At 60.3% G+C, this 57,671-nt stretch carries 43 protein-coding genes and 1 pseudogene (1 of these 44 running past the window's edge); 35 read left to right on the top strand and 9 right to left on the bottom strand.

Features of this window, described 5'->3' with window-relative positions:
* Together RR51_RS22525 and RR51_RS22520 are read right to left on the bottom strand one after the other, a co-directional pair.
* On the bottom strand, positions 1-159 hold the start of the coding sequence (locus tag RR51_RS22525) for a fimbria/pilus outer membrane usher protein (protein ID WP_039614735.1). It extends 2,418 nt beyond the left edge of the window; 159 of the gene's 2,577 nt are visible here — the first part of the coding sequence; the start codon lies at positions 157-159; the stop codon falls past the left edge of the window.
* A 256-nt stretch (positions 160-415) separates the two neighbouring features.
* Complete coding sequence (locus RR51_RS22520) at positions 416-5,605, bottom strand: RHS repeat domain-containing protein (RefSeq protein ID WP_082044747.1); 5,190 nt, start codon at positions 5,603-5,605, stop codon at positions 416-418.
* A gap of 360 nt (positions 5,606-5,965) precedes the next feature.
* Here RR51_RS22520 and RR51_RS22515 point away from each other — a divergent pair, with 360 nt between their 5' ends.
* The 7 genes from RR51_RS22515 (at position 5,966) to RR51_RS22485 (ending at position 23,260) form a co-directional block, all read left to right on the top strand.
* Positions 5,966-7,852, top strand: a complete 1,887-nt coding sequence (locus RR51_RS22515) for a hypothetical protein (RefSeq protein WP_052261087.1) — start codon at positions 5,966-5,968, stop codon at positions 7,850-7,852.
* A gap of 69 nt (positions 7,853-7,921) precedes the next feature.
* Positions 7,922-10,342 carry a hypothetical protein gene (locus tag RR51_RS22510; protein WP_039614734.1) on the top strand — a complete coding sequence of 807 codons (2,421 nt, stop codon included), beginning with the start codon at positions 7,922-7,924 and terminating at the stop codon, positions 10,340-10,342.
* Entirely contained in the window at positions 10,339-13,254 is a 2,916-nt protein-coding gene (locus RR51_RS22505; protein ID WP_039614733.1) for a hypothetical protein, read from the top strand. The genes RR51_RS22510 and RR51_RS22505 overlap by 4 nt, the downstream gene beginning before the upstream one ends.
* A gap of 204 nt (positions 13,255-13,458) precedes the next feature.
* Complete coding sequence (locus tag RR51_RS22500) at positions 13,459-17,130, top strand: RHS repeat domain-containing protein (protein WP_236693295.1); 3,672 nt, start codon at positions 13,459-13,461, stop codon at positions 17,128-17,130.
* 217 nt (positions 17,131-17,347) lie between these two features.
* Entirely contained in the window at positions 17,348-19,351 is a 2,004-nt protein-coding gene (locus tag RR51_RS22495) for a hypothetical protein (protein ID WP_039614744.1), read from the top strand.
* A gap of 217 nt (positions 19,352-19,568) precedes the next feature.
* Complete coding sequence (locus RR51_RS22490) at positions 19,569-21,698, top strand: autotransporter outer membrane beta-barrel domain-containing protein (RefSeq protein WP_236693296.1); 2,130 nt, start codon at positions 19,569-19,571, stop codon at positions 21,696-21,698.
* The gene (locus RR51_RS22485; protein WP_236693294.1) at positions 21,695-23,260 is read left to right on the top strand and encodes a hypothetical protein; all 1,566 of its coding nucleotides are present in this window, start codon (positions 21,695-21,697) and stop codon (positions 23,258-23,260) included. The genes RR51_RS22490 and RR51_RS22485 overlap by 4 nt, the downstream gene beginning before the upstream one ends.
* 5 nt (positions 23,261-23,265) lie before the next feature.
* On the opposite strand, the gene RR51_RS22480 is transcribed toward RR51_RS22485, so the two are convergent.
* The 3 genes from RR51_RS22480 to RR51_RS22470 all read right to left on the bottom strand — a co-directional run bounded on the left by RR51_RS22480 (position 23,266) and on the right by RR51_RS22470 (position 25,195).
* Positions 23,266-24,012: a fimbrial biogenesis chaperone gene (locus RR51_RS22480; RefSeq protein ID WP_082044746.1), complete on the bottom strand. Its 747-nt coding sequence runs from the start codon at positions 24,010-24,012 to the stop codon at positions 23,266-23,268.
* Between the two features lie 63 nt (positions 24,013-24,075).
* Complete coding sequence (locus RR51_RS22475) at positions 24,076-24,618, bottom strand: fimbrial protein (RefSeq protein WP_039614730.1); 543 nt, start codon at positions 24,616-24,618, stop codon at positions 24,076-24,078.
* 163 nt (positions 24,619-24,781) lie between these two features.
* A complete protein-coding gene (locus RR51_RS22470; protein WP_039614729.1) occupies positions 24,782-25,195 on the bottom strand; it encodes a PA2817 family protein in 414 nt (137 codons plus the stop codon).
* A 272-nt stretch (positions 25,196-25,467) separates the two neighbouring features.
* Between RR51_RS22470 and RR51_RS22465 the strand changes: the two genes are divergently transcribed.
* On the top strand, positions 25,468-25,902 hold the full coding sequence (locus RR51_RS22465; RefSeq protein WP_039614728.1) for a hypothetical protein: 435 nt from the start codon (positions 25,468-25,470) through the stop codon (positions 25,900-25,902).
* A 134-nt stretch (positions 25,903-26,036) separates the two neighbouring features.
* Here the strand turns inward: RR51_RS22465 and RR51_RS22460 are convergent, their stop codons facing one another.
* Complete coding sequence (locus RR51_RS22460) at positions 26,037-28,484, bottom strand: acyl-CoA dehydrogenase (RefSeq protein WP_039614727.1); 2,448 nt, start codon at positions 28,482-28,484, stop codon at positions 26,037-26,039.
* A gap of 283 nt (positions 28,485-28,767) precedes the next feature.
* Between RR51_RS22460 and RR51_RS22455 the strand changes: the two genes are divergently transcribed.
* From RR51_RS22455 to RR51_RS22445, 3 genes are all read left to right on the top strand, one after another.
* Positions 28,768-29,391, top strand: coding sequence for a glutathione S-transferase (locus tag RR51_RS22455; RefSeq protein ID WP_039614726.1), 624 nt, complete (start codon positions 28,768-28,770; stop codon positions 29,389-29,391).
* 144 nt (positions 29,392-29,535) lie between these two features.
* Positions 29,536-30,468, top strand: coding sequence for an ABC transporter ATP-binding protein (locus tag RR51_RS22450; protein ID WP_013971560.1), 933 nt, complete (start codon positions 29,536-29,538; stop codon positions 30,466-30,468).
* Entirely contained in the window at positions 30,465-31,244 is a 780-nt protein-coding gene (locus tag RR51_RS22445) for an ABC transporter permease (protein WP_003260104.1), read from the top strand. Before RR51_RS22450 ends, RR51_RS22445 begins: the two co-directional genes overlap by 4 nt.
* Before the next feature lie 9 nt (positions 31,245-31,253).
* Here RR51_RS22445 and RR51_RS29635 read toward each other — a convergent pair.
* Positions 31,254-31,760 (bottom strand): annotated as a pseudogene (locus tag RR51_RS29635) (DUF2062 domain-containing protein); the annotation flags it as partial.
* Between the two features lie 142 nt (positions 31,761-31,902).
* On the opposite strand from RR51_RS29635, the gene RR51_RS22440 reads away from it, so the two are divergent.
* The 8 genes from RR51_RS22440 to murB all read left to right on the top strand — a co-directional run bounded on the left by RR51_RS22440 (position 31,903) and on the right by murB (position 38,874).
* Positions 31,903-34,116, top strand: coding sequence for a DNA internalization-related competence protein ComEC/Rec2 (locus RR51_RS22440; protein ID WP_039614741.1), 2,214 nt, complete (start codon positions 31,903-31,905; stop codon positions 34,114-34,116).
* Positions 34,117-34,334: 218 nt separating this feature from the next.
* A complete protein-coding gene (locus RR51_RS22435; protein ID WP_003259970.1) occupies positions 34,335-34,970 on the top strand; it encodes a MotA/TolQ/ExbB proton channel family protein in 636 nt (211 codons plus the stop codon).
* Entirely contained in the window at positions 34,967-35,401 is a 435-nt protein-coding gene (locus RR51_RS22430) for an ExbD/TolR family protein (protein WP_013971564.1), read from the top strand. The genes RR51_RS22435 and RR51_RS22430 overlap by 4 nt, the downstream gene beginning before the upstream one ends.
* Complete coding sequence (lpxK, locus tag RR51_RS22425) at positions 35,401-36,402, top strand: tetraacyldisaccharide 4'-kinase (RefSeq protein WP_039614725.1); 1,002 nt, start codon at positions 35,401-35,403, stop codon at positions 36,400-36,402. Before RR51_RS22430 ends, lpxK begins: the two co-directional genes overlap by 1 nt.
* Before the next feature lie 45 nt (positions 36,403-36,447).
* Positions 36,448-36,633 (top strand): Trm112 family protein, encoded by a 186-nt coding sequence (locus RR51_RS22420; RefSeq protein ID WP_011532874.1) that lies wholly within the window; start codon positions 36,448-36,450, stop codon positions 36,631-36,633.
* Positions 36,630-37,394: a 3-deoxy-manno-octulosonate cytidylyltransferase gene (gene kdsB, locus RR51_RS22415; protein WP_039614724.1), complete on the top strand. Its 765-nt coding sequence runs from the start codon at positions 36,630-36,632 to the stop codon at positions 37,392-37,394. The genes RR51_RS22420 and kdsB overlap by 4 nt, the downstream gene beginning before the upstream one ends.
* The gene (locus RR51_RS22410; RefSeq protein ID WP_003259973.1) at positions 37,394-37,858 is read left to right on the top strand and encodes a low molecular weight protein-tyrosine-phosphatase; all 465 of its coding nucleotides are present in this window, start codon (positions 37,394-37,396) and stop codon (positions 37,856-37,858) included. The genes kdsB and RR51_RS22410 overlap by 1 nt, the downstream gene beginning before the upstream one ends.
* A complete protein-coding gene (gene murB / locus RR51_RS22405; RefSeq protein ID WP_039614723.1) occupies positions 37,855-38,874 on the top strand; it encodes a UDP-N-acetylmuramate dehydrogenase in 1,020 nt (339 codons plus the stop codon). Before RR51_RS22410 ends, murB begins: the two co-directional genes overlap by 4 nt.
* Before the next feature lie 175 nt (positions 38,875-39,049).
* Here murB and rne read toward each other — a convergent pair whose 3' ends face one another.
* Positions 39,050-42,304: a ribonuclease E gene (rne, locus tag RR51_RS22400; RefSeq protein WP_177328680.1), complete on the bottom strand. Its 3,255-nt coding sequence runs from the start codon at positions 42,302-42,304 to the stop codon at positions 39,050-39,052.
* 799 nt (positions 42,305-43,103) lie between these two features.
* Between rne and rluC the strand changes: the two genes are divergently transcribed.
* Genes rluC through sppA form a run of 3 tightly spaced genes read left to right on the top strand, consistent with a single transcriptional unit; the run spans position 43,104 to position 45,734 of the window.
* Positions 43,104-44,060: a 23S rRNA pseudouridine(955/2504/2580) synthase RluC gene (gene rluC / locus RR51_RS22395; RefSeq protein WP_013971570.1), complete on the top strand. Its 957-nt coding sequence runs from the start codon at positions 43,104-43,106 to the stop codon at positions 44,058-44,060.
* A 3-nt stretch (positions 44,061-44,063) separates the two neighbouring features.
* A complete protein-coding gene (locus RR51_RS22390; protein WP_039614721.1) occupies positions 44,064-44,738 on the top strand; it encodes an HAD family hydrolase in 675 nt (224 codons plus the stop codon).
* Positions 44,739-44,744: 6 nt separating this feature from the next.
* Positions 44,745-45,734 (top strand): signal peptide peptidase SppA, encoded by a 990-nt coding sequence (gene sppA, locus RR51_RS22385; RefSeq protein ID WP_039614720.1) that lies wholly within the window; start codon positions 44,745-44,747, stop codon positions 45,732-45,734.
* 145 nt (positions 45,735-45,879) lie between these two features.
* Here sppA and RR51_RS22380 read toward each other — a convergent pair whose 3' ends face one another.
* Complete coding sequence (locus tag RR51_RS22380) at positions 45,880-46,458, bottom strand: Maf family protein (RefSeq protein WP_039614719.1); 579 nt, start codon at positions 46,456-46,458, stop codon at positions 45,880-45,882.
* A 96-nt stretch (positions 46,459-46,554) separates the two neighbouring features.
* Here RR51_RS22380 and RR51_RS29625 point away from each other — a divergent pair, with 96 nt between their 5' ends.
* The 13 genes from RR51_RS29625 (at position 46,555) to RR51_RS22315 (ending at position 57,615) form a co-directional block, all read left to right on the top strand.
* Entirely contained in the window at positions 46,555-47,082 is a 528-nt protein-coding gene (locus RR51_RS29625; RefSeq protein WP_012313431.1) for a YceD family protein, read from the top strand.
* A gap of 13 nt (positions 47,083-47,095) precedes the next feature.
* A complete protein-coding gene (gene rpmF, locus RR51_RS22370; RefSeq protein ID WP_003247154.1) occupies positions 47,096-47,278 on the top strand; it encodes a 50S ribosomal protein L32 in 183 nt (60 codons plus the stop codon).
* 3 nt (positions 47,279-47,281) lie between these two features.
* The gene (gene plsX / locus RR51_RS22365; RefSeq protein WP_082044745.1) at positions 47,282-48,292 is read left to right on the top strand and encodes a phosphate acyltransferase PlsX; all 1,011 of its coding nucleotides are present in this window, start codon (positions 47,282-47,284) and stop codon (positions 48,290-48,292) included.
* Positions 48,293-48,544: 252 nt separating this feature from the next.
* On the top strand, positions 48,545-49,483 hold the full coding sequence (gene fabD, locus RR51_RS22360; protein WP_082044744.1) for an ACP S-malonyltransferase: 939 nt from the start codon (positions 48,545-48,547) through the stop codon (positions 49,481-49,483).
* 15 nt (positions 49,484-49,498) lie between these two features.
* Positions 49,499-50,239 (top strand): 3-oxoacyl-ACP reductase FabG, encoded by a 741-nt coding sequence (gene fabG / locus RR51_RS22355; RefSeq protein ID WP_003247160.1) that lies wholly within the window; start codon positions 49,499-49,501, stop codon positions 50,237-50,239.
* A gap of 203 nt (positions 50,240-50,442) precedes the next feature.
* Entirely contained in the window at positions 50,443-50,679 is a 237-nt protein-coding gene (gene acpP / locus RR51_RS22350) for an acyl carrier protein (RefSeq protein WP_013971576.1), read from the top strand.
* Between the two features lie 188 nt (positions 50,680-50,867).
* Positions 50,868-52,112: a beta-ketoacyl-ACP synthase II gene (gene fabF / locus RR51_RS22345; protein ID WP_015269411.1), complete on the top strand. Its 1,245-nt coding sequence runs from the start codon at positions 50,868-50,870 to the stop codon at positions 52,110-52,112.
* Positions 52,112-52,927, top strand: coding sequence for an aminodeoxychorismate lyase (pabC, locus tag RR51_RS22340; RefSeq protein WP_039614717.1), 816 nt, complete (start codon positions 52,112-52,114; stop codon positions 52,925-52,927). The genes fabF and pabC overlap by 1 nt, the downstream gene beginning before the upstream one ends.
* Before the next feature lie 4 nt (positions 52,928-52,931).
* Positions 52,932-54,134, top strand: coding sequence for an endolytic transglycosylase MltG (gene mltG / locus RR51_RS22335; RefSeq protein ID WP_039614716.1), 1,203 nt, complete (start codon positions 52,932-52,934; stop codon positions 54,132-54,134).
* Positions 54,135-54,143: 9 nt separating this feature from the next.
* Positions 54,144-54,776: a dTMP kinase gene (gene tmk / locus RR51_RS22330; protein ID WP_039614715.1), complete on the top strand. Its 633-nt coding sequence runs from the start codon at positions 54,144-54,146 to the stop codon at positions 54,774-54,776.
* Positions 54,769-55,755, top strand: coding sequence for a DNA polymerase III subunit delta' (locus RR51_RS22325; protein WP_015269415.1), 987 nt, complete (start codon positions 54,769-54,771; stop codon positions 55,753-55,755). The genes tmk and RR51_RS22325 overlap by 8 nt, the downstream gene beginning before the upstream one ends.
* A gap of 30 nt (positions 55,756-55,785) precedes the next feature.
* Positions 55,786-56,568: a TatD family hydrolase gene (locus tag RR51_RS22320; protein WP_013971582.1), complete on the top strand. Its 783-nt coding sequence runs from the start codon at positions 55,786-55,788 to the stop codon at positions 56,566-56,568.
* 411 nt (positions 56,569-56,979) lie between these two features.
* Positions 56,980-57,615 carry a TetR/AcrR family transcriptional regulator gene (locus RR51_RS22315; RefSeq protein ID WP_003247170.1) on the top strand — a complete coding sequence of 212 codons (636 nt, stop codon included), beginning with the start codon at positions 56,980-56,982 and terminating at the stop codon, positions 57,613-57,615.
* Positions 57,616-57,671 lie beyond the last annotated feature (56 nt).

Here is a 57,671-nt window from a genome sequence, read left to right as displayed (position 1 = left end):
GGGTGCCTGGCGCATGAAGCCAGATTGGAAGGCCATGTCGATTTGTTCGGCAGGTGCCGGGCTGGCCAAGGTCAGGGCCAGGCAACCGCCGAGCAGCGGCGGCAGCGGGGCGAGGCGCGGGCGCAACGGCATGAGCCTGCGCCGGTCGAGCTGGAGCATGAGCGAGTCCTGGGCGGCGCCGTCAGACGATGCACCGTTGGGCTCGTGGTAGGCGCCTGGTGCGATATTGGGAGTGGCGTGACGGCAGGTTGCGCTGCGGGATCACGGTTTACAGGCGAGGGCAGGGTAGGGGGGGAAGAGGGGGCGGGAATGTAGGAATAGTCAGTAGTCGTGGTGGAAGGAGTCGATGACGACGCAAGTGAACCGCTAGCCGGTTCCCGCGGCTTATCAGCTGCGGGAACCGGTGCGATGGGCTTTAGTCTGGTCGGCCGACACCGTACGTTCCGGGCTTTATTTTCTTTAAAATGAATTCGTTAAGTTCATCCAGCAGTGTTAGATCTCCCGGCCCCTTGCCTGGGGCGCTGGGGGCTCCCGTTGCGGTGCGCGCGACCTTTGCTGCATTTTCGGCACGAAGGGCCGCTGAGCTACCTGCTCCGTCGCTCACTAGCCCTGACGTAGGCGAAGGCGAAGGCGAAGGCGAAGGCGAAGGTGAAGGTGAAGGTGAAGGTGTAGCGGGCGGGCTTCCTGGGGCAGTGGTTTGGGTTGCTGAGGAAGTATATTTCACGTCCCGTGCGGACATGCGAGACTTGAATTTGAAAATTCTAACAGGTCTATTGATTACCTTAACCTTAGTCACAGCTTTGACCGCGGAACTACTGGCCGACTTCACCGCCTTCAATGCCGCCTTCGTCGTTGCCGTGCCGTAGCCGCCGGCATACATGCCAATGACGCTGAACACTGTACTGATGTGGAACAGCGCATCCGCCAGCTCAGGGTTTTCAATCATCTTTGCAGTTGCCACAGCCTGGAGCGCGGCAGCGACACCATTGGACGCTACCCCTACAACACCCGCCACATAGCCGGCCGTGATGCCTAGGGTAGCCGGTGCCGTCCATGGCATGGCGATGGCCGAGACCACGAAGATGGCGGCGGTCGCAGCCACACCAAGCCAGACGTACCACGGTATCTTTGGTTTATCCGGCATGAGCTCCAGCGGCGCTTCGCGGCCATGTGTCACCGGTTGGCCACGGTGGCCGGTAGGGTCTTGCCAGTAGACTGGGTTACCCAAGGCATAGCTGTACGGGTTGATGCCGGATTCTTCGGGGGGAAGCGAATCTGGGCTATGGAAGCGCATCAGGCGTGGGTTGTAGGCCCGATAGCCAAGACCCAGCAGGTACCAGCCCAACCAGCCCAACCAGCCAAGAGCGCGCTCACGTGCTTCGCCATTGAACGCCAACAGGCTGCGCAGTTCCTGTGCGCTGTCTTCAGGCAGTTGTTCGCCGTACGGTGCGTAGCATGCATAGCGCGTGGTCTGCTCTTCGCTTTCGCAAATCACGCTACCAGTGTGGTCGGTGAGCAGGAAGGTGACAGGCCCCACAGCGTTCTGTTCGGCCACGTCCAGTTGATATTCCGCGCGGGGTTGGCCGCCAGTATGCAAGTACTGAGTCAGCAGTCCGTCCTCAAGGACGCTGTCCATTTCATAGCCCAGGTAGCGTCGCTGCTGCCGACTGTTGTCGTTACTGGAATAAAGCAGTTGGTCATGGCCGTCATAGCCATATCGCGCTTTCAGCGTGCCAGCAGCATCCAGCACCTGTTGCAGCCGCCCGAAGGTGTCGTAGCACAGCTTGTTACCACATTCGTCGTTGAGCATATTGCCCAGTGCGTCATAGCCGAACGACTGCTCGGCTGGGCAGCCCTCCGGCGGCAAAGTGTGTGTGACCTTGTCCAGTTGATAAATATCATGGCTGGCATAGGTGAAGTTTGCATCGTCTCGTTGGCCATCGATGAAGGTCGTTCGGCAACGCTTGATATTGTCCACGTCGTCGAAACTGAATATCTGGGTCTTGATCTGTCGGCCATTCGCGACGGTTCGGGCGGTGTCTTCCGGGCAGTCATACTTCGTCAGACGGCCAAGTTCGTCGTATTGGAATGTTTCGTGACGAACACGCCGCCCACCTCGTTCCAGCGTACGCGAATGCAGCATGTCATCGTCCTGCCATACCTGTGTGAAAGTCTGTTCGTGGCCGTTTACACTTAGCGTGCGGCTGATTTCTCGTCCTAACGTATCGTAGTACTGATTACAAAGGGCAACAGGTTGTTGTTCCGGGACGGGGTTGGTTGTATCGCGGGTTTCGGTCGACTCGAGCAAACCGATGTCGTTGTACGCCAAGGTGGATTTCAGTGGGCCTTGTACAATACTGCTGATTCGACCGAGGTCGTCGTACTCATAATTGCACGGCAACCCATCACTGTACTTGCGTTGTAGCGGCAGGCCTTGCCAGGACTGCTGGTAGAAAGTGCTGTACGGCATGCCGCCGTGCTCCTGCCAGTGTTCCTCTGCCAAGTCACCCTGGTCGGTGTAAATATAACTGCGTACCCCAAGGGCATTGCTGGCAGTGTTGATATCCGCGCTGCTGACGTCGTAATCGAAGTCGGCGTTCTCGGTGCTCAGCAACTGGCCTTGTTCTTCCACTGTGGCCGTGAGCTTTTTCGGTTGTTCGGTCAGTTCCGGCTCGTAGTCATAGCGGATGATATGCTTGCACTTGCCTTTGCCGGTCATTTCCAGCTTGTACGCCGTGCGCGTTTCGATCAGTTGAGTTGTGCCCCTGTAGGTATAACATTCCTCCCGTGAGCCCACCGCCAGACGCACCAGCCGATCAAGGCCGTCGAAGTTTCGTTGGTACAGGATCTGCACGGTGTTACTGCCAGCCACTTTCAGTTCAAGTCGCGTAACCAGTTCCCCCGCGCTATGGCTGGCAAATTCGCGCAACAAGGTCGCTCCGTTCGGTCGCTGGTTGCTGAACATTCTTCCCAGCGCGTCATATCTGAACTGGTTGGTACGGGTGATCACCCTGCTGCTGTCGACAGGGTCTTTGATGGTCTCGGTTTCGCTGAGGCAGCGGCCAAGTCCGTCATAGGTGTAGTCGGTGCGACCGACCTGTAATACAACTTTGTCTTTTTCCTCCACCTGTCGGTATTCGTAGATCGGCTTGCCGAAACGGTTCAGCTTGCTGATGTGCAACTGCAGACGCCTGCCTGGCAATTTCGGGCTTTCGATCCAGCGAGTCACCAGTCGCCCACCGGCCTCGAGTGGCGAGGTGTCGACGCGTTCCCTTACGCCATCCGGGCGAATCACTTCACTCCGTTGTCCCCAGCCATCGTAGGCGTAGCGGTTTACCAGCTGCAGCACGCGCTCTGCTTGTGACCCATCGTTGGCCGGCAGATAGTCAAAGCTGGTTTCGCTGGCCAGGCGGCCAGCCGAGTCATAGCGCATTTGGGATACGGTGCGCGTGATGGGGTTGCCGCTGAGTGGGTGCTTGGCTGTGCGCTGCTCCTTGATAGGGCGGCGGTTGCCGTCGTAAACGATGCGGGTGATTACCCCTTTGCTGTCTGTGATTTCTTCAGCAGCGCGTATCTTTCCGTCATCCTCGAGGAACTTATAGGCCGTCGTGTGTGTAGCGGCAAATGACGTGCCCGGGCTAGCAGTTTGCCCGATGACGCGCCCCAGCAGATCGTGTCGATAGCGTGTGAACACGCCATTGGCGTCCTGTTCCAGCACTAACTGCCCGGTGTGCAAGGCAAAGGTGCTGGTTGTCTTTCTCTGCAAGGTACCTGTGTAGTCAGTGAAGGTTTCGGTGTTTTGGCCCCAGCTCAGCGTGCCATCATCTGCCTTGACCTTTTCATACTTCCAACTGCTGACAGCTTTAGTGTCATTGATTTCCAGGACTTGCTTATCGAGTCGACCATGCAGGAACGGCAGGTCGGGCTTGTTGAGGTAGTGGCGCTTTTTACTGTTGAGTAAACGCCCGTCTTCTACCGGACCTTCGTACATGTCTTCCTGCTGCAGCGCCAGCCAATTTGGCAGGTCGGGCAGCTCTGGGTTGATGTTGGCTTGGGGAATCGCAGGTAGCTCGATGTATTTATACAGGCTGCTCAAGACCTGCGCCTTCGGTGCTTCTGGATCGTCTGTGCTGGCCGGGTAAATGGTGGCGGTCATGAGGTTGCGAACGAAGCCTTCCGGGTCTTCGGTGCCAGGATAGTAAGTGCGCTCCATACGCGAGCCGTCGGGTTTGATCTCTGTCAGCAGGTTGCCGTAGTTATCGTAGAGGGTGATCGTTTCTTCACTGTCGCCTGGTTCCGAGGAGCCAGCCTGGTGCCAGCTTTTTATAACTTTATGTGGTAGCTGGAAGTATGCAGGCTGGTCCTTGAATTGTGTGTTTTCTTTTTCGTGGTACTTCGTACGGATCGTTTCGATGCAGCCTTGCTCGGTGGTGGTCTGCAGGGTCATCAGATGAAACCGGTTGAATGTACTGACGACCGTCCGCTGGATAGCCTTGCCGAGATAATGTTCGGCAGTCGAGGTGTATTCATAATGGGAGTTGGCGTACCTGTACAGTTGATCTGTGCCGTCATCTCCATAAATGAGGTCAGTGTTATTGCCAAGGAAGTTGTTGCTTGAAAATCGGTAGCGTGTTCGCATGTGGGTGTTGATATCGGACAGGTCGGGCATGACCACGTGCTCTTCGACACAGGGTAATGTGCGCTCGATACCCGGATATTTATGGCCATCACCTTTGTAGGTTATCGTTTCCACGCCGCCATCTGGGTTCTTGATGCGATTTATGAAGTAAAGTGTAACTTTTTCATTGCCTGTGCCTTGTTCATGGCTTTGATAATTCACGTCCCAGTATTCATCGGCCGAGGTGGGCAGGATTATTTTTCTGAGTTGTTCGCTGTCCAGTTTCAGCGTGTAGCGCGCGCTGTCGGGGGTTTTCGGGTTGCTTGTAATACTGACCTGATCTGTTAGCGAATAGTCGATTTCGAGCAAACTGCGTCCCGTATCGTCCGCGATCGAGGTCAACCGTGGGTGATCTTTCTCTGTGTCATACATGAACCTGATGCCATGGCCAGAGGCATTGGTGACGCGTGCCGTTATTGCTATATCGGGGTTGCTGCGTTGCGGTTCAAGAATCTCGATCAACCCAGACTTGTGGGCGATTCGATAGCGCTTCCTGTTGTCTTTGCTGATGTTCTGGAAGTGAAAACTTTCCAACTTGCCTTCAGGAATTACAGGTTTTTCCCCGGGCCCGTTATCGTAAACTTTAAATGTCTCGCCGGTGTAAAGATCGAGCATGCCGGTGAGGGAGTTGAAGCGACTGTTTTTTAGGTTCCAGCCAATACCGAAACCGGCATTCGTACTATTCATCGGGTTGAAATCAAGTTGCCCAGGATAATCCGGGCCACACAAGTCATTGGCGTTCAGTGGTGGCAGGGCAATGGACTGGGTAAACAAGCCGGTGCGTGGGTCGACACTACTTTGCATGAAGCTGGAAAAATGGAAGGCATTCGATGTGGTTGCCATGGCGTTAGGTCCTGAGAGGTTGATGTGCTGGCCGCGCTGCAGCCCAAAAGAAAACCTGAATGCGCAGTGGTTCTGCGTGCGCATGAAGCCCGCCTTATCCGGATCTTAGAGTCGTGTCTTTTCAGCGGGCTGCCCAGGCATTACGAATATCAGAAGCGCTCAGCCTGTCTCGAAGGCTAAGAAAAAAACTACGCCTGCGCACCTGGTAAAACTGATAGGTGCGCATTGCCTGGAAAGCAGCGTGGCGCTGCCGGCTACCTGTTAATTCTGCTAGTTGTCTGCGCCACAGGCCTGATCTAAAAATGACCTGGCATGTGATCGGATATCAGCGGGTGGCGCTACGGCAACGCTGTCTTGCGTTTCACTCCCTCATGTTCCCCTTATTGTGACCTGCGTATCTGATCTCGCTGTGAAGAGAGGTGCGTATGGAGTGGAGGTATTGATATGGTTGAGCGGCCGGGGCAACCGAATATTGGGCTTTTGAAATCCTCTTCGGTGGATTGCCTGGAACGAGATATCAAAAATAGTGGTTACCGTAAGGAGGATCTTGCAGCTCCTGGCATTCCTGACTTGACTGCGTCTAATGAGATTGATCTGGACAAGTTGGGTGCTAATGACTTGCGCACGACCATTCAGTACGACGGCATGAAGAAAGACGACAGGTTGCGCGTACGTTGGTTAGGGCGAAGTACAACCGGAAAGGCGTTCGACTATATAGGTAATTTTTATATCGAGGATAAAGACCTGCCCGACGGGCTTGAAGTAAGCATCCAGAACCATTATCTGGTCGACGCTGCCGGCGGAGAGGTATTTTATTCCTACACCTATCAACCTGGCTCGTCTGAAGAAGCCGAGTCGTTGCGCAGGTTTTGCTACATCGGGCTCAGGCCGCGCTTAGGTGAAACGCTGTCAGTACTGCAACTGGTTCAGTCGCACGGCCTGATCATCCAGCCAGACAAGTTGCCTTCGGCCGGGCTGACAGCAATGGTGCCTCGCTATCAAGCCATGCGCGAGGGCGACAAGGTCACCTTCAGAGTCGTAGGGTATGAATCCGAAGGTAACGAGGATGAGACCTGGACACGGCAGGTCACCGTAGGCAAAACCCACTTCGATAAACAAGCCATCAGTGAAGTGATTGGGACGGGGTTCTTCAACTGGATTGAAGAGGGCTATGTGTTGGCGTCCTACACCATAGATTTCGTCGACGGCGGGCAGCTGGAGTCTCCGGTACAGCGTCTGACAGTCGACTCAGGCGCTACGCTACCCGGCTATCTCGATAAACCGTCAATTGACGGATACACCGAGGGCGATCCGCTGGATCCCAGCAAACACCCTGATGGCTTGGTGGTCAAGGTGCCAGAATATCCTGGCATTGCGGACTCGGACTACATCGTCATGTTGTGGTCGATCCCGGGCGGGGGACGGCAGTGGCTGCCATCCTTGCGTGTGGACCCGAGTACGCGAGCTTCCGACTCGATCGTCTTCCAGGTTGACCAGGAAATACTCGTCGAGAGCCAAAGCTCCAAGGTAAGTGTTTCTTTCCTGTATGGTCGCCAAGGTGCCGCGTTGCACTCGCAAGTACTGGAAGTGAATGTGCAGCGTGCACGTCTTCCTGACGCCCCGAAGATTGCCAAGGCTACTTCCGATGGTGCGGCAAATACAGGTCTCATACTGGCGGGCGAGTCTACGGGTGGTGTTTATGTCGATGTGCCTGCGGCGGAGGTGCAAGAAGGAGAAGTGCCCCAAGTTCATTGGTGGGGACGCACCCCGTTTGGCCAGTTTATCGCCGAGGAACCGGCTTCCCCGGCCACCCCGCTGCGTTTCTGGATCCCCCCGGAATATGTGCCGGCCAATATGGGTAAAGGCGAGAAGGATTTTACCGAGCGCTTCGATGTTTTCTATCGTTTGACGCGAGGCGACGACTACGTCCAATCGCTACCTTACAAATTGCGTATCAAACCCTTGGCGACATCTATTTATCCATCTGTGAGATGTGATGGTTTCGATGACGGCGGAGTATCCCTTGCCGCTGTGCCCGAGAAGGGGCTTGGGCTGATGTTGGATATTTGGGCATTCGTAGCCGCAGGGCAGTTACTGACTATCGAAATGTCCGGTGTGGACAAGGCGTCACAACCGGTCAGGGTCATCGTAAGGGACGCTAAAGCCGTCACGGTCGATGAGGCGAATAATGGGATCAAAGAGTTACTCGCCAAAGACCATCTTAGAAAATTGAAAATAGATTTTCATTTCACATTGAGCGCTCGGGTGAGCTTTAATGGAGGCGAACATTTCTTTCAATTCATTCCTTATTCATTGCCGCTGCACACCTAACAGGTTGTTCACTGAGTGAATATAGAGGCGCTTCGGAATATTCGATTTTTAAACAGCGAGGAAACTAACATGGCTAGGCCGACACTGAGTGATTATCTGACGTATATGGGCAAGGCGCCACGTACAAAAGGTTGGGGGGCCTTGTTGGTCTATGATCGCGCGAAAACCAACATGCTGCTGATGCAGGAGCATATTCTGCGCGGGCAGCAAGGGGCTTGGATCGAACCGGTTTCCGGTGAAAAAGTTACCGAGAATGGCAAGATTTCCCGCCTTTCCAACTTTTCTTTCGGTGCGCCGGTCTTGTCGTTCGAGAACGCGAACATCGGTAGTTCAATGGCCATGCTGAGCATGCCCGTACTCGGTGGCATACTGACCGAGTATAGCCGTCAGCAGGGGGCCAGCCAGCCGAGTCTGATCGGTCTCACCAAATTTGACCCCCTGACCGCGCCACGTGTGAAGATGCATATCAAGCTCAACGAAGGCGGCGGTGGAGTTGTGGGCGAGGATGGCCGGGTGACATTGGACCTGTCCAATAGTGAGGGTTATTACTTCGAGGTTAGTCAGTGGGAGGAACTGAATACAAAACTGGGAGAGTTGATCGAGGAGAAGTTTAAAGAGCCTGAAAGGGGAGAACAAGTTTGGGAATTGAACAGGCTGGCACCGATTGAAGGTAGCCTTAACCCAACGTCCTTCAGGGTACGGACGCATTCGCTGGCCAAAGCGGGGAATGCCATTTCGAGTCCGCTGCAGGAAGAACAGGAAGAGGGAGCGGTTATTGTCGGTGTCGCATTCAATGGCGACAAGAATGGCGATTTTCCAGCCAGTGATGAGGATATGCCTTATTTCCTTCCTTCGCGAGACGGTGGTGCATACACAATGAATTTGTGTATGCATAATGAGGTTTGGATGGGCTCTGCAGTGAACACGTTGATGTCGGCTTTACCGCATGTAAAGGTCGAAGATCCAGAGTTTATTTATGATAGTTTAGGTTTTTTGCGGACTGTGGCTGTCGGCCAGATCAACTTCCGTGTAAAGGCTACCACTTCTGAAGGAGATCTGGGTGAGATGCTGAGGGTGACTGTCGTTGCCGACTTCAATGAGCCTATGGGTACTTTCAGTTTTAAACTGGAGGAAGGCTCTCTTCTGTTGACATGGACTAGCGCCGGTACCTATGGAAATGCGGTGGTTATTTGGTTGGAGTGGCTAAATGGCATGCTTGTGCCGTTCCAAGTTTATAAGAAAACAGACCTGAACATATCGGCCACTTGCCGGGTGGCCGTCGAGGTTGATGGAGGCAAGCTCATCCTGAGGCCAGGCGAAACAGAGATTTCATGTGACATAAAGATCAAAGATGCCAATGCGAGAATTACTGAGATCTTTAATCGAGTGGCTTCTAGATTCGAAGCGGAGGCCAAAGCTTTTATAAGCGGTATTTTTGATGCTCTTGATGGCACCTTTGAGCTTATTGACCTGCTGCGTCTTAATGGCTTGTTGTTCCGCAACAATACACGACCTGTAATTGATACTTCCTGGACCTCTGGGGACCTTTCATTGCTGGGTGACCTGGCCCCTGCGCTCACATCTTTTGCAATCGATCCGCTTGACAAGGTCCTCATCGCCGGTGGCCAGCAGAAGTTGACGCTGGTGCCCAGGCCGGAGGAAACCGTTACCTGGACCGTCAAGGCTGCCGATGATGGCTCTACCGATAAAACACTGGTGGGCGAGGTCGTGGGGGATATATACAAGGCACCCGCAGCGGACAAGGTTCCCGGCACATTCCGCAACATCATTGTCACGGCCACGGCTGGCGAGAACAGCAGCAGTGCCCAACTGACCATCGTACCCAAACCGGTGGCGGTCAGCCCGAACCTGCTGAGTGCGAACTTCACTCAGGACAAACCGGAGCGCTATGTACTGGAGGGCGGTACCATAGATTCGGCGCTGACATGGGAGAAGAGTGCCAACTTCAAGGGTATTTTGCGAGATCCGGAGCCTTCCGATTACAACGATCTTGTCATCCCTCGGGACAAGAAGTGCAAGATCTATGTTGCGCCTCAGAGAGATCCGGGCACTGGCCAGGACCGGCTCATGCAACTGGACCAGGTGCGGGTCAGTAGTGGGGGCCGCACGGAAACCATCGATATCATTACTGCATGGGACATGCCGTCGGCAACCATGACGGTCGACGCAGTGGATAATGCACTCAAGCTGACGCTGACAGTCGCAGCCTGGGAGGGAGGTGATGAGGTTCTCCCACCCGAGAGAACGCAGTGGTACAAGGTTCTGGGCACCGGGAAAATCGATGACGCTAAGGGTACTTACACGCCAGGGGCGGACGAGGGCGATTACGTGATTATTGCCGGTGTTGCCAAGCAGAGTGGGCTGTCCTGGAATTACAGCGTACTGCCTATGCCTTACACCAAAGTGGAAGCCCAGGTTTTCGCTGAGGTCAATGAGGCTTTCGATCGCCTGCAGGCAGCGAGGTCATGATCATGTCTGCAAATTCCAAACAAGACTTGCTCGATGAGTTGGCCAAGGGCGACAGCATGCGCCGCTGGGGCGCGGTACTGGCGCTTGGCCGGGATGCAGTCAACAGGGGGTTGCAAAGCAACTTCGTGGAGGCAATTACCGACTCTGGTGTGCTGCAGCCTATCAGTGGTGAGTTCTATATTGACCCTGGCACCAGGACTGAAAAGGTAGCTTTCGAAAACCTTACCCTGGGCCCGGCACAGTTGTCTTTCCAGGGCGCATCGGGCAGCGGGCCGCAGGTGCGGGTGCGTATGGAGCTGATCGCGGGGAGCTGTGCGTCTTCGACCTTCATGATCGGCAACGTCAATCGCCTCAGAAGAAGCCATGCCCTGGAAATGGGCATGGGCTATCAGTTCGAAGTCTATGGCCGCCTGAAGGTGCAGGCGCACGAGCACCTCGATAGGAGCTTGGTGGTGCTCGACCTGAGCGAGGCGGACAACCCTACCTGTACCTTGGGCTTCAGCAGCACCGCTGCGAACGCGATGGGCAAATTCATTCTCGAGAAGCTTCGCCAGCAGGGCGTGCTGGCCCGTCAGATACCGGTGCTAGCGTTCGATATATACGGTCGTAACGGATTGTCCACTACCCGCATCGAGGTCGTGGCCCAACAAGCGCCTGCCGGCGGAGGCGGGGGTACTTCGCCGGTAGATGATGGCGCGCTGTTGGTACTGATGCAATTGGTCGCGGGTGTGGAAGCGGGCCAGCCAGGCAGCCCCTTGCCTTATTTGTTGCCGCGCAAGACTGACAAGGACAACTACGCCAGTGCATTGCTGATCAGTCGTCCGCGTGCGCCCATCGCTAAAGCGCGCCCGTCTATCGCCCTGGAGCAACTGGTTTTGCCCGATGCCTATCAAGTCGTGCTGGAGCAGGAAGAGCACAACCCGCATGACATGATCGTTTTCGGCGATGTCAGGGCCAGTAGCTACTCTCGGCAACTGCTGCCGAATATCGCAAGGGTTTCTGCAGGCAATGAGGTGCGCTTTGACGCCGGGGCCACTGTCAGCCGGTGGTCGGCGGCCGATGTGCATCATCCGCAAAACTCTGGCGAGATGGAAGGTGCCAAGTACACCGCTCCCAGTGTGCACACGTTCCCGGCGCAGCAACGCCTGGTGAAGATTACCGGTAGTTTGGCCAGTGGCAATGGGGAGGTGTCCAAGTCGTCGTTGCTGGTGGTGTCAACGGAGCAGCTGGCAGTTTCCCCGCGGGTGGTTATCTGGGCGAAAGGGGATGACCCTGTTCGGCTGACTGCATCCGAAGGCGGCAGGTTGGAGTGGGCGCTCGAGGGCAATGCGTTCGGTAGCATCGAGCGTGACCCGGCGGGCGACCAGAATACGCCCCATGCTCTTTTCACGCCTGCTCCGCCTACGGATAACTCACCGATTCGTCTGCAGCGCATCCGGGTCAGGAACTGGGGGGAGGAGGAAGGTTATGCGACCGTGATCATCCTCGACAAGATTGCACCCTGGGAGGTACAGCCCTTCCATGTATCCACGTTACCGGCCGATGGCAAAGTGCTTTTTGCCATGCCTGGGTTGCCAGAAGAGCCTGCAGCGACGACGCTTGAGACGGCGTGGGACGATCACCCTGTCGTGCAAAGTACCCGATGGGTGCTGTATGGCGAAGGCGAACTTGATGAGAAAAGCGGTCAATATACGGCGCCTGAGCAAAGCACCGGTCAAGCCAGTGTCGTGGCGGGTATCTACGGTGGCCAGGCGGGTATCGCAGTGATAGAGCATCATGCAGGGTCGCCTCGGGACATGGCCCTGAGCAAACAGCGTTGGATATCCCTGCAGCATTTCTATGTCAGCCTGAACAATACATCCAGAAAAGTGGCCTTGGCTAATGGCAGGCAGCAGGTGGGGATTGATATCGAAATCAAGACTGACCTGGTTGAAACAGAAGTTGGCCCCGTTCCTATTCCAATCAGCGATGCCGAACTGGCCACGCTGGTATTGACACACAAAGATGGGACCAGGATCGACTGGCTGCCTGTGGGGACGGAAAGCCTCAGGACGGACGGTCGAAAGTGGGTAGGCAATAAAGCTCGCAATCGCTTCGATTATTACCCAGTCGCTTTCGCTGCACCCACCACGGCACCTGAGGATGATCAGGCCACGCGCCGCGTAACGGTCTACCTTCAAACCACCCAGGCTGAAGTGACACACATCCGTGCCGAGTTCCGAGGCCATGATAACCAAGTCCACAGGTCATATGACAAGAGTGCGACGCGTGGCGAGGTAGAACTTGAGGGGCGGGTAGTAGAACAGCTCAATGAGGCGGATATAGAGCCATTCAAAGGTAAACGGATACGAGAGCAAGGTGGGTTCGATAAAGAGCGGAAAGATGGCACCTTGGATATCCATAATTATTGGAATTATACAACTGACTATTGGCTGCTCAAAGGCGTAAGGCGCAGGTTTGTGGATGTACGCTTCGACCAGATTTCCATGGTGAAGTGGGAAAGTGAGTTGCTCGACGAAACATTCTGCAGTTACGTGGGAACTGCGTACTTTCCCCGTGCTCTTCCCGGTCAGCGTCCGATTGCTGGACGCATGGAGTACCAGGCTGAAATGGAATTGCTGGCGATTCCGCAAGCCGGTACAGCGTTGGATCGCGTTATCAAGCCAAGTGAGATACCAGCAGAAGGCGCCGTGTTGTTTGTGCTCGAGCGGGTCGCGGACATGAAGTTCTGGTACGACCACAATGGCGTTCGATGGCGCGAAGGCTTGGGAGAGCCGATGCAACTCACGTTGATCGACAACTACGGCTCAGACCACACGCTGAAAGTCAGGTGGGGACGAAAAAATAATGACGGCTCCGTCGACTCATCGGATGTGCGTAACTATTTGCACTTCGAAATCATATCTGCTTGAGAAATATTGATGGCACAGTGAACTGTGCTGGTTCTTTTACTGTATTGGCTGCCCCTATGGTCAGGGGCAGCCACGCCCTGTTGAGGGATATATATGACGACAAAGTCGGTAGTGCACTCCAATGCTTTCAACTTCATGAGCTTCGTGCAAGGTGGCGTAGACTCTCGGACCGGGCAATATAGTCTGACTATCGAGCTGCCTGGTATGCCGGCCAACTACCTGAACGGCCCCAACTTGCCTTTGCACATCACGTTCAACCCCATGAACCCGGAAGACTCGGGGTTCGGCGCCGGCTGGCGTTTAGGCCTGAGCGAATATGATCTGGATAGCCAGATCCTCAGCCTGTACAGCGGTGAGCAATTCAAGGTCGTGGATAACGGGCCAGGCCGGAAAGGTAGGGTGCCGGAGCGCAAAATTGATAGTTTCCATTTCGAACATGTTCTTGTGGAAGGCGAAACCCGTTATCGCGTCGCGCACAAATCAGGTTTGATCGAGTTGCTCAAGGTGTACACGGTTCCTGCTCCCGAGCCAGGGCTGCCGGACCGACGGGTAGCGTTCCCGGCGCAGGTACTGGCACCGACCGGGCATGGTGTTTCCTTGCGGTACGACATTGTGCAGGTGCCATCACCGATGCCAGGTATCCCGGCGAAACGTGTGCCCTGCCTGGCCGAGATAGAGGATGACACCGGACGCAAACTGCTGACGATCGATTATTCCCTCAGCGACCGGATATTCATCGATATCAACCCGGACACGCTGGCGTGTGCGCGTTATACACTGCAGCGCAATGGCAGTGAACTGGAGAAGGTCATACTGCCGACCAAAGATAATGCACGTTGGCAGTTCAAGTACAGGGTGATGGGCGAGGTGCGTTGCCTCGTAGCGCTGCAGACGCCTGTCAATGGCGCTGAAGAAATCATCTATGACGAAGCAGGACACAAGTTTCCCGGCAGTGGTGGCAGGACACTGCCACGTGTAAAAAGTCATGTGGTCAAGCCGGGTGCGAAGCAGCCTGACATGCGTACGGACTACAGCTACAGCTCGAATAACTTCCTGGGTAACAACACAAGTATCACTTGGGAAGACAACGGTGAGGACAACCTGTACAAGAATGCCGACGTGACGTACCTCTACGATGCCACGGCCACGCATTTCAAAGGCGGCAAAGGGGTACGAACGGTCAAGTCCACGTTCAACCGTTTCCATTTGATGATCGAACAGGTCACTACGCAAAACGATTGCATCGAAACGCAAACCGTCCATTATCCTGAGGTACCGAACAGGCAATTCGGGGATCAGCCAGCGAATTTCCAGTTGGCCGAAACCACGATCACTTCTTGGCGCCAAGGCCTGTCGGGCGCCCCCCGGGAAGAGAAGGAAATTACCCGCTACGATCTTTATGGCAACCTGACGGAAAAGATCGAGGCCAATGGCAAAACGACGGTATGGACGTATTATCCGGCCCATGAGGACCCCGAGCAATTCGTGCGTCACATCAAGACCGAGGAAGTTATTCCGGCCGTTGGAGAAGGCCGCGCCGAAGCGCTGCGCAACCTGTACACCTACCGCTTGCTTTCGTCGCTCGCAGAGCAAGGCAAGGGAACCTTGCAGCGTCACCACGACCAACAGGTCCGGGTGCGTGATGAAGCGCCACTGTGGCACACCACTATCGAATATTACGCAGACCCCACCGATGTAGTTGCGTATGGCAGGCCGAAGGCGCTGACACAAGTGCTGAATGGCAAGAAGACCCTTACCGAGTATGTCTATGGCGAGGTGTCGATCGAAGGTCACCCGGCAGTACAGACTGTAGAAACCCTGACCGGGTTCGATCATGGCCAGCCGCTGCTCGCCCGCGAACAGGCGCATGTGAAGGGGGGGGCGAGCCGGCATTCGCAGAAGGTCAACACCCTCCAGCATTCGCTCTTGATCGGTGAGCCAATGCTCAACTACGACGACAATCAGGTGCAGATTGCCTATCTGTATGACGAACTGCGGCGTGTCATCCGCGAAACGGTCGACCCGTTCGGTGAGTTCAAAGCTTGGCGCAGCTACAACTATTACCTGTCTTCTGATGGTCAGCAGGCTTATCAGGAAGAGACTGATGTGAAGGGTGTGACCACCTGGATCTATGTGGATGGGCTCAATCGGGTTCAGCGGGTAGAACGCCAGGACCCGGATTTTGGCGCTACCGCTAAAGCGAGGGCAACGCCGCGGCTCAGGAAAACTGCGCATTATGATGAGCTGGGCGATTTGCTGGAAGAGGTCCAGTACGAATGGCTGGAGCTGAAGAACCTGCCATTGTCCACCCGTTACGAGTATGACGATTGGCGCCAGCGTAGCTGCGAAATCGGCCCGGACGGTGTACGCAACTACACAGTGACCGATCCGGTCGGTTTGCCGGATCGGCTGGGGCCAATTGTTCGCGAGTGGCGAGAGTCCAAGTCACGATTGCTACGCAGTGGCACCACTATTACTCGCATGAACCTGTTCGAGCAGCCGGTCGATGTCGAGCGAGTGGATAACCGGGGGCAAACCGAGAGTTTGCATCGGTATTACTACGATGGGTGGGGGCGTACTGTTCGGGAAGTGGATGCACGTGGGTATGAAACGTCGTCTGTTTACGATGAGTACGATCGGCTTGTCGACCAGACACTGCCTGATGGATCGGTGGTGCACCGTGACTACGCCCCGCATGCCAAGGGTGATCTGCCGACGTTGATCAAAGTGCAAGATGTTACGGATGGCAAGGATCATGTGATGGGTACGCAAACCTTCGATGGCCTGGATCGCATGATCGAGTCGGTAACCGGCGGGCGGGTGCGCACTCTCTTGTATGATCTCGGGCAGCACCAGCCGGCGGTAGTGATCACACCTGCCGGTAACCGCATCGACTACAAATATGTGCCGCAATTGAGTGAAGAACCGCTGCGTCGTACATTCGCGGGTGACGACGCGAGCTACGTGTACGACAAGCAGAACGCGCGTTTGCTTAACTGCACCGAGAACGACGAAGCGCTTGAGCGTGAGTATTTCAGCACTGGCGAACTGAAAACGGAAAGGCGTCAGCGGACCGGTGAGGAACTCTATGAGATGGCCTATGTGCACAGCATCGATGCTCGGTTGCTGAGGTACACGGATGTGCTTGGCAATACCCAGTTCTATGAATACGACTCGGCAGGGCGGTTGCGCCAGACCAGCCTGGAGAATGTCACCAGTACTTTTGACTACGATGCATTGGGCAGGATGGCCAGCATTTTCACCGAAACCGAGGATGAGGACGGGACACATCGCAGCCTGCGAACCGAGCTGTTCTATGACGATTTCGACCGTGAAATCCTGCGACGTTTCGACTTTGGCGATACCGTTCAGACTTTGGCACAAGCCTACAACGCGGTAGATGGCATCATCAGTAAAACGCTGAAGGAGGGCGATGCGGAACTGCGCCACGAAGACTTCGAATACGACGATAGGGCCAGGTTGTGGAAATATACCTGCCGAGGTGTAACTGACTATGTGCCTGTCGACCCCTATGGAAACAAGATCGAGGAGCAGCTTTTCCGCTTCGATGGCCGCGATAATATCACCCGGGTTCGAACCACTTTCAATGGCGGGAAGATTGACGCTACTTACCTGTTCGGCAATGAGGCTGATCCGGCACAGTTGACGGGTATTGATATGATTTGGGCCGATGGGAAAACGGAACACATTCCGTTGGAGTATGACTGCGATGGCAATTTGAAAACTGACGAAGAGAAGCGTCAGTTGACCTATGATGCCCTGGGGCGCCTGTCGCAGGTGGTTGTACCTGCACAAGGTATTACAGCCAATTACGGCTATGACCCGCTAGACCGTCTGGCGTCGCAGGATGCTTGAAGCACGCGGGTAATCGAAAGAGCGGTATTTTAAATCGACAATGTAGTCGGAGCCTGCCTTTGCGCAGGCTTTTTCTTATCTTGGATGTCCAGGTTGACTTGTTGTCAACTGATAAAATTGTCAGTTCACCGAGTGTGCGTTGCGTGATTGAATAGTCCCTGTGATATTGGCTTTGAAGTTAATGTTGACGTCAATCATGACAGGGTGGGCCACCGGAATGAGCAGCAAGATTCATACACCAGCTGAGTCGACTCGGCAAACGGTAAGGCGCGCAAGAGCCGTGAACTCGGAAGGTAAGGCGCTGGTCAAGCCGGGTATAGATCCGGCTCTGTTGGCAGACGCCCGGGATGGTACTGTATTCAGCGCTGTTTTGACTGACGCCACGAAGAATCTGGTCATCAGCATCGAGGCGTGGCCGTCGCTGGAAGAGATTCCGGCGGGTTTTTTTGATGTATTGGAAATCTATCATGTCTCCGCGAGCGGTGTGTCTACATGTCTGTCGAGTGAAGAGTATACAGGCGCTGATGTTGGGAAGTTCCCACTTTCGATAGTCATAGATAAAGATAAGGTCGAGAGTTGGGTGGACGGGCCGCAGCTATTTAGCTACAAGGTCAAACCATGGAACGGCTCTGACCCGACGGATTCTGAAGTGCTGAGCCTGATTTTTGACCGTGTGCCTCCTTATGGTAATAGCACGCCTGTCGCGCTCCCTGCGTTGGGCTATGATGTTGTTGATGCGAATATTGACAGTGTGTCGGTCGAGTTGCCGGACTATGACACGTACGCGGTTGGCGATAAGGTTTATGTTTACTGGCTGAATCATGTTCCGGAAGATCCATCCATGATATCTCCGGTTGCTTCCGATGTGATTGATGTATTGCCAAAGACATTGAAGGTACCCGCTGATGAGATCAAGGCGGTGGGGGATGGCGGGGTGTATGTGCTGTATGCACTGGTCGACAAGGCTGGCAATATCAGCAGGCTGTCATTGCCGATGGCTGTGGGTGTTGCCGTGGGCCCGCTGCCCTCGGGGCTTCAGGACCCGGCAGTGCCGTTGGCGGCAGATGGCTTGATTGATCAGGAGGATGCCTGGGCCGGGGTAGTGGTGGAGGTTCCGAGCTTTGACAACTGGAAGTCGACCGATTGGGTGCAGGTCAGGTGGGGGGCGGTGGGGCTCGGCTGGCGTGAAATAGGTAGCGCTCCCAAGTTTCCGCTTGAATTCGTGGTCCTGCCCAGGCAATTGTGGGATCAATATGGCGCTACGAGCACGGGCAACGTAGAAACCAACGTCAGTTATGAACTGCGCCGCGGTGCGGTGCCGCAGGGCGGTAAAGACATTGATGTGGATGTGAACCTGGAGGTCATCGGGCCGACTGATCCAGGCACTGACCCTGGCTGGCCAGACCCAGTCAATCCGAAACTTTCGCTTGCTGAAGTTTTTGGCAGAAGTTCCGGTGCGCTGAATACATTGCTGCCGGAAGATGAGAAGCAGGACGCTGTGTTGAAAGTCACAATCGATGCGGCTTTCAAAGAGGGCGATATTGTCAGTTTTTATTGGGATGATAAACATGTCGTCGAGATTGACTACACGCTGGCAGCCAAAGACTTGGGGGTGGAAATAAATGTGGATGTTCCCTGGGCTTATATCGAAGCGCGTAACAATGGCAGTGTGCCTGTGTGTTATGTGGTCGAACGCCCTGGTGTGCCCAATCGTCCGAAGTCTCCAAGCACCATCGTCAATGTCGAAGCCATTGTTCTACGCCCGGATGCGCCCGCCTTTTTGGGGGGGAATACCAGTGCGAATCCGCCTGAAGGTTGGTTGACCTGCGGAGCCCTGTACGATGATGAGAATCCTAGTCCGTTGGATCCGGCAATCAGAGTATTGATAAAAGGCCTTGGTGATTATGGTTTGAAGGCAGGCGACCAATTGACCATGCATTGGTATGCCGTGCATAATTTTAGCGGTGAGGAGAGAATTGACGATACCGTGTTAGACGAGGTGATAGATCTGACGGAAGCAGACCTTGCTGAGTTGGTGTGGCGTGTGCAGCCGTATGATGAGTATATTCTGCCAATTTATAATTATCACGCTACCATTCATTATGGGCGAGGGCGTGTTTATTACAGTTTTTCTCTAGACGGAAAAACTGTTAATTCAGAGTTGGCGGAGCAAGTTGTTTCCATGCACGATGCAGCCGGTAGTTGTCCTCTCAGACCTTGAATGAAATATGGCGGTGCCTAACCAACTTGGCATCGGCGTTGGTTTCATTTGTAGCTTAGGATTTTTCCTACAGAGATTTGGGAATTTCCCTTGTAGCCTTGTCGGTGATCGCTTTCCTTTGGCAACGATGATCCGACATGAACGAGGTTTGAAGTTAATGAATAGAGGCCGGAAACTGTCTTTGAGCCCTTTAGTGCAAGCGCTCTGCATGGCGCCTATGATGCTTTTGGTCACCCCTGGCGTATCGGCGGTGACCACCGTCGAGGGTACGCTTGATATAGACAGTACTACCCCGCTCGACAACTATCGGCTGAACCCCAACGCCAGGCTCAACGCGGTGGGCGCTTCAATGAATGATGTTGCTGTCGGTACTGGTGCGCACCTGAACATGCAAGCCAGCACGATCGAGGCCCAACGGGCGGATGGTGTCGATCTGGTAGCGGGCGCCTCCGCCAGCATCGCCGGCAACTCTCGGGTGGTCAGTGACCGCTTTGGCTTACGCTTGCAGCATGATGGCAGCACAGGTGCTTCGGCCTTGGTCTCCGACAGCCATGTCGAGGGTGGCAGGGCCGGGGCTCTGGTGTCCGCCGCATCACGTCTGGTGCTGCAGGGCAGCACGCTGGTTGGCAACGGCACGGCACCGGCAGCCCAGTTGTTTGGCAACGCCGAGCTTTCGGCACAGGGCAGCTCGGTGGTGGGCGCCACTGACGGCTTGCTGGTACTTGCCGACCCCACGTTCTCGGGGGCCGCCAGGATCACTTTGGTTGGCTCGCGGGTCGAGGGCCAGGATGGTTCGGCGATTGTCGTGGGGCACTCCCTGATCGGCCCGACCAAGGCGGACATCGTCGTTGCCAGTGGTTCGAGCCTGGTGGCGAGCAACGGTAACCTGCTTGAAGTGGTGGGAGGGTCCGAGGCCACCATGACTGTGGACAATAGCCACCTGGTAGGGGATGTACGGGTCGAGGCAGGTTCCAGTGCGGCCCTGATCCTGGAAAATCAGGCCAGCCTGACCGGGCACCTGGAGAACGTGGCTGGTTTGACTTTGAACAACCAGGCGCGCTGGAACATGGTACAGAGCAGCCAGGTTGGCAGCCTGGCCATGAATGGTGGCGTGGTCCGTTTCGGTGAGCCAGGGCAGTACCAGCGCTTGACGCTGGGTACGCTGGCCGGTAGCGGTACCTTCATCATGGATGCTGACTTCACAACCGGTGCGACAGACTTCCTTGAGGTAGGCAACGCTACCGGTAGCCATAGCCTGCTGGTGGGTAGCAGTGGTGCGGACCCCGTGAGTGAAAACGCCCTTCACCTGGTGCATGCGGCAGCAGGTGATGCCAGCTTCTCTCTGGTTAATGGCCCGGTGGATCTCGGTGCATTTTCCTACGAGTTGGTACAGCGTGGTAACGATTGGTTCCTCGATGGTACGCGTAAAGTGATCAGCCCTGGCACTGCATCGGTGCTGGCGCTGTTCAATACCGCGCCCACCGTTTGGTACGGTGAATTGACCACCTTGCGCAGCCGTATGGGCGAATTACGCCTGGATGAGCGCAAGGCAGGGGGATGGGCGAGGGCTTATGGCAACAAGTACCAGGTTTCGGACAGTGCGGGCAGCCCCTACAGCCAGGTGCAGCGTGGGTTCTCGATCGGGGCCGATGCGCCACTTCCATTTGGTGACGGCCAGTGGCTGGCCGGTGTAATGGCGGGCCACAGCTCATCTGACCTGGACCTGATTCGCGGCAGCTCCGCTGAGGTCAAGAGCTATTATCTGGGGCTTTACGCCACCTGGCTAGATGCACAAAGTGGCTACTACTTCGATGGTGTGATGAAGGCCAACCGTTTCGATAACAGTGCCGAGGTTGCTCTCAGTGATGGCCAGCGCAGCAAAGGTGACTATGACAACCTGGGCCTGGGCATGTCCGCAGAATTCGGGCGCAACATCGACCTGGGGCAGGGTTACTTTGTCGAGCCCTACACCCAATGGGCCATGGTCACGATCCAGGGTAAGGATTATCACCTGGACAATGGCCTGAAGGCTCAGGGGGACGATACCCGTTCGCTGCTTGGAAAGGCCGGGGCAACCGTGGGGCGTACCGTGCAGCTTGGCAAAGGGCGGCAGGTGCAGCCCTACGTACGTCTTGCCTACGCCCACGAATTCGTCGGCAGCAATGAGGTCAAGGTCAACGACAATCGGTTCGATAACGATCTGTCGGGCTCGCGCGCCGAATTTGGCATGGGTGTCGCCATCAGTTTGAACGAGCGCATGCAACTGCATGCCGATTTCGATTACGCCAACGGAGAAAAGATCGAGCAGCCGTGGGGGGCTAATGTCGGGTTCCGGTACAGCTGGTGATCACTAAGGAGAAGGAAGGCCTCGGCCTTCCTTTTTTGTGGGTCGGATTCAAAGAGGATGGTGATATGTACATCAAACCCGCGGGCTTTCTGTTCTGGCTGCAAAAGAAGTTAGCGAGCCTGTTTCGCAAGCGCCTGCTCGACCCTCCTTCTGCGCCGGCGGCGCTCGCGAACATCCCTGATGGCGAGCTGAATTTGTTGCCGGTTGCGGCCCTTGGCCGGCCGTTGAGGATCGAAGTGCCCATGTGGGAAGAGTCCAACCCGATGCCTGGTCTTCCAGAGGTATTGACGCTGTACTGGAACGGAGTGGCGGTTGGTGAACCAAAGCGTTGGGAGGATAAGATTCCCGAGGACGATCTTTTCGTGGAAGCCCCTGTAGCAGTGCTGCTGCACGGCACCCAGGAAGTCACTTATGAAGTGTATGGGTTCAATGGTGTTGTCACACACTCCAGTCCGCTGACCCTTACGATTGACACCGTTCCCCCGGTACTTGGCGGCGATGAGGGGCTTTTGCTGTTTGATGAGGAAGTCGGACGCGAGGGGGTGACGGCACGCTACCTGGAAAAGCATGAAGATCGCGTACTTGCTGAGCTACCTGTTTACCAGAAGGCTGCGGTAGGCGATGTAATTATCTACTACTGGGACGATCGCCCCTTTGCCAATGACAAGCTTGGCGAATATACGATTACCAGGCAGGACACTTCTCAGCCGATTTTCCTGCCGATCGAAGGCGACGATATCAGATCGCGAGGCGATGGTGAGCGCTATGTCCACTATCAGATACGTGACCGCGCGGGCAATCTCAGCGCCCGGTCCAGGCCTGTGCCGTTGCAGATAGCTGCCGCTCCAATCCCCCGGACCTTGCCTTGGCTTGAAATACCCCAGGCAACAGGCTCTGGAGAAGCGTTGTCGTTGCAGTTGAATGACTACCGGCCTCCGATGGTGGTCATCGTTCCCGAAAAGGCCGTGATTTATCCGGAGGAGCGGGTGACCGTCATTTGGGGAGAGCCAGGTGATGCGGGTTATTTCACAACATCCGAAGTGTTGCCGGGTACAGATAAACGGTTCCTGATTCCTGAGAAGAATTTGCTGGCCTACAGTAACCAGGTGCTCAAGGTTTCATACAAGGTTGATGACGGCATTGATGAGTTTCCCTCCACCCCGCGTAACCTCGAAGTCACGGCTCTCACAGAAAAACTGCCTATTATCGAACTGATAGGTGCCACCAGCAATGGCTTCAGTCTGGCAAGTGCACCGGCCAGGGTGCCCGTACAGCTGGCTCCGTGGCGATTGATTGCGGTTGGGCAGCGCATCAGTATCTGGGTGACGGGGGTATTGCAGAGCGGTGCCGAGGCTGGACCGCATCATGTCCTGACCGCGCATACCATTAACGAAATGCAGGTGCGTCAGGGCGTTGGGGCAAACCAGGACGTCACCGTGGCGAAGACGTTTCTCGCCACCCTCAAACGTGACGAGCAGTTCACCCTGCACGTGCAGGTGAGTTTCGATGACGGGGCGCATTGGGTCGACTTCCCGAAATACCACCCTATGCTGAAGGCCTGACAGGGTCATGAGCGCCTTGCCGGGCTGGACATGGCTGGCGTTATGGCGCCGTAGTCATTGATGGTGGTGAAATCGACCTTCAGGTTGCCCTGGGCTGGCAGTGTTTTCAGCGGATAGGTTTGCCTGCCCAACGGGATGGCCATTTTCCTGGCATCGATTTTTTCGCTGCCCTTGGGGCTGATGAAGGTCAGCTGGTTGAAGGTGAAGTAGTAGGGAGAAGGGTTGTCCACCACCAGGTGCGGCTTGCCGTTTATGGATTGCACGGACCAAGTGAGGTTTTTTAGATGATCCTGTGGGCGACCCTTTAGCTGGCTGGGGCGGAAGAAAACCTTGATGCGCGTGCGCAGGGCGATGTTCAGCACATTGCCAGGTTTATCGTTGGCTTGCGGGATTTCCTGCAGGTTGAAGAAGAACAGTGACTCGCGATCTTTTGGCAAGTCATTGGGCAGGCGGTTGAGCTGCACGGTCTGCTCGCTGCCCGGGTCGATGCGGAATAGTGCTGGCGAGGCAATCAAGGGTACCGCAGTGGTGCTGTCATCGGCTTCGGTATTGATCCAGGCTTGTGCGGCATAGGCCCGGTTGCTTGGGTTGGCCACGACGATGCTGGTGCTTTGTCGGTCACTGGGTTGGATGATACGGGTGGAGCTGATGGTCAGGGCGGCATTGGCGCTGAAGGGGGCGAGCAGGAGCATGCAGATGGCCAGGGCATAGGCCGAGGTCAGGTTGAACTTGCTTGAAGTCGGATGGCGCATGGGGAGTCTCTACAGGGATCGTTGCGTGCGCCCCAGGCCCTGATCGGGCCTGGGGGCTTGTTGCTACTTGAGCGCGAACGTGTATTCGACCAGGACGTTTGCGTGGCCAGGCTCTACGGTGTTGGCGGTGGACTCGTAGTGTGCAAAGAAGTCCATCTCCGAGGGCAGGGTATCGTCGAGCGGATACGAGATGGATTCCTTATTGGGCTCCACGTAGTTTTGTGCTCTATCCAGGATGGCAAGCGCTATTCCTTTCGCGGCATCCGGGTCGATTATGTCAAGGCCATATAGCTTTGTGCCTGCTGTATCGTAAACGGGCTTGTACGTGACATAGCCATCTTGACCGCCGATCACACAGCCGGCGCCTGGCGTGACCTTCAAGGCGAAACGAATCAGTCTGGACTTGCTACCTGTGGTTGGGAAGTCCTCCGCTCGCAGACTACCCATTTCAAGCCTGGGGATGCTGGTTCCGGTTCCTGGGATGACCAGGTCGATAGGGCAGGTACCACCGGGTTTGATCGAGCCGGCGAAGGTGATCGTGCCTGTATCTGCAAATGCTGTGCTGCTTGCCAGGCCAAAGGCGATGGCCAGAAGGGTTTTTTTCATTTTCTGATCCTGGGGGGCGAAAAAACGGGCCGAACAGACAAAAACTGTTCGGCGGGCAGGATAGAAAGGCGGGCGGGGTGAAACTGTAGGCGAAGTCTACCTTTGGTGGGGTAATTGGAGACATTGCAAGGCACGCTCGCAAGCGTGCGGTGTGCTGTGCATATCAGTGCTGGGTATTGTCGCCTTGAGCTTGGCTCATCAGACGCTTCTGCTGGTGCCAGTCGAACGCTTCGCCGCTCTGCTCGGCTTCGTAACGGCGTTCTTCCAGTTGCTGGTACAGCTCCAGCTCTTCGTCGGGCATGTAGTGCAGGCAGTCCCCCCCGAAGAACCACAGCAGGTCGCGTGGCACCAGGTGGGCGATTTGCGGGTAGCGCTGGATCACCTGGCAGATCAGGTCCTGGCCCAGGTACTGGCTTTCCAGCGGGTCTTGCGGCAGCAGGGTCAGCAATTCGTCGAAACGTTCGAGAAACAGGGTGTGGCTTTCCTCCGGTACCTGCTCGGCTTCACCCAGAGCCACCAGAATGGTACGCAGGTGGTTCAGCAGTTGGAGGTGGTATTCCAGGTGGGGGTTGGCCATGGGGCGGTCCTCGGGGCGGTTGAAACGGGGGCGGAGTATACGCCGGTTAAGGGCGGGTTGGGGAAGGTGGTGGCTGCTCCGCCCCATTGCGCCTTGTGATTGCCCGCTGTGGCATGGTCGGCGAGCACCGTGTGCGAACCATGGACCTGTCAATTCTGCCAGGTGCGCACGCACGGGTGTTGATCTAGATTCAAGCCCACGCAGCGACACTGCACCGTTACTGGCGGTGATAGGTGTTCACTGCACTCAATCTTCCACACGAGGTGCGTATCATGGTAAAGGACAACACCCCGGCACAGAACGGTGCCATCATCTTCTGGCACGAGTCCAACGCCAGCCATGGCATGCCCCTGCCAGCAGAGGGCAGTGGCGAAAGGGCCAATAAGACGGTTGCTGCGTCTAACAGCCTTATTGCGATGAGCGACATCCCTTCCGCCACGACCATTACGTTGAAGTACAGAAAGGCCCCGGACGATTGGGTTGTGCACTCATCCATCACATTCCTGACCACTCACAGGCCTGCGTCGCTCGAAAGGACCGAATACAGCTATCTGCTGGGCACCTATTCAGTTGGCGACTTCGTCAGCGAAGGCCTGGGCCTGAAGGTGATTGCCAAAACGGGCTCAGCTCTCCCCCAGGCTGATATGAAAGCGGACCATCAAATGGATTGTGAAGTTCAGCTTTCCAAGTTCCCACCCAGTGCCTGAGAGGCTTTCACACAAATGCGCTGTGGCACGTGGTTGCCAAGGTGTGGGACATTGCCCGAGAGACGGGGCCGCTTTGCGCCCCGTCGAAACACGAGATCGCTTGTACTCCAAAATCGCGTCTGGCAATCAGCAGGTCAACGTACCTTGCCCTGCCCCGGTAGCAACTGCGTTTTGTCGAAGGCGTCCACACCGATGACCGTGAGGCGGGCTTGCTCGGTTTCACGCAACCGTTGCCCCTCGGTCGGCTGCAGTGCGCCATGCTCGACTGCCGCGTCGATCAGAGACTGCCCGGGTGCCGGCTGCACCTTGCCCTCCTTGATCGCCTCATGAAGCACCTTGTGCAGTGGCGCGGTTTCATCCAGCAAGTCGCAAGCCCGTTGCAGCGCTGCCACCGGGTCACCCTCGCCCTGCGGCCTGAAGCAGCCAGCAAGGAGCTCTTCCAGCGCCGGGTCGCCCTTGCTGCGGCCGATCAGCGCCGCCACCTCTGCATCCAGTTCATCGCTCGGCCCGGTGTGGCGACGGCCGAAGGGGAACACCAGCACGCGCAACGCACAGCCGACAAAGCGGTTGGGGAAGTTGTCGAGCAACCGGTCCAGGGCTGTTTCTGCCTGGCCCAGGCTTTCTTCCATCGCCCAGCGCAGCAAGGGTTGCATGTGTTCCGGTGAGCCCAGGTCGTGATATCGCTTGAGCGCAGCGCTGCCCAGGTACAAGTAACTCAGCACATCCCCCAGCCTTGCGCTCAGCCGTTCGCGGCGTTTCAGTGCGCCGCCAAGCAGCATCATTGACAGGTCAGCCAGCATGGCGAAGGCCGCTGCCTGGCGGTTGAGTGCACGGAAGTAGCCTTGGCTCAGGGCATCGCCGGGCACGGATTCCAGTCGCCCCAGCCCCAGGCTGAGTATCAGTGTGCTGGCCGCATTGCCGGCGGCGAACATGATGTGTTTCATCAGCAGGTCATCGAATTCCCTCAATGCCTGGTCACCGTCCTCGCGCCCGGCCAAAGCCATTTCCTTGAGCACAAACGGATGGCAGCGGATGGCGCCCTGGCCGAAGATCATCAGGTTGCGCGAAAGAATGTTGGCGCCTTCGACGGTGATGAAGATCGGCGCGCCTTGCCAGTTGCGCCCCAGGTAGTTGTTTGGCCCCATGATGATGGCCTTGCCGCCATGCACGTCCATGGCGTGCTGGATGCATTCGCGGCCGCGCTCGGTCAAATGGTACTTGAGGATCGCCGACAGCACCGAGGGCTTCTCGCCCAGGTCCACGGCCTTGGCGGTCAGCAACCGCGCGCTGTCCATCAGCCAGGCATTGCCGCCGATGCGTGCCAGCGACTCCTGGATGCCTTCGAATGCAGCCAGGGGGACATTGAACTGTTCGCGGATGTTGGCGTACTGGCCGGTGACCAGACTGGTGTATTTGGCTGCGCCAGTGCCCACGGCCGGCAGGGAGATGGAGCGGCCTACCGACAGGCAGTTCATCAGCATCATCCAGCCCTTGCCGAGCATGGCCTGGCCACCGATGAGGAAATCCAGCGGCACGAATACGTCCTTGCCGCTGTTGGGGCCGTTCATGAACGCGGCGCCCAGTGGCAGGTGGCGTTTGCCGATTTCGACGCCGGGCGTGTCGGTAGGGATCAGCGCCAGGCTGATACCCAGTTCTTCCTGTTCGCCGAGCAGATGGTCCGGGTCGTAGGCTTTGAAGGCCAGGCCCAGCAGGGTGGCGACGGGCCCGAGGGTGATGTAGCGCTTTTCCCAGTTCAGGCGCAGGCCGATGACCTCTTCGCCCTTCCATTGCCCCTTGCAGACCACGCCGGTGTCAGGCATGGCGCCTGCGTCGGAGCCGGCCAGCGGGCCGGTGAGGGCGAAGCAGGGTATTTCATCGCCACGCGCCAGGCGTGGCAGGTAGTGGTTGCGTTGTTCGTCAGTGCCGTAATGCAACAGCAGCTCGGCCGGGCCGAGCGAGTTGGGCACCATCACGGTAGAAGCCAGGTCGCCGCTGCGGGTGGCCAGTTTCATCGCCACCTGGGAGTGGGCGTAGGCTGAAAAGCCCTTGCCGCCATATTCCTTGGGGATGATCAGGGCGAAGAACCCATTCTGCTTGATATGTGCCCAGGCTTCGGCCGGCAGGTCCATGTCCTGGCCGATCTGCCAGTCGCTGACCATGGCGCACAGTTGTTCCGTCGGGCCGTCGATGAATGCCTGTTCTTCTTCGGTCAGCTGTGGAGCCGGGTAGGCGAGCAGGGTGCGCCAATCGGGACGGCCGCTGAACAGTTCGCCGTCCCACCACACGGTGCCGGCGTCGATCGCCTCGCGCTCGGTTTGCGACATCGGCGGCAGGGTGCGCTGGAACCACTTGAACACCGGACCGGTAAATACCTTGCGGCGCCATTCCGGCAGCGCCACCAGGGCGACTTTCAGGGCCAGCACTATCCAGATCAGGGTCAGCAGCCAGCCGGGAGCACTGCTGAAAATGCCCATCAGCAGTACATAAGCCGCCATGATGCCAAGAATCTGCAAGGGCGCCAGGCGCCGGTGCGTGAGGTACGCCGCGCCGATCACCAGCACTACCAACCACAACAGCAACATAATCGGTCCTCCTTGGAACCAGGGGGTAAGCCGTCCCAGTCAGCTTAGACGCATCGCTGAGAACGGCCGGGTCAGAACAGTGACAGGGTATGGCGGTGGGAGTTTCAGTCCGGTGTTTGTCTGTAGCGGCCTCTTCGCGGGTGAACCCGCTCCCACAGGTACTGCATCACCCTCAGGTCTGGCGCAGAACCCTGTAGGAGCGGGTTTACCCGCGAAGAGGCCGGTACAGGCGACGAAAGTCTGGAGTAGACTGCACCACCTCCGCATTCATAAGGACGTTGCCATGCTGAAGATCTGGGGTCGCAAGAATTCGAGCAATGTGCGCAAGGCGCTATGGATCGCCCACGAACTGGGCCTGGATTTCGAGTCGATCGACGCTGGCGGCGCCTTCGGCGTGGTCAACGAGCCGTACTACCGCGCGCGCAACCCCAACGGCCTGGTGCCGATGCTGGAAGACGGCGACCTGACCCTGTGGGAGTCCAACACCATCGTCCGCTACCTGTGCGCCGAGTACGGTGCGGAGCAGGGCTGGTACCAGGACGACCCGCGTCAGCGCGCCCTGGCGGACAAGTGGATGGACTGGACCACCTCGTCCTTCGCCACGCCGTTCCGCCCACTGTTCTGGGGCCTGTTGCGCACCCCGGAAGACCAGCGCGACTGGGTGGCGATCAACGCTGCGCACAAGCAATGCGCGCAGCTGCTGGCCATTGCCGACGAAGCCCTGGCCAAACAACCGTACCTTTCCGGTGACCAGATCGGCATGGGCGACATCCCACTGGGTAGCTTCGTCTATGCCTGGTTCGAAATGCCCATCGAGCGCCCGGCCATGCGTCACCTGGAGGCCTGGTACGAGCGCCTCAAGGCGCGCCCTGCATACCAGGCAGCGGTAATGACTGCGCTGACCTGATCGAACACCACGGCTACTTCGATAGTCATTATCAATACACATGACTGTACTTGTGCGGCCAGGCCAAGCACCATTGGCCGCACTCACTGCGCCAGTGCCTTTACCTGGCGTGTCCTGCACCTTTTTCTCGGTAAGTGACCCGCTATGAGTTCCGCCCTGTCCATCCGACAGCTGACCAAGACCTACGGCAACGGCTTCCAGGCCCTCAAGGGCATCGATCTGGATGTTGCCGAAGGCGATTTCTTCGCCTTGCTCGGCCCCAACGGCGCGGGCAAGTCCACCACCATCGGCATCCTCTCCACCCTGGTGAACAAGACCAGCGGCACGGTCAACGTGTTCGGCCACGACCTGGACCGCGAGCCGTCGGCGCTCAAACGCTGCCTGGGCGTGGTGCCGCAGGAGTTCAACTTCAACCAGTTCGAGAAAACCTTCGACATCGTCGTGACCCAGGCCGGTTACTACGGCATCCCGCCCAAGGTGGCCAAGGAGCGAGCCGAGCAGTACCTGACCCAGCTCGGCCTGTGGGACAAGCGTGACGTGCAGTCGCGTTCGCTGTCGGGGGGCATGAAGCGCCGCCTGATGATTGCCCGCGCGCTGATCCACGAGCCGCGCCTGCTGATTCTCGACGAGCCCACCGCCGGTGTGGACATCGAACTGCGCCGTTCGATGTGGAGCTTCCTCACCGAGCTGAACCAGAAGGGCATCACCATCATCCTCACCACCCACTACCTGGAAGAGGCCGAGCAGCTGTGCCGTAACATCGGCATCATCGACCACGGCACCATCGTCGAGAACACCAGCATGCGCCAGTTGCTGGGCAAGCTGCATGTCGAAACCTTCGTCCTCGACCTCAGGCAGGACCTGGCCACTGCACCGGTGCTGCAGGGCTACCCGTGCCGGTTGCTGACCCCGCACACCCTGGAAGTGCAGGTGGACAAGGACATCGGCATCACTGCGCTGTTCGGCCAGCTGGCGCTGCAGAACATCGAGGTGCAGAGCCTGCGCAACAAAACCAACCGACTCGAGGAGCTGTTCGTGTCCCTGGTGGAAAAAAACCTGTCGAAGGTGGCCGTATGAGTGTGGAACTGCGCACCAACTGGGTCGCCCTGAATACCATCGTCTACCGCGAGGTGCGGCGCTTCCTGCGTATCTGGCCGCAGACCCTGCTGCCGCCGGCGATCACCATGGTCCTGTACTTCGTCATCTTCGGTAACCTGATCGGCCGGCAGATCGGCGACATGGGTGGCTTCACCTACATGGAGTACATCGTGCCGGGGCTGATCATGATGTCGGTGATCACCAACTCCTACGGCAACGTGGTGTCGAGCTTCTTCGGCAGCAAGTTCCAGCGCTCCATCGAAGAGCTGATGGTGTCGCCGGTATCGCCACACACGATCCTCGTCGGTTACGTGCTGGGTGGCGTGCTGCGTGGCCTGGCGGTGGGCGTGATCGTGACTTTCCTGTCGCTGTTCTTCACCCACCTGCAGGTGCACCACCTGGGCGTGACCGTGGTCGTGGTGCTGCTGACCGCCACCATTTTCTCGCTGCTGGGCTTCGTCAATGCGGTGTTCGCGCGCAACTTCGACGACATCTCGATCATCCCGACCTTCGTGCTGACGCCGCTGACGTACCTGGGCGGGGTGTTCTATTCGATCAACCTGCTGCCGCCGTTCTGGCAGACCGTGTCGTTGGCCAACCCGGTGCTGCACATGGTCAACTCGTTCCGTTACGGCATTCTAGGGGTGTCGGATATCAGCATTGGTACGGCGATTACCTTCATGCTGGTCGCCACCGCGGTGCTCTACCTGGTGTGCGTTCGCCTGCTGGTCAGCGGCCGCGGCATGCGTGCCTGAAGCCTTGCACCGGCATTGGCGCAGACGCCACTGCCGGCCCACCCACCAGCGCCAGTAGAGCATGGTGGTGAAGTAGCCGAGGATGCCCAGCACCACACCGCACACCACCGAGCCGAGCAGGAAGGGTTGCCACAGCGTCGACAGCTGATCGGTGATCCACTGGAAAGTCAGTTCGTCGGGCAGGGTGCGCGGCGGTACCTGCATCAGCCAGGCGCCGGTCATGTAGGTGACGAAGAACACCGGTGGCATGGTCAGCGGGTTGGTCAGCCAAACCAGGCTGACCGCGATCGGCAGGTTGCCGCGCAGCGGAATGGCCAGCGCGGCGGCCAGCAGCATCTGCGCCGGCATCGGGATCAGCGCCGCGAACAGGCCAACACCCATGGCCCTCGCCACCGAATGGCGGTTCAGGTGCCAGAGGTTCGGGTCATGCAGCAACTTGCCGAAAAAGCGTAAGGACTTGTGTTCCCGAATACTGGTCGGGTCCGGCATGTAGCGTTTGAAAAGTCGGCGCGGCATGTAGGCTCCCGGAGCGTTGATCCGGGCAGTATGCCCTGATTCCCGCTCAGCCTCGTTTAGAGTTTGTGACAATTGTTGAGCAAGCGCTGCCGGCAATTGGGCTATGCCTCAGAAGGTGATTTCGCTTCTGGAGCTCTACTTCATGCGCACAGGGATGTTTGCGCTCGCGCTCGGGCTGTTGTGTCTGGGCTTTCTCCCCGCATTGCCATCGGTCGGATGGCTGGTGCTGCTGGCTGTAGCCGGTGGCCTCGGCCTGTTTACCCGGCTGTGGCCACTGGGCTGTTTTCTGTTGGGCCTGTGTTGGGCCTGCTGGTCTGCGCAGCAGGCGCTGGATGACCGCCTGGCAACCGGGCTGGATGGCCGCACCTTGTGGCTTGAGGGCCGGGTGGTCGGCCTGCCGACCCGGACTGCGCAGGGTGTGCGCTTCGAGCTGGACGCGGCCCGCTCGCGGCGGGCAGAGCTGCCGCAGCGCCTGCAACTGAGCTGGTTCGACGGCCCGCCGCTGCGCGCGGGCGAGCAGTGGCGGCTGGCGGTGACCTTGCAGCGCCCGGCCGGGCTGCTCAACCCGCATGGGCCGGACCGTGAGGCGCAATTGCTGGCGCGGCGGGTCGGTGCGACCGGTACGGTCAAGGCCGGGCAGTTGCTGGCGCCGGTTGTCGGCGGCTGGCGCGACACGCTGCGCCAGCGCCTGCTGGCAGTCGAAGCCAATGGCCGGCAGGCAGCGTTGGTGGCGCTGGTGCTTGGCGACGGGGCGGGCCTGGCCCGGGAGGACTGGCAAACGTTGCAGGCCACCGGCACGGTGCACCTGTTGGTGATCTCTGGCCAGCACATCGGCCTGGTTGCCGGCTTGCTGTATGGCCTGGTTGCCGGGCTGGCGCGTTGGGGGCTGTGGCCCGCTCGTCTGCCGTGGCTGCCCTGGGCGTGTGGCCTGGCCATGGCTGCGGCACTGGCCTACGGTTGGTTGGCTGGTGGCGGTGTACCGGTGCAGCGTGCCTGCCTGATGCTGGCCGTGGTGTTGCTCTGGCGCCTGCGTTTTCGCCAATTGGGTGCGACCTTGCCGTTGTTGCTGGCGCTGGTTGCCGTACTGTTGCTGGAACCGTTGGCCGCGCTGCTGCCCGGGTTCTGGCTGTCGTTCGCAGCCGTGGCCACGCTTGTCTATTGCTTCAGTGCCCGCCTGGGCAACTGGCGGCCCTGGCAGGCCTGGACGCGGGCGCAATGGGTGATTGCGATCGGCTTGCTGCCGGTACTGCTGGCTACGGGCTTGCCGGTGAGCTTGAGTGCGCCGCTGGCCAACCTTGTTGCGGTGCCGTGGGTCAGCTTGGCAGTGCTGCCATTGGCGTTGCTGGGCACTTTGCTGCTGCCGTTGGGCGGGGTAGGGGAGGCGCTGCTCTGGCTGGCGGGTGGTTTTCTTGATGTGCTTTTCCGGCTGCTGGCGCTGGCGGCGCAGCAGCCGGCGTGGCTGCCACCAGCCCTGCCGTTGTGGGCCTGGCTGCTGGTGTGCCTGGGTGCGCTGCTGGTTTTGATGCCCCGTGGCGTACCACTGCGCGGGTTGGGTGGCGTAATGCTGCTGGCGCTGTGGGTACCCCGGGAGACGGTGCCGTTCGGCCAGGTCGAGGTCTGGCAGCTGGACGTCGGCCAGGGGCTGGCGGTGCTGTTGCGCACTCGGCATCACAACCTGCTGTACGACGCCGGGCCGGTCAGGGGAGAGAGCGACCTGGGCGAGCGGGTGGTGTTGCCGACCTTGCGCAAGCTGGGGGTGGGCAGCCTGGACTTGATGCTGGTCAGCCACGCCCATGCCGACCACGCCGGTGGTGCTGGTGCAATCATACGTGGCCTGCCGGTCGAACGGGTGATCGGCGGCGAAGTGCTGGATGACATGCAACTGCAACCTTGTGTCAGTGGCGAGCAATGGACGTGGGATGGCGTGCGCTTTTCGCTGTGGCGCTGGGCTGATGGACAGAGCAGCAATGACCGCTCCTGTGCGTTGCTGGTCGAGGCGCAGGGTGAGCGGTTGTTTCTGGCGGGAGATATGGAAGCCGGTGCCGAACGGGCCTGGCTGGCGGCCACAGAAGCGCCGCGGATCGACTGGCTGCAGTCGCCGCACCATGGCAGCCGCAGTTCGTCCAGCGAGGCCTTCATCCGTGCCACGGCGCCGCGCGGGGTACTGATTTCGCGCGGGCGCAACAACAGCTTCGGGCACCCGCACTCGCAGGTGGTCGAACGTTATCGGCGGCATGGGGTGGTGATGCATGACACGGCGGAGCAGGGGGCGTTGCGGTTGGTGCTGGGGAGGCTGGGGGAGGTCGAGAGTGTGCGCCGACAGCGGCGTTTCTGGAGGGATGCGGGCGGTGGCTGAGCAGGCCCTTTCGCGGGTAAACCCGCTCCCACAGGTACTGCACTGAACCTGAGGATGGTACAAAACCTGTGGGAGCGGGTTCACCCGCGAAAGGGCCAGTTCAGCCACCCGACAACTCAAGGTTGAAACCGGGGTAGGCCAATTCCCTGACCTCCGGCAGATGAGCCCCCGGCGCGCCTATGGTAGAGTGGCGGCCTTTTTCCGAAGGGGCGTTTACTGTGTGGGAATTGGTCAAGTCCGGCGGTTGGATGATGCTGCCGATCATTCTGAGCTCCATCGCTGCCATGGCTATCGTCGTCGAGCGCCTGTGGACGCTGCGCGTCAGTCGCGTCACCCCGCCGCACCTGCTCGGTCAGGTGTGGATATGGATCAAGGACAAGCAACTGACCAGTGACAAGCTCAAGGCCCTGCGCGCCGATTCGCCACTGGGCGAAATCCTCGCCGCCGGCCTGGCCAACTCGCGCCATGGTCGCGAAATCATGAAGGAATGCATCGAGGAGGCCGCCTCGCGCGTCATCCACGAACTGGAACGCTACATCAGCACCCTCGGCACCATCGCCGCCATGGCCCCGCTGTTGGGCCTGCTGGGCACCGTGCTGGGCATGATCGACATCTTCAGCGCCTTCATGGGCTCGCAGATGACCGCCAACGCCGCAGTGCTGGCCGGCGGTATCTCCAAGGCCCTGGTCACCACCGCGGCCGGCCTGATGGTCGGTATCCCGGCGGTATTCTTCCACCGCTTTCTGCTGCGCCGTATCGATGAGTTGGTGGTGGGCATGGAGCAGGAAGCTATCAAGCTGGTGGAAGTGATCCAGGGCGACCGTGAAGTGGAAGTGGCCGGAGGCAAGGCGTGAAGTTCCGGCGCAATCGCCAGCGGGAAAACGTCGACATCAACCTGGCGTCGCTGATCGACGTGGTGTTCGTCCTGCTGCTGTTCTTCGTGGTCACCACCACCTTCACCCGCGAGACCCAGCTGCGCGTCGAGCTGCCTGAAGCCGCCAGCGCCGAGCCGGCGGCGCCCGACCAGGGCAAACTGGTGGAAATCACCATCAGCGCCGAAGGCGTGTACTCGGTGAACAACCACTTGCTGCCAAAGAGCGACCTGGCCACCCTGAGCGAAGCGATCGAGCGTGAGTCGGGCGGCGACAACAAGCTGCCGCTGGCCATCAGCGCCGACGGCAAGACCCCGCACCAGGCCGTGGTCACTGCGATGGATGCCGCCGGCAAGCTCGGTTTCAGCCAGTTGCGCATGACCACCGTCGAGGCGGCCCAGGGCACACCTTGATGGCCTTCGCCGACCGCCTGCTCGCCGCCTGGTACGCCGGGCACCCGGCCCTGGCGCTGCTGCGCCCGCTGGAGGCGCTGTATCGCCGCGTGGTCACGCGCAAGCGGGCGCGTTTTCTCAGTGGCGAAAGTGCCAGCTACCGGGCCCCGGTGCCGGTCATCGTGGTGGGTAACATTACCGTGGGTGGTACCGGCAAGACGCCGATGATCCTCTGGCTGATCGAGCACTGCCGCAAGCAGGGGTTGAAGGTGGGCGTGGTCAGCCGTGGCTATGGCGCCAAACCGCCGCAGCTACCCTGGCGGGTGCAGCCCGACCAGGCGGCCGGGCAGGCCGGCGACGAACCGCTGCTGATCGTGCAGCGCACCAGCGTGCCGCTGATGATCGACCCCGACCGATCCCGCGCCGTGCAGGCCCTGCTGGCCAGCGAACCCCTCGACCTGATCCTGTGTGACGACGGCATGCAGCACTACCGCCTGGCCCGTGACCTGGAGCTTGTGCTGATCGATGCCGCCCGCGGCCTGGGCAATGGGCGCTGCCTGCCGGCGGGGCCGTTGCGTGAGCCGGCCGAACGCCTGCACGAGGCTGACGCGGTGCTGTTCAACGGCGCCAGCGCAGACCGCGCCGATGGCTTCGGCTTCTGCCTGCAGCCATCCGCCCTGGTCAACCTGCGCAGCGGCGAGCGCCGCGCGCTTGACCATTTCCCTGCAGGCCAACGCCTGCACGCGGTGGCCGGTATCGGCAACCCGCAACGTTTCTTCAATACCCTGCTGGGGCTAAACTGGCAGCCGGTGCCGCATCCCTTTGCCGACCATGCGCAGTTCAGCGCCCAGAGCCTGGCCTTCAGCCCGCCGCTGCCGCTGGTCATGACCGAGAAGGATGCGGTGAAATGCCGGGCCTTCGCCGCTGACGACTGGTGGTACCTGGCCGTCGAGGCGCAGCCCACGCCGGCTTTCAGCGCCTGGTTCGACAACCAGTTGCAACGCTTGCTGCGCAAGCCCTGAGCCCCTTTTTCAATTCCCGGCCACCTGGCCTAAAGGAAGCCTCAAATGGACACCAAACTGCTCGATATCCTGGCCTGCCCGATCACCAAGGGCCCGCTCAAGCTCAGTGCCGACAAGACCGAGCTGATCAGCAAGGGTGCTGGCCTGGCCTACCCGATCCGCGACGGCATCCCGGTCATGCTGGAAAGCGAGGCACGCACCCTGACCGATGAAGAGCGTCTGGACAAATGAGCCTGGATTTCACCGTGGTGATCCCCGCCCGGCTGCGCTCCACGCGCCTGCCGGGCAAGCCATTGCTGTCGATCGCCGGCAAGCCGATGGTGCAGCATGTGTGGGAACAGGCCCGCAAGAGCGGCGCCAGCCGCGTGGTCATCGCCACCGACGACGCCAGCATCGTAGAGGCCTGCAAGGCCTTCGGCGCCGAAGTGCTGCTGACCCGTGCCGACCATGAGTCCGGCACCGACCGCCTGGCCGAAGTGGCCGTACACCTGGGGCTGCCGGCCGATGCCATCGTGGTCAATGTGCAGGGCGACGAGCCGCTGATCCCGCCGGTGATCATTGACCAGGTGGCAGCCAACCTGGCAGCGCATCCGGAAGCCGGTATCGCCACCCTGGCCGAACCGATCCATGAGCCGGAAACCGTGTTCAACCCCAACGCGGTCAAGGTAATCAGCGACAAGAACGGCCTGGCCCTGACCTTCAGCCGTGCACCGCTGCCCTGGGCCCGCGATGCGTTTGCCAAGGACCGCAACCTGTTGCCGGAAGGCGTGCCGTATCGCCGCCACATCGGCATGTACGCCTACCGCGTCGGCTTCCTGCAGGACTTCGTCAGTTGGGGCCCATGCTGGCTCGAGCAGACCGAAGCGCTGGAGCAGCTGCGTGCCCTGTGGCATGGCGTACGCATCCACGTCGAAGACGCCATCGAGGCGCCTGCCGTGGGCGTGGATACCCCTGAAGACCTGGAGCGCGTACGGCGCTTGCTGGAGGCCTGATGCGCGTCCTGTTCGTCTGCCTCGGCAATATCTGTCGCTCGCCCACCGCCGAAGGCGTGCTGCGCCATCAATTGCAGGCTGCCGGGCTTGCCGACCGGGTGCATGTGGCCTCGGCCGGCACCGGCGACTGGCACGTCGGCAAGGCGCCTGACAGCCGCACCTGCAAGGCAGCGCTGGCGCGTGGCTATGACCTTTCGCAGCAACGCGCTCAGCAGGTCAAGGCGGCGCACTTTGCCGAATATGACCTGATACTGGCCATGGACGAGAGCAACCTTGGCCATTTGCGTGCGATGCGCCCGCACACGGCAGTGGGGGAGCTCGACCTGTTCCTGCGCCGCTATGGCGCAGCGCTGGATGAAGTGCCAGACCCGTACTACGGTGGCGCCGACGGCTTCGAGCAGGTGCTCGACCTGGTTGAAGCGGCGTGCCAGGCACTGGTCCTGGAAATCAAGGGGCGGCTATGACAGTGCAGTGGCAGGAGCAGGTATCGCTCAAGCCGTACAACACCTTTGGCATCGACGTGAAGGCGCGGTATTTCACCCAGGCACATGATGACCAGGAGGTGCGCCTGGCGCTGACCCAGGCACAGCAAAGCGGCGTGCCGGTGCTGGTGATTGGCGGTGGCAGCAACTTGCTGCTGACCCGCGATATCGATGCGCTGGTGCTGCATATGGCCAGCCGTGGTCGGCGCGTGCTCAGCGACGATGGCGAACGTATCGCGGTCGAGGCCGAGGCCGGTGAGCCGTGGCACCCGTTCGTGCAGTGGACACTGGCGCAGGGCTATTGCGGGCTGGAGAACCTCAGCCTGATCCCCGGCACCGTGGGCGCCGCGCCGATGCAGAACGTGGGCGCCTATGGCGTGGAGATCAAGGACGTATTTGTCGGCTTGACCGCCCTGGACCGCGAGACCGGCGATTTGCGTGACTTCGGCCTGGCTGAATGTGCCTTCGGGTATCGCGACAGCCTGTTCAAGCGCAACCCTGGGCGTTGGTTGATCCTGCGTGTGCGCTTTGCCTTGAGCCGTACGCTGCAGGCCCACCTGGACTACGGCCCGGTGCGCCAGCGCCTGGCGGAACAGGGCGTGACCGAGCCGACCGCGCAGGCGATCAGCGAGGCGATCTGCAGCATTCGCCGCGAGAAGCTGCCAGACCCGGCAGAGCTGGGTAATGCCGGGAGCTTCTTCAAGAACCCGGTGGTCTCGGCGGAGCTGGTCGAGCGTATCCGTGCGCAGTACCCGGGAGTGGTGGCTTATCCCCAGGCCGATGGCCAAGTGAAGCTGGCGGCAGGCTGGTTGATCGAGCAGGCTGGCTGGAAGGGCCACCGCGAGGGGGATGCGGGGGTGCATCGTTTGCAGTCGCTGGTGCTGGTCAACTACGGCCAGGCGAGCGGGGCGCAGATGCATGCACTGGCGCGGCAGATTCAGGCCGATATCTTCGAGCGGTTCGGGGTCGAACTGGAGATGGAGCCTAACCTCTACTGATTCAGTGTCTGGGCTGGCCCTTTCGCGGCTGAAGCCGCTCCCACAGGGACTTCATTGGGCCTGGGGGTGGGCCCTGTGGGTTTACCCGCGAAGAGGCCGGTACAGGAAAAACGCCCAGCCAAGAAAAAGCCCCGCCAGTGCGAACTGGCGGGGCTTTTTCATTCAGCCTTGGCTATCAACCGTGATGAGGCTTTTGCTCATCGCTGGCTTCCAGGGCTGGCTCCTCGGTGGCTGCAGCAGCTTCCTGTGCGGCCTTGGCGGCAGCCTCGGCCTCACGCTTGCGGCGACGCACTTCACGCGGGTCGTTCGGCGCACGGCCGTTGGCCAGCATGACAGTGGCAGGTTCCACCGCCGCAGGGGCTTCGACCGGTGCAGGCTCGACGGCCACTGGTGCAGGCTCGGCCACCACTTCTGGCTGGGTTTCGACAACCGGAGCAGGTTGCTCGGTAACCGGAGCGGCTTCGACCACGGTCGGGGCCTGCTCGATTTCACCGGCTTCGACGGCAGGCGCTTCGACCGGTGCTTCGGCAACCACTACCGGTTCGGCAGCAGGTGCTTCGTCGACCGCTGGCTGCGGAGCGACTTCGACCACTGGCTCGGCAGTTGCTTCGACCACGGCTACAGGCTCGCTGACCGGCTGCTCGACCACTGGGGCCTCGGCCACTTCTTCAGCCTTGGCGGCAGCTTCGACCTGCTCGAACTTCTCAGCCTGCTCGACCGGCTGGGCGACTTCGGCGGTGGCAAGCTCGGCCTGCTGGTTGGCCTGGGCTTCGGCGTCGGCACTGATGTTGCTGCTGGCGACAGCGGCAGTCACGGCCAGGCCGGCGGCCAGTTCGGCACCCAGCTCGGTGGCTTGGTGCTGTTGTGGCTGCTCTTCGCTGCCTTCTTCCTCGCTGCCATCGATCAGCTCGCCGTTGGCGTTGCGCTGACGCTCACGACGGTTGCTGCGACGACGCTGGCCACGGGAACGGCGGCGCGGGCGCTCGCCATCGGTGCCTTCCTGTTCGTCCTGCAGCAGCTCCTCGTTCGGCAGTTGCTCTTCGGCCAGCTCGGCAGCCTGCTCGGCGGCTTCTTCGGCTACGCGTGGCTGACGCTCTTCGCGTGGTGGGCGAGGGGCACGTTCTTCGCGTGGAGCACGTTCTTCACGAGGAGCACGTTCCTCACGAGGAGCACGTTCTTCGCGAGGTGCGCGTTCTTCACGTGGAGCACGTTCTTCACGAGGTGCGCGCTCTTCACGTGGTGCGCGTTCCTCGCGAGGTGCACGCTCTTCACGTGGGGCACGTTCTTCACGGGCTACACGTTCCTCGCGCGGCTGACGTTCTTCACGCTCGGCAGGGGTGGCGTCCAGTGGCTCGCGCAGTTCGCGCACGCGCTCTTCGCCACGGTTGCCGCGGCGGTCTTCGCGTGGCTGGCGTGGAGCACGCTCTTCGCGTGGAGCACGTTCTTCACGCGGTGCACGCTCTTCGCGTGGGGCGCGTTCTTCACGTGGTGCACGCTCTTCGCGCGGGGCACGTTCTTCACGAGGAGCACGTTCTTCACGAGGTGCACGCTCGGCACGCTCTTCACGCGGCTTGCGCTCTTCGTCGCGGCGGCCGTTGCGGTTGCGGCTTTGCTGGCGGCCGTTGCGGCGTTCTTCGTTGCGTGGGCTGCGCTCGGCGGCCGGCTTCTCGGTGGCAGTGACAACCGGCGCGGCGGCAGGCTCTTCCTTGCCGGCGAACAGGCTTACCAGCGACTTCACCAGGCCCTTGAACAGGCTTGGCTCCGGGGCGACCGGGGCAGGGGCGACCGGTGCGGCTGGCTGCGGTTCTTCGACAGTGGCCGGTACCGGCGCGTTGGCGCGGGCCGGGGCGGTCTTGACTGCGGCTTCCTGGCGAACCAGGGTGCGGGTGGCGGTCGGCTGCGGCGCTTCTTCGGCTTCGGCGGCGGCGATCTCGTAGCTGGACTGGTTGCTCAGCACTTCCGGGTTGTCGTCGCGCAGGCGCTGGACTTCGAAGTGCGGGGTTTCCAGGTGATCGTTCGGCAGGATGATGATGCGCGCACGGGTACGCAGTTCGATCTTGGTGATCGAGTTGCGCTTCTCGTTGAGCAGGAAGGCAGCCACCGGGATCGGCACCTGGGCGCGAACTTCGGCGGTGCGGTCCTTCAGGGCCTCTTCTTCGATCAGGCGCAGGATGGCCAGCGACAGCGATTCGACGTCACGGATGATGCCGGTGCCGGAGCAGCGTGGGCAGACGATGCCGCTGCTTTCGCCCAGCGACGGGCGCAGGCGCTGACGGGACATTTCCAGCAGGCCGAAGCGCGAGATGCGGCCGACCTGGACGCGGGCGCGGTCGGCTTCCAGGCACTCGCGAACACGTTCTTCGACGGCGCGCTGGTTTTTCGCCGGGGTCATGTCGATGAAGTCGATGACGATCAGGCCGCCGATGTCACGCAGGCGCAGCTGGCGGGCGATTTCCTCGGCCGCTTCCAGGTTGGTCTGCAGGGCGGTTTCTTCGATGTCGCTGCCTTTGGTGGCGCGCGCCGAGTTGATGTCGATCGACACCAGGGCTTCGGTCGGGTCGATCACGATCGAACCGCCGGACGGCAGGTCGACCACGCGCTGGAAGGCGGTCTCGATCTGGCTTTCGATCTGGAAGCGGTTGAACAGCGGCACGCTGTCTTCGTAGAGCTTCACCTTGCTGGCGTACTGCGGCATGACCTGGCGGATGAAGGTCAGGGCTTCTTCCTGGGCATCGATGCTGTCGATCAGCACTTCGCCGATGTCCTGGCGCAGATAGTCGCGGATGGCGCGGATGATGACGTTGCTTTCCTGGTAGATCAGGAATGGCGCGGCGCGGTCCTGGGACGCTTCCTTGATGGCGGTCCACAGTTGCAGCAGGTAGTCGAGGTCCCACTGCATTTCTTCGCTGCTGCGGCCAAGGCCGGCAGTGCGCACGATCAGGCCCATGTCGCCCGGCACGGTCAGGCCGTTCAGGGCTTCACGCAGTTCGTTGCGCTCTTCGCCTTCGATGCGGCGGGAAATGCCACCGGCACGCGGGTTGTTTGGCATCAGTACCAGGTAGCGGCCCGCCAGGCTGATGAAGGTGGTGAGGGCGGCGCCTTTGTTGCCACGCTCTTCCTTCTCGACCTGGACGATGACTTCCTGGCCTTCGCTCAGTACTTCCTTGATGTTGACCCGCCCTTCGGGGGCTTTCTTGAAGTATTCGCGGGAGATTTCTTTCAGCGGCAGGAAGCCGTGACGTTCGGAGCCGAAGTCGACGAAGGCGGCTTCGAGGCTGGGTTCGATGCGGGTGATCTTGCCTTTGTAGATGTTGGCCTTTTTCTGCTCGCGCGCGCCGGACTCGATGTCCAGGTCGTAGAGACGTTGGCCGTCCACCAGGGCTACACGCAACTCTTCGGGTTGAGTCGCGTTAATCAGCATTCTTTTCATGTTGTACCGTCGGTTTCCGGGCTGCCGGAAACGGCGTTCGGCACACACGACGTCTCATGGTCGGTGCCAAGGTGCGCAAAGGGTGGCCGGGCCACCCCCGTGTCGAGCAACGTTCGGCACCAGCCGGTTGCCCAGCCTGCCGTTGTCGCGACGACGCGTCCTGTTTGCTGCGGTGCCAACAAGGCCCCGGTGGCTTCGAATTGGAATCCGAATCAACCAAGCGGGCCTTGTGCACTCAGTCAGGAGGAGGAATCAACCGTCAGCCGTGGACGCCCGGGGGCATCTGTTCAGGACCTTATCCGCTCGCCAGCCGCTCAGTGGGCTGGTAGGCCGGACGCGGTGCTACACGGTCCGAGGGCTGTGCATCTCCACCCTGCACGTATCCCTGATAATTCGGGTGCTGCCGCGCGCTGAATCCGCAACGGGTTGCATTTTTCGCCAGCGCAGGTTCTGCGCTGGCGCCATTCATGTCCAAGGCAGGTATTTCCGAAGCATTCGCCGGGCGTTGCGTGGAAGCGACGGGGCGGGCAGAGGTGCAGCGAAAAGAATCGGGTAAGCAGGTGAAACACCGCACTTGTCGTTTTTTTTCGGTCTTCTCTACACAGCGCTGGTGGCGATTCCAGGCAATTCGGTAAACTGGCGAAAACCCCGTAGGACGGCCTCGCGTCCTGGAGAATTGCGTTGGTCAGGGACCGGCTCGGAGCCTGGTGCCGCTGGCCTGCCGCTTTTGGCGGCGTTCGCGACTATAGCAGCAATGATTAAGTGCTTCAATTCCATAAAAAATTGTTATGATCCCGCCATGACGACCAATACCCCTCCGACTTCCGGCGTTCAGCTGATCGAAGTCGCGCCGGAGCTTGCCGGCCAACGCATCGACAATTTCCTCATCACGGCCCTCAAGGGCGTGCCCAAGACCTTGGTGTACCGCATCCTGCGCAAGGGTGAAGTACGGGTCAACAAGGGCCGCGTCAAGCCGGAGTACAAGATCCAGGCCGGCGACATCGTGCGGGTACCGCCCGTCCGCCTGCCGGAGCGTGACGAGCCCGCGCCGGTGGCCCAGGGCCTGTTGCAGCGCCTGGAAGCGGCCATTGTCTACGAAGACAAGGCGCTGATCGTGATGAACAAGCCGGCCGGCATCGCCGTGCATGGCGGCAGCGGCCTGAGCTTCGGCGTGATCGAGGCGCTGCGCCAGTTGCGCCCGGACGCCAAGGAGCTGGAGCTGGTGCACCGCCTGGACCGCGACACCTCCGGCCTGCTGATGATCGCCAAGAAGCGCAGCATGCTGAGGCACCTGCACGCCGCATTGCGTGGCGACGGTGTCGACAAGCGCTACATGGCGCTGGTGCGCGGCCACTGGCCGACCTCGAAGAAGCAGGTCAGCGCGCCGTTGCTCAAGAGCAACCTGCGCTCCGGTGAGCGCATGGTCGAGGTGAATGACGAGGGCAAGGAGGCGCTGACCCTGTTCCGCGTGCTGCGCCGCTTCGGCGAGTTCGCCACCATTGTCGAGGCGCGCCCGATCACTGGCCGTACCCACCAGATCCGTGTGCACACCCTGCATGCCGGGCATATGATCGCTGGCGACAGCAAGTACGGCGACGAAGACTTCAGTCGTGAAATTCGCGACTTGGGCGGCAAGCGCCTGTTCCTGCATGCCTATGCGCTGACCGTGCCGCTGCCGGACGGTGGCGAGCTGAAGCTCGAGGCGCCGGTGGATGAAGTCTGGGCGAAAACCGTTGAACGTCTGAGTGCGTCCTGATCCATGAAAAAAGGCTATGAGCTACTGATCTTCGACTGGGACGGCACGCTGGCCGACTCGATCGGACGTATCGTCGAGGCCATGAACGCCGCCGCCGAGCGTGCCGGTGAGGCGCAAAGCAGCGAGGATGCGGTCAAGGGCATCATCGGCCTGGCTCTGGGCGAGGCGATCCACACCCTGTACCCGCACCTGGCGCCTGCTCAGGTCGAAAGTTTTCGTCAGCACTATGCCGATATCTACATGGCTCTGGACCAGCAGCCCTCGCCGCTGTTCGAGGGCGTGGTCGAGTCGCTGGATGCCTTCCGTGCCGAGGGTTACCGCCTGGCGGTGGCCACCGGCAAGGCGCGTCGCGGGCTGGACCGGGTGCTCAAGGCCAATGGCTGGGAGCAGTTCTTCGACATCACTCGCGCCGCCGACGAAACTCGCGGCAAGCCGCACCCGCTGATGCTCGAGGAAATTCTCGGGCATTGCGGTGTCGAAGCAGGGCGTGCGCTGATGGTTGGCGATTCGGCATTCGATCTGCAGATGGCCAGCAATGCCGGCATGCATTCGGTGGCCGTGGGCTATGGTGCCATGTCGCTGCAGGCACTGGCCGAGTTTGGTCCGCAGGTGTGCATCGATCATTTTTCCCAGTTGCGTGAGTGGCTGGGTGGTTCCGCAATTCCATTTCCAAGGTAGGTAAGCATGGCAGACGAATGGAAAGCCCCCGAGGCCGAACCCGAGGAGCGCGAAGAGCGCAAGAGCTGGAAACTGCTGGAAAAGACCCTGCTGGCAGGCGTTCAGGAGCAGCGCCGGGCGCGACGCTGGGGGATCTTCTTCAAGTTGCTGACCTTCGTCTACCTGTTCGGCATCCTGATCCTGTTCACGCCGTTGATGGACATGGACAAGGCGGCGTCGCGCAGTGCCAGCCATACCGCGCTGGTCGAGGTGCGCGGGGTGATTGCCGACCAGGAGCCAGCCAGCGCCGACAATATCGTCAAGAGCCTGCGCGAGGCGTTCAAGGACAGCAAGACCAAGGCTGTGGTGATGCGCATCAACAGCCCGGGAGGCAGCCCGGTGCAGTCGGGTTACGTGTATGACGAAATCCGCCGTCTGCGGGCTGAATATCCGGCCATCAAGCTGTATGCGGTCATCGCTGATCTTGGGGCTTCCGGAGCCTACTACATCGCCAGTGCGGCGGACGAGATCTATGCCGACAAGGCCAGCTTGGTGGGCTCGATTGGTGTGACGGCGGCCGGTTATGGCTTTGTCGGCACCATGGAGAAGCTGGGTGTGGAGCGGCGTACCTACACTGCAGGCGAGCACAAGGCCTTCCTCGATCCGTTCTCGCCGCAGAAGCCGGAAGAGACCGAGTTCTGGCAGGGCGTACTGAATACCACGCACCAGCAGTTCATTGCCATGGTCAAGCAGGGGCGGGGTGAGCGCCTGAAGGACAAGGAGCATCCGGAGCTGTTTAGTGGCCTGGTCTGGTCGGGCGAGCAGGCCAAGGAGCTGGGCCTGGTGGATGGGCTGGGCAGTGCCAGCTATGTGGCGCGCGAGGTCGTGGGCGAGAAGGAGTTGGTGGACTTCACCGTGCAGGAATCGGCGCTCGATCGCTTCTCCAAGCGCGTTGGCGCCAGCGTGGCTGAGCGCCTGGCGATGTGGATGGGCTTCCAGGGGCCGCAGTTGCGCTGATCCGGGTTGCCGGGGGGGGGGGGGGGCGCTTTGCGCCCCTTCGCGGGCATGCCCGCTCCCACAGGGATCGCGCAAGGCCCGCAGGTTGCGACACGCCTGTGGGAGCGGGCGTGCCCGCGAAGGGCCGCAGCGCGGCCCCAAAATCTCAGGGAATCACCACCCCTTCTCTGGTCAACATATCCACCAATCTAATCAGCGGCAGCCCGATCAGGCTGGTCGCATCGCACCCGTGCGTACTCTGGAACAGGCTCACTCCCAGGCCCTCGGCCTTGAAGCTGCCAGCGCAGTCCAGCGGCTGTTCCGCCGCCACATAGCGCTCCACCCGCTGCCGGTCCAGTTCGCGCAGGGTCACGGTAAACGGCACGCAGTCCACCTGGCAGTGCCCGGTGGCGCTGTTCAGCAACGCCAGCCCGGTCAGGAAGCTCACCTGCTGCCCGCTGCACTCCAGCAGTTGCTCGCAAGCCCGCTCGAAGGTGTGCGGCTTGCCCAGTACCTGCTCGCCCAGCACCGCAACCTGGTCCGAACCAATGATCAGGTGCCCGGGGTGGCTGCCTGCCAGGGCCTCGGCTTTTTGCCTGGCCAGCCGCCGCACCAGCTCCGCCGCCGGTTCGTCATCCAGGCGTCGCTCGTCTATATCGGGGCTTGCCCAGGTGAAGGGCAGGCGCAGGCGTGCAAGCAGTTCGCGGCGGTAGGCAGAGCTGGAAGCCAGTAACAGAGGAAGCATGGTAGACTCCTGAATCGGTTGAACAAATTCTATCACGCACGATGCCGCCGAATTTCCTTTGACAGGGGCGGGGGGCATCCCTAGAATGCTGCGCCTATGTTGAATGACCCGATTCCACCTCACGTTGACCCGCGCAAATTAGCCGATCGTGGCGTAACCCTTAACGGTTCGCTGCAGCTCGCTGATTTGGAAAGACTCTGCGACCCGCTTTCCGACAATGTCGGTACGGTGCAGGCGAAGTTCGATTTTGAACGAGATGAACAGCACGTGGTGGTTATCCACAGCGAGCTGGACGTCGAGGTCAAGATGGTTTGCCAGCGTTGTCTTGAGCTGGTCACCCTGCCGATCCACAGCGAATGTACATACGCCGTGGTGAAGGAGGGTGCGAATACCCAGTCGTTGCCGAAAGGCTATGACGTGCTGGAACTGGGCGAAGATCCTTTGGATCTGCAGGCATTGATCGAGGAGGAGCTTCTGCTCGCCTTGCCAATCGTGCCTGCTCATCATCCGGAAGAATGCCAGCAGCCGGCGGGCGCAGACGAGCCCGAATCGAGCAAGGACGAGGTATCGCGGTCCAACCCGTTCAGTGTTTTGGCGCAGTTAAAGCGTGACCCAAACGTTTAGGAGTTAATCAATTATGGCTGTTCAGCAGAACAAAAAATCCCGCTCTGCCCGTGACATGCGCCGTTCGCACGACGCCCTGTCGGAAAACGCGCTGTCGGTAGAGAAAACCACCGGTGAAGTACACCTGCGTCACCACGTTTCGCCAGAAGGCGTATACCGTGGTCGCAAAGTGGTCGACAAGGGCGCTGACGAGTAATCCTTGTCCGCTCAGATCATCGCGATCGACGCAATGGGCGGGGACTTCGGTCCCCGCAGCATTGTCCAGGCTAGCATTGCCTGCCTTTCGGCTACCCCCTCGCTGCACCTGACCCTCGTCGGTCAACCCTCTCTCCTCGAAGATCTTGTCAGCGGCCTTGCGGCTGCGGATCGCGCGCGCCTGCAAATCGTGGCCGCCAGCGAGGTGATCGGTATGGACGAGCGGCCATCCCAGGCGCTGCGCGGCAAGCCGGACTCGTCGATGCGCATCGCCCTCGAACTGGTGCGCGACGGCAAGGCCGAGGCCTGCGTCAGCGCCGGCAATACCGGGGCGCTGATGGCGCTCTCGCGTTTCGTGCTCAAGACACTGCCAGGTATCGACCGGCCGGCCATGGTGGCGGCGATCCCGACCCAGGCCGGTTACTGCCAGTTGCTCGACCTTGGCGCCAACGTCGACTGCAGCGCCGAGAACCTCTACCAGTTCGCCGTGATGGGCTCGGTGGCGGCCCAGGCCCTGGGTGTGCAGCGGCCGCGCGTGGCGCTGCTGAACATCGGTACCGAGGACATCAAGGGCAACCAGCAGGTCAAGCTGGCGGCCAGTCTGTTGCAGAACGCCCGCGGGCTCAACTACATAGGCTTCGTCGAAGGTGACGGGTTGTATCGCGGCGAAGCCGATGTGGTGGTGTGCGACGGGTTCGTCGGCAACATCCTGCTCAAGTCGAGCGAGGGGCTGGCGACGATGATCGGTGCGCGCATCGAGCAGTTGTTCAAGGGTGGCGTGTTGTCGCGGGCAGCCGGGGCTGTAGCCATGCCGTTGCTCAAACGCCTGCAGGCCGACCTGGCACCGGCGCGGCACAATGGCGCGAGTTTCCTGGGGTTGCAGGGCATCGTCATCAAGAGCCATGGCTCGGCGGGGGTGCAGGGCTTCCAGAGTGCCATCCAGCGGGCGTTGATCGAGATCCAGGAAAACCTGCCGCAGCGCTTGCATGGGCGGCTGGAAGATTTGCTGTTGTAGCCTGTGCCGGCCTCTTCGCGGGTAAACCCGCTCCCACAGGTGCCCCATAACCTTCAGGTCTGTGGTGCCCCTGTGGGAGCGGGTTTACCCGCGAAAGGGCCGGTGCTGAAGGAATAAAGACCTTAGGCATATCGCCGCTGAAGTGCTTAAATGTGACCGCTTGGTCCGCGTCTCCATCCAAGTTTTCAGATTCCGCGTCTGGCTAATGTCCGGCGCACCCTATCCGACGACAAGATCATAAGGGCTTGTTCAATGTCTGCATCTCTCGCATTCGTCTTTCCCGGTCAAGGTTCCCAGTCGCTGGGCATGCTCGCCGAGCTCGGCGCCGAGAAGCCAGTGATCATCGAAACCTTCAAGGAAGCGTCCGAGGCACTCGGTTACGACCTGTGGAAGCTGGTCCAGGAAGGCCCGGAAGAGCAACTCAACCAGACCGACAAGACCCAGCCGGCCATTCTCACCGCCTCCATCGCGCTGTGGCGCCTGTGGCTGGAGGAGGGTGGTGCCAAGCCGGCCTTCGTCTCCGGTCACAGCCTGGGTGAATACAGCGCCCTGGTTGCCGCCGGCAGCCTGAGCCTGAAAGATGCCGTGCGCCTGGTCGAGCGCCGTGGCCAGCTGATGCAGGAAGCCGTGCCCGCCGGCCATGGCGCCATGGCCGCCATTCTCGGCCTGGACGACGCCGTGGTCGTGGAAATCTGCGCCGAAGCGGCCGAAGACCAGGTGGTCAGCGCTGTCAACTTCAACTCGCCAGGCCAAGTGGTCATCGCCGGCAACAAGGCCGCCGTCGATCGCGCCATCGAGCTGTGCAAGGCAAAGGGTGCCAAGCGCGCCCTGCCGCTGGCGGTCAGCGTGCCGTCGCACTGCGCGCTGATGAAGCCGGCTGCCGAGCGCTTTGCCGAGTCGGTCAACGCCATCGAGTGGCACGCCCCGCAAATTCCCGTGGTGCAGAACGTCACCGCTGCCGTTGCCGCTGACCTTAATGCCCTCAAGCACGACCTGCTGGCGCAGCTGTACCAGCCAGTGCGCTGGGTCGAATGCGTGCAGACCCTGGCCGCTAACGGTGCGGTCAACCTGGTCGAGTGCGGCCCGGGCAAGGTCCTGGCCGGACTGAACAAGCGTTGCGCCGATGGTGTGACCACCTACAACCTCAATACCCCTGACGCCGTCGCCGCCACCCGCGCGGCACTGGCCTGATTTGGAGAAGCTTGCATGAGCCTGCAAGGTAAAGTTGCACTAGTCACCGGCGCCAGCCGTGGCATTGGCCAGGCCATCGCCCTCGAGCTGGGCCGCCAGGGCGCGACCGTGATCGGCACCGCCACTTCGGCTTCCGGCGCCGAGCGCATTGCTGCCACGCTGAAAGAGCACGGCATCACCGGTACCGGCATGGAGCTGAACGTGACCAGCGCCGAATCGGTTGAAGCTGTGCTGGCCGCCATCGGCGAGCAGTTCGGCGCGCCGGCCATCCTGGTCAACAACGCCGGTATCACCCGTGACAACCTCATGCTGCGCATGAAGGACGACGAGTGGTTCGACGTGATCGATACCAACCTGAACAGCCTCTACCGTCTGTCCAAGGGCGTGCTGCGTGGCATGACCAAGGCACGATGGGGCCGTATCATCAGCATCGGCTCGGTCGTCGGTGCCATGGGCAACGCCGGCCAGGCCAACTACGCGGCCGCCAAGGCCGGCCTGGAAGGCTTTAGCCGCGCCCTGGCGCGTGAAGTGGGCTCGCGTGGCATCACCGTCAACTCGGTGACCCCGGGCTTCATCGACACCGACATGACCCGCGAGCTGCCAGAAGCGCAGCGTGAAGCGCTGCAGACCCAGATCCCGCTGGGCCGCCTGGGCCAGGCCGACGAAATTGCCAAGGTCGTTTCGTTCCTGGCATCCGACGGCGCAGCCTACGTAACCGGCGCTACCGTGCCGGTCAACGGCGGGATGTACATGTAACACTGCAACTCAATGTGACGGATTTCGTAAAAAAAGAGTCATACTGCGAGCCTAAAATCCGTTATAAAGCTGCAACCAGATTCCAGGCAGTGGGTGTGGGGGTTGGTGTGAAGGCGTGTTTAGCTTGAAAAGCGAACGTCTTTCTATAAAATTAGCCACCGGCCAGCTGCCTGACATATGTCCATTAGGAGTGAAAACTAGGTATGAGCACCATCGAAGAACGCGTCAAGAAAATCGTCGCCGAGCAACTGGGCGTCAAGGAAGAGGAAGTGACTCTCGAGAAGTCCTTCGTCGATGACCTGGGTGCCGATTCGCTTGACACCGTTGAGCTGGTGATGGCTCTGGAAGAGGAATTCGAGACCGAAATCCCTGACGAAGAAGCCGAGAAGATCACTACCGTTCAAGCTGCCGTAGACTACGTCAAAGCCCACCAGGCCTAAGACGCTGTAGTCGACGCTTCTTGTCGGGAAAAACCGCACTGCCTTTGCCGGCGTGCGGTTTTTTCTTTGCGAGCACCCTGCGTTTTGCAGGTTGGTCTCGTTCACCGGGTATCAAGAGCTTGTTGCCATTTCATTCCATCGCTTGAATGCAATGGCAAGAAACTCTGTCATTAGAAAAGGAGAGTACTGTGTCGCGTAGACGCGTCGTGGTCACCGGTATGGGTATGCTGTCGCCACTGGGTACTGATGTACCGAGCACCTGGCAGGGCATTCTGGCTGGCCGCAGTGGCATCGGTCCGATCGAACACACGGATCTGTCTGCCTACTCCACCCGTTTTGGCGGCTCGGTGAAAGGCTTCGAGGTCGAGCAATACCTGTCGGCCAAAGAGGCCCGCAAGCTCGACCTGTTCATCCAGTACGGCCTGGCGGCCGGGTTCCAGGCAGTGCGTAATGCCGGCCTGGAAGTCACCGACGCCAACCGCCAGCGTATTGGCGTGGCCATGGGCTCGGGTATCGGCGGCCTGACCAACATCGAAGAAACCAGCCGCACCCTGCACGATTCGGGGCCGCGTCGTATTTCGCCTTTCTTCGTGCCTGGCTCGATCATCAACATGATCTCCGGCTTCCTGTCGATCCACTTGGGGCTGCAAGGGCCGAACTACGCCATCGCCACTGCCTGCACCACTGGTACCCACTGCATCGGCATGGCTGCGCGCAACATTGCCTACGGTGAAGCCGACGTGATGATCGCTGGCGGCGCCGAAATGGCCGCCTGCGGCCTGGGCATGGGCGGCTTCGGTGCCTCCCGTGCACTGTCCACTCGCAACGACGAGCCGACCCGGGCCAGCCGCCCGTGGGACAAGGGCCGTGACGGCTTCGTGCTGTCCGACGGTGCTGGTGCCCTGGTGCTCGAAGAACTGGAACATGCCAAGGCCCGCGGCGCGACCATCTATGCCGAACTGGTCGGGTTCGGCATGAGCGGTGACGCTTACCACATGACTTCGCCGCCCGACACTGGTGAAGGTGCTGCCCGTTGCATGGCCAACGCCTTGCGCGATGCCGGCATCCAGCCGGAAGAGGTCAGCTACATCAACGCCCATGGCACCTCGACCCCTGCTGGCGACGTGGCCGAAGTGGCGGCGATCAAGCGCGTGTTCGGTGAGCATGCCTACAAGCTGGCGGTCAGCTCGACCAAGTCGATGACCGGCCACCTGCTGGGCGCCGCCGGTGCCGTAGAAGCGATCTTCAGCGTGTTGGCGATCAACAGTCAGATGGCTCCGCCCACCATCAACCTGGACGAGCCGGACGAAGGCTGCGACCTCGACTTCGTGCCGCACCAGGCGCGCAGCATGCCGATCGATGTGGTGCTGTCCAACTCGTTCGGCTTTGGCGGTACCAACGGTTCGCTGGTATTCCGCCGGTTCGCCGGTTGATGCAAAGCTGGATCGATGGCCAGCCGGCGGCTGCAGTCAACCTGCAGAACCGCGGCCTGGCCTACGGCGATGGGCTATTCGAGACCATCGCCGTGCGCGACGGCCGGCCCAGCTTGCTGGACGGCCACCTCGCACGCCTGGCGCTGGGTTGCCAGCGCCTGGCGATCAGTACCGACCTGGCGCTGGTACGCGACGAACTCCTGCGCTATGCCAGCCAGCTCGGTGATGGCGTAGCCAAACTCATCCTTACTCGTGGTGACAGCCAGCGCGGTTACGCACCGGTTGCCGGTGCCGCGCCGCGGCGTATTCTGCAGGGCAGCCCGTTGCCCAGCTATCCTGTCGAAAATGCCGAGCAGGGCGTGCGACTGTTTCCATGCCAGACCCGGCTTGGGGAACAACCGCTGCTGGCCGGCCTCAAACACCTCAACCGCCTGGAGCAGGTGCTGGCCCGTGCCGAATGGCAGGACAGCGAACATGCCGAAGGCCTGATGCGTGATGGGCAGGGCAGGGTGATCGAAGGTGTGTACAGCAATCTGTTCCTGGTGCGCGATGGCGCGCTGTTCACGGCTGACCTCAGCCGCTGTGGCGTCGCTGGCGTGATGCGGGGCGCGTTGCTGGAACAGGCAGTGCTGCAGGGCATCCCGGTGCAGGTCTGCGACCTGCCGTTCGACGCTCTGGAGCAGGCAGATGAAGTATTTGTCTGCAACAGCGTCTACGGTGTCTGGCCCGTGCGAGGCGTTGCCGAGCTAAACTGGTCGCCGGGCCCGCTCACCCGTAAACTGCAGGCCGTTGCCCGTACGTTACTGGAAACCTGAATTCGTGAGACGTAAATTCCTGCTGCTGCTGGAAATGGGCTTGATCCTCGCCGGCCTTGCCGTGGGCTGGTCGGCCTGGAAGGTCAACTCGGTCCTGGAGCAGCCTCTGCACGTGACGCAGGAGCGCCTGCTGGACGTGCCCAATGGCACCACCCCCAACCGCATGTTCTATCGCATGCAGAACGAAGGGTTGCTCGACGACGCCGTCTGGTTGCGCCTGTACTGGCGTTTCAACATGGCCGGCACCCCTCTGCACACCGGTGAGTATCGCCTGACCCCCGGCATGACCGTGGAGCAGCTGTTCGATGCCTGGCGTCGGGCCGACGTGGTGCAGTACAACCTCACCCTGGTCGAAGGCTGGACCTTCCGCCAGGTGCGCGCGGCCGTGGCCAAGCATGAAAAGATCAAGCACACCCTGGACGGGCTGTCCGATTCGGAAGTGATGGACAAGCTCGGCCATACCGGGGTGTTCCCCGAAGGGCGCTTCTTCCCGGACACCTACCGCTTCGTGCGCGGCATGAGCGACGTCGAGTTGCTGCAACAGGCCTATATGCGCCTGGACGAAGTGCTGGCCAAGGAGTGGGCCGAGCGCACCACCGACCTGCCATACCGCGACCCGTACCAGGCGCTGATCATGGCTTCGCTGGTAGAGAAGGAGACCGGCATTCCTCAGGAGCGCGGGCAGATCGCCGGCGTTTTCGTGCGGCGCCTGCGCCTGGGCATGATGCTGCAGACCGACCCGACGGTGATCTACGGCATGGGTGAGCGCTACAACGGCAAGATCACCCGCGCCGACCTGCGCGAGCCGACGCCCTACAACACCTACACCATCACCGGCCTGCCGCCGACCCCGATCGCCATGGTCGGTCGCGAAGCGATTCACGCGGCGCTCAACCCGTCCGATGGCACCAGCCTGTACTTCGTTGCCCGTGGCGATGGCAGCCACGTGTTTTCCGACGACCTCGACGACCACAACTCGGCGGTGCGCGAGTTCCAGCTCAAGCGCCGTGCGGACTACCGCTCCAGCCCCGCGCCGCAATCGCAGCCAGAGCCACAACCACAATCAGGTACCGACGAGGCCGAACATCCCGAAGCCCCTGCCGACGAGTCTACCGCGCAGCCCGCGCCCGACCAGCCGCCTGTGCAGGACGCCCCTGCCGGCGGCGCGCAAGCGGCCGAACGGCCGATGCCTGACGAACAACATTAAGGACTGCCTGTGAGCGGCTTGTTTATTACTTTGGAAGGCCCGGAAGGTGCGGGCAAGAGCACCAACCGCGACTACCTGGCTGCGCGCCTGTGCGAGCAGGGCCTGGACGTAGTGCTGACCCGTGAGCCTGGCGGCACGCCGCTGGCCGAAAAGGTGCGTGAGCTGCTGCTGGCGCCCAGCGATGAAAGCATGGCGGCCGACACCGAACTGTTGCTGGTGTTCGCTGCGCGTGCCCAGCACCTGGCGCAGGTGATCCGGCCGGCGCTGGCCCGCGGGGCCGTAGTCTTGTGTGACAGGTTTACCGATGCGACATACGCCTACCAGGGCGGCGGGCGTGGTTTGCCAGTCGAGCGTATCGCCATCCTGGAGCAATTCGTCCAGGGCGACCTGCGCCCGGACCTGACTCTGGTCTTCGATCTGCCGGTCGAAGTGGGCCTGGCCCGCGCCGCCGCCCGCGGCCGCCTGGACCGTTTCGAGCAGGAAGGCCAGGCGTTCTTCGAAGCAGTGCGCCAGGCCTACCTGCAGCGCGCCGGCCACGAACCACAGCGCTATACCCTGCTTGATGCCGCCCAGCCTCTGGAGGCCGTGCAGCGCTCCATCGATGCGTTGCTACCAGGCATCGTGGAGCGTTGCCGTGGCTGAGGCCTATCCCTGGCAGCAGGCCCTCTGGCAGCAGCTGGCCGGCCGCAGCCAGCACGCTCACGCCTACCTGCTGCATGGGCCGCAGGGTATCGGCAAGCGGGCCTTGGCCGAGCGCCTGATGGCCCGCCTGCTGTGCCAGCAGCCCCAGGGCCTGGAGGCCTGTGGCGCGTGCAAGTCCTGTCTGCTGCTCAAGGCCGGCAGCCATCCGGACAACTTCGTACTCGAGCCCGAAGAAGCTGACAAGCCTATCAAGGTAGATCAGGTACGCGAGCTGGTGGCCTTCGTGGTGCAGACCGCGCAGCTGGGTGGGCGCAAGGTGGTGCTGATCGAGCCAGTGGAGGCGATGAACGTCAACGCCTCCAACGCCCTGCTCAAGAGCCTCGAAGAGCCCTCCGGTGATACCGTGTTGCTGCTGGTCACCCACCAGCCCAGCCGTCTGTTGCCGACCATCAAGAGCCGTTGCCAGCAGGTCGCCTGCCCGCAGCCCAGCCTGGCCCAGAGCCAAGCCTGGCTGGCCGGCGCGCTGCCCGACAGTGACGAGACCGAGCGCGACGAGTTGCTGACCCTGGCTGCCGGTTCGCCGCTGATGGCGGTCAGCTTGCAGGCGCAAGGCGTGCGAGAGCAGCGTGCGCTGGTCACCGACGGGGTGAAGAAACTGCTCAAGCAACAGCAATCGCCCAGCCAGCTGGCCGATGCCTGGAACGGTGTACCGCTGTTGCTGCTGTTCGACTGGTTCTGCGATTGGGCGCACCTGATTCTGCGCTACCAATTGACCCAGGACGAGGAAGGGCTAGGCTTGGCCGATATGCGCAAGGTGGTGCAGTACCTGGCGCAGAAGAGCCGCCAGGCCAAGGTGCTGGAGGTGCAGGCATGGATCCTGGAGCAGCGCCAGAAGGTGCTGGGCAAGGCCAACCTCAACCGCGCCCTGCTGCTTGAATCGCTGCTGGCCCACTGGCTGCAGTTGCCGGGCGCCCGCTGATTTTCATTTTTTCATGTGTGTCGTTATCCCATGCTCGTAGATTCCCATTGCCACCTCGACCGTCTTGACCTGAGCGCCCATCAGGGCTCCCTCGATGCTGCCCTGCAGGCGGCGCGTGAGCGCGGGGTCGGGCATTTCCTGTGTATTGGCGTCAGTGCCGAGAATGCTGGTGCGGTGAAGGCGCTGAGCGAGCGTTACGCCGATGTCGATTGCTCTGTGGGCGTGCACCCGCTGGACCTGGCGCCGGGCGAAACGCCGGCGCTGGAATGGCTGCTGCGCGAGCTGGCTCACCCGCATGTGGTGGCGATTGGTGAAACCGGGCTGGATTACCACTACGAGCCGGAAGCAGCCGAGTTGCAGCAAGCCTCGTTCCGCCTGCACCTGGAGGCCTCGCGGCAGACCGGCAAGCCGGTGATCGTGCATACCCGTGCGGCGCGTGCCGATACCCTGGCGCTGCTGCGCGAGGCCAACCTGCCGCAGGCCGGCGTGCTGCACTGCTTCACCGAAGACTGGGACATGGCCAAGGCGGCGCTGGACCTGGGGTATTACATTTCGTTGTCTGGCATCGTTACCTTCCGCAATGCCGATGCCCTGCGTGAAGTGGCGCGGCAGGTGCCGGTCGATCGTTTGCTGGTGGAAACGGATTCGCCGTACCTGGCGCCGATTCCGTATCGCGGCAAGCCGAATTTGCCGCAGTATGTGCGTGAGGTGGCGGAGTACGTGGCTTCGTTGCGCGGGGCCAGTTATGAGCAGTTGGCCGAACAGACCACTGCCAATTTCAAGCGCTTGTTCCCGTTGGCGCGGGTGGCCTGACTCGAAGGGTTGGCGGGCGCCTGGTGTTCCTCATGCAATCCCCACCAACCCCAAACCTGAACCCCCGGCTTCATTTCCCCTCGAAACACCCAAAAAAAACCCGGGTTCTGGGGGGGGAATCCGGGTTAAGACCATTAGGAGTAAAACAAAGGTACGCGGTCCCTGAGCACCTTTATCGGCGCGCCACTTGGGGGGGATGCGCCGCGCCAACACTTCAAGTATTAGTCAGCTTTGGCGCAGTGCCAGTGCATATTGATCGATTTTTAAACAAATTTGGAATACGCCCACGTTCCATTCCTCCCGCAGCGCATGGCCATAAGCATCGTGAAACACAGACATGCTTGGATGATCCGTGCAATTTCTTGCAAGTTAGGCATAATAAACCGCTTCGATTGTCATCCAGTCCTTCCTATGCAGAAAGAACCTCGTAAGGTCCGTGAGTTTCGCCGTCGCGAACAGGAAATCCTCGACACCGCGCTCAAGCTGTTTCTCGAACAGGGGGAAGACAGCGTCACCGTCGAGATGATCGCCGACGCCGTGGGCATCGGCAAAGGCACGATCTACAAGCACTTCAAGTCCAAGGCGGAGATCTACCTGCGCCTGATGCTCGACTACGAGCGCGACCTGAACGAGCTGTTGCATTCGGCCGACGTCGATCGCGACAAGGAAGCCCTGTCGCGAGCCTACTTCGAGTTCCGCATGCGCGATCCGCAGCGTTACCGGCTGTTCGACCGCCTGGAAGAAAAGGTGGTCAAGGGCAACCAGGTACCGGAAATGGTCGAGCAGCTGCACAGCATACGTGCCTCCAACTTCGACCGCCTGACCCAGCTGATCAAGGGCCGTATCAGCGAAGGCAAGCTCGAAGACGTGCCGCCGTATTTCCACTATTGCGCCGCCTGGGCGCTGGTGCACGGCGCCGTGGCGCTGTACCACTCGCCGTTCTGGAGCAATGTGCTGGAGGACCAGGAAGGCTTCTTCCAGTTCCTGATGGACATTGGCGTGCGCATGGGCAACAAGCGCAAGCGCGACCCGGAACCTTCGAACTGAAGCATCCGCGTTCAGGCAATACGCAGTACCTGTAGGAGCAGCCTTGTGCTGCGAAG

Source organism: Pseudomonas sp. C5pp, from assembly GCF_000814065.1.
Lineage (GTDB): Bacteria > Pseudomonadota > Gammaproteobacteria > Pseudomonadales > Pseudomonadaceae > Aquipseudomonas > Aquipseudomonas asiatica.
The sequence above is the reverse complement of the archived record's forward strand: the minus strand, read 5'-3'. Positions and strand labels throughout refer to the sequence as shown.

What these genes read in the sequence shown, in the direction of transcription:
- RR51_RS22500 (WP_236693295.1), top strand. Translation starts at nt 13,459, where the DNA reads ATGCCGGCCAACTACCTGAACGGCCCCAACTTGCCTTTGCACATCACG.
- RR51_RS22320 (WP_013971582.1), top strand. Translation starts at nt 55,786, where the DNA reads ATGCTCGTAGATTCCCATTGCCACCTCGACCGTCTTGACCTGAGCGCC.
- RR51_RS22390 (WP_039614721.1), top strand. Translation starts at nt 44,064, where the DNA reads ATGAAAAAAGGCTATGAGCTACTGATCTTCGACTGGGACGGCACGCTG.
- RR51_RS22495 (WP_039614744.1), top strand. Translation starts at nt 17,348, where the DNA reads ATGAGCAGCAAGATTCATACACCAGCTGAGTCGACTCGGCAAACGGTA.
- RR51_RS22515 (WP_052261087.1), top strand. Translation starts at nt 5,966, where the DNA reads ATGGTTGAGCGGCCGGGGCAACCGAATATTGGGCTTTTGAAATCCTCT.
- pabC (WP_039614717.1), top strand. Translation starts at nt 52,112, where the DNA reads ATGCAAAGCTGGATCGATGGCCAGCCGGCGGCTGCAGTCAACCTGCAG.
- RR51_RS22510 (WP_039614734.1), top strand. Translation starts at nt 7,922, where the DNA reads ATGGCTAGGCCGACACTGAGTGATTATCTGACGTATATGGGCAAGGCG.
- RR51_RS22445 (WP_003260104.1), top strand. Translation starts at nt 30,465, where the DNA reads ATGAGTGTGGAACTGCGCACCAACTGGGTCGCCCTGAATACCATCGTC.
- RR51_RS22440 (WP_039614741.1), top strand. Translation starts at nt 31,903, where the DNA reads ATGCGCACAGGGATGTTTGCGCTCGCGCTCGGGCTGTTGTGTCTGGGC.
- RR51_RS22315 (WP_003247170.1), top strand. Translation starts at nt 56,980, where the DNA reads ATGCAGAAAGAACCTCGTAAGGTCCGTGAGTTTCGCCGTCGCGAACAG.
- rpmF (WP_003247154.1), top strand. Translation starts at nt 47,096, where the DNA reads ATGGCTGTTCAGCAGAACAAAAAATCCCGCTCTGCCCGTGACATGCGC.
- RR51_RS22520 (WP_082044747.1), bottom strand. Translation starts at nt 5,605, where the DNA reads ATGCGCACGCAGAACCACTGCGCATTCAGGTTTTCTTTTGGGCTGCAG.
- sppA (WP_039614720.1), top strand. Translation starts at nt 44,745, where the DNA reads ATGGCAGACGAATGGAAAGCCCCCGAGGCCGAACCCGAGGAGCGCGAA.
- RR51_RS22380 (WP_039614719.1), bottom strand. Translation starts at nt 46,458, where the DNA reads ATGCTTCCTCTGTTACTGGCTTCCAGCTCTGCCTACCGCCGCGAACTG.
- RR51_RS22455 (WP_039614726.1), top strand. Translation starts at nt 28,768, where the DNA reads ATGCTGAAGATCTGGGGTCGCAAGAATTCGAGCAATGTGCGCAAGGCG.
- lpxK (WP_039614725.1), top strand. Translation starts at nt 35,401, where the DNA reads ATGGCCTTCGCCGACCGCCTGCTCGCCGCCTGGTACGCCGGGCACCCG.
- RR51_RS29625 (WP_012313431.1), top strand. Translation starts at nt 46,555, where the DNA reads ATGTTGAATGACCCGATTCCACCTCACGTTGACCCGCGCAAATTAGCC.
- rluC (WP_013971570.1), top strand. Translation starts at nt 43,104, where the DNA reads ATGACGACCAATACCCCTCCGACTTCCGGCGTTCAGCTGATCGAAGTC.
- RR51_RS22450 (WP_013971560.1), top strand. Translation starts at nt 29,536, where the DNA reads ATGAGTTCCGCCCTGTCCATCCGACAGCTGACCAAGACCTACGGCAAC.
- fabG (WP_003247160.1), top strand. Translation starts at nt 49,499, where the DNA reads ATGAGCCTGCAAGGTAAAGTTGCACTAGTCACCGGCGCCAGCCGTGGC.
- fabD (WP_082044744.1), top strand. Translation starts at nt 48,545, where the DNA reads ATGTCTGCATCTCTCGCATTCGTCTTTCCCGGTCAAGGTTCCCAGTCG.
- acpP (WP_013971576.1), top strand. Translation starts at nt 50,443, where the DNA reads ATGAGCACCATCGAAGAACGCGTCAAGAAAATCGTCGCCGAGCAACTG.
- RR51_RS22470 (WP_039614729.1), bottom strand. Translation starts at nt 25,195, where the DNA reads ATGGCCAACCCCCACCTGGAATACCACCTCCAACTGCTGAACCACCTG.
- rne (WP_177328680.1), bottom strand. Translation starts at nt 42,304, where the DNA reads ATGAAAAGAATGCTGATTAACGCGACTCAACCCGAAGAGTTGCGTGTA.
- RR51_RS22490 (WP_236693296.1), top strand. Translation starts at nt 19,569, where the DNA reads ATGATGCTTTTGGTCACCCCTGGCGTATCGGCGGTGACCACCGTCGAG.
- RR51_RS22480 (WP_082044746.1), bottom strand. Translation starts at nt 24,012, where the DNA reads ATGCGCCATCCGACTTCAAGCAAGTTCAACCTGACCTCGGCCTATGCC.
- kdsB (WP_039614724.1), top strand. Translation starts at nt 36,630, where the DNA reads ATGAGCCTGGATTTCACCGTGGTGATCCCCGCCCGGCTGCGCTCCACG.
- RR51_RS22465 (WP_039614728.1), top strand. Translation starts at nt 25,468, where the DNA reads ATGGTAAAGGACAACACCCCGGCACAGAACGGTGCCATCATCTTCTGG.
- murB (WP_039614723.1), top strand. Translation starts at nt 37,855, where the DNA reads ATGACAGTGCAGTGGCAGGAGCAGGTATCGCTCAAGCCGTACAACACC.
- RR51_RS22410 (WP_003259973.1), top strand. Translation starts at nt 37,394, where the DNA reads ATGCGCGTCCTGTTCGTCTGCCTCGGCAATATCTGTCGCTCGCCCACC.
- RR51_RS22460 (WP_039614727.1), bottom strand. Translation starts at nt 28,484, where the DNA reads ATGTTGCTGTTGTGGTTGGTAGTGCTGGTGATCGGCGCGGCGTACCTC.
- RR51_RS22475 (WP_039614730.1), bottom strand. Translation starts at nt 24,618, where the DNA reads ATGAAAAAAACCCTTCTGGCCATCGCCTTTGGCCTGGCAAGCAGCACA.
- RR51_RS22505 (WP_039614733.1), top strand. Translation starts at nt 10,339, where the DNA reads ATGATCATGTCTGCAAATTCCAAACAAGACTTGCTCGATGAGTTGGCC.
- RR51_RS22420 (WP_011532874.1), top strand. Translation starts at nt 36,448, where the DNA reads ATGGACACCAAACTGCTCGATATCCTGGCCTGCCCGATCACCAAGGGC.